This is a genomic window from Amycolatopsis sp. CA-211722, assembly GCF_056828465.1.
Genome location: NZ_CP184752.1, coordinates 8558962 through 8613805, shown reverse-complemented (window position 1 = coordinate 8613805; position 54844 = coordinate 8558962). Strand labels below are relative to the sequence as shown.

The window sequence follows — 54844 nt, the reverse complement described above, 5'->3', positions numbered from 1 at the left end:
TGCTGCTCGACCTCGGCCTGCCGGGGATCGCCGGGGCGGCCGCCGTGCTCCAGGTGGCCGAACTGGGACATCACGTGCTCGTGGTGTCCGCGCAGGCCGAACCCGAACAGGTGCTCGGCGCGATCGCCGCCGGTGCCAAGGGATTCCTGTCCAAGGACGTCGACGTCGAGGAACTGCTGACCGCGATCAGGACGGTCGCGCGTGGCCGGGCCTACGTTTCCGCGGTGGTGGCAGGGATGATCATCAAGGACAACGCCGACCGTCCCGCGCCGGCTCCGGACGTCGCGCTCTCCGCCCGGGAGAAGCAGGTCCTGCGGCTGGTCGCGGCCGGCGAACGCGACGTCGACATCGCCCGCATCCTGGGCATCGGAGTTCGGACGGTCCGTGGTTATCTGGACCGGATCCGTGACAAACTCGGAGAGAGAAGGCGGGCCGGTCTGGTCCGCAAGGCCATCCAGCTCGGGCTCGCGTCTCCGCCGGAGGTGCCCGGCCCCTCGCGGCCGGTCGCGCCCCGCGCCGACGCGGGCGGATTCGAAGGACGCCGGTGAACGCAGACGAGCAGCAGCCGAAACGCACCACGCCGATCAACGTCGGGGTGATCGAAGATCATCCGCTGTACCGGGACGCCGTCGCGCGTGTCCTCACCGAAGCGCCCGACATCGCGCTGGGCGCCGTCGCCGACTCCGTCGCGCGGTTCGCCGTCCAGGATCAGCCCGCGGGCAGCGTCGTCGTTCTCGACCTCAAGCTGCGCGGCGTCCAGGACGCGGCCGCCGTGCTCGAGGTGGGACAGATGGGGCACAAGGTGCTCGTGGTGTCCGCGCACGCCGAGCAGCCCGAGGTGCTGGGCGCGATGCAGGCCGGGGCCAAGGGTTTCCTGTCCAAGGACGTCGACGGCGACGAACTCCTGCGCGCCATCCGCACCATCGCCGAGGACAACGCGTACGTTTCGCCGACACTGGCCGGGATGATCATCCAGGACAGCGAAGACCGCCACGCCGGGCCCAAGATCGTCCTGTCCGAGCGGGAGAAGCAGGTCCTGCGGCTGGTCGCGGCGGGCGAACGGGACGTCGACGTGGCGGAGATCCTGAACATCAGCGTGCGGACCGTGCGGTCCTATCTCGACCGGATCCGGGACAAGACCGGGGAACGGCGGCGTGCCGGATTCGTGCGCGTCGCGATCCGGGAAGGCCTGCTGCGCTGAACCCCCCGCGTTTAGTCCTCTAAATGCGGTAGTTGCCGAGCGCAACTACCGCATTTAGAGGACTAAACGCGGGGGCCCGAGAAAGTTCACCCGCAGCGTGTAGACCGAACTGGACGCGGTGATGAACAGATCGTTCCGCCGCGGCCCGCCGAAGGTCAGGTTCGAACACACCTCCGGCACGCGCAGCTTCCCGATCCGCGTGCCGTCGGGCGCGAAGCAGTGCAGGCCGTCGTGCGCTGCGGCCCAGACCCGGCCCGCGGCGTCCACGCGCACGCCGTCGAAACCGCCGGCGTCGCAGGTCGCGAAGATCTCGCCACCGGAAAGCCGTCCCTCGTCCACCGAGAAAACCCTGATGTGGCTGGGTTTCTGCCGCGTGTCCGCGATGTAGAGCAGCGACTCGTCGAGTGAGAACGCCAGGCCGTTCGGGCGCGAGAAATCATCCGCGACGATCCGTACGGAACCATCCGGATCGACCCGGTAGACGTGGCAGGCGCCGATCTCGCTCTCCGCCTGGTGGCCCTCGTAGTCGCTGTCGATGCCGTAACTCGGGTCGGTGAACCAGATCGCGCCGTCGGAGGATTCGACGACGTCGTTGGGGCTGTTGAACCTCTTGCCCTGATAGGTCTCCGCGAGCACGGTGGTCGTGCCGTCGTGCTCGGTGCGCGTCACCCGGCGGCCGCCCTGTTCGCAGCTGACGAGCCTGCCCTGCCGGTCGACGGTGTGCCCGTTGTGGAATCCGGCGGGCTCGCGGAACACGCCGACCGCGCCGGTGGTCTCGTCCCAGCGCAGGACCCGGTCGTTCGGGATGTCGCTGAACACCAGGTACCGCCCGGCGGGGAAGTAGGCGGGCCCCTCGGTCCACCGGCAGCCGGTGTGCAGCCGCTGCATCCACTCGTCCCCGTTGACGCGGGCGAACCGCTCGTCGAGGACTTCGAAGTGTGCCTTGACCATGTCCATGGAAACCCCAGTGTTCCGAATGAGATATTGCGATCATCATGAACCGCCGAACTTGATATGGTCAACCCATGGATGACGTGGATCGCATGTTGCTCACCGCGTTGCAGCAGGACGCGACTCAGGCGTACGCCGCGCTCGGAAAGGCGGTCGGCCTGTCCGCGGGCGCAGCGCACGAGCGGGTCCGCAAACTCCGCGAACAAGGCGTCATCCGGCGCACGACCGTCGACGTCGACCCGGCGGCGGTCGGCCGGGGCGTGATGGCGTACGTGCTGGTGGAGGCGGGCTCGTGGATGGGCGACGCGCCGACCAAGGCCGCGCTGGAGGCCTTGCCCGAGGTCGTCGAGGCGCACATCATCGCGGGCCCGGCCTCGCTGCTGGTGAAGGTGCGCACGCCGACCACCGAGGAACTGCAGGCGTCCCTGCGCAGGCTGTACGCCATCGAAGGCGTCACCGGGACGCAGACGATCGTGGTGCTCGAGTCCTTCTTCGAGCGCTCGGTGAACGCTACAGGCGACGGTTCGCCAGGACGCCCGTCGCCGCCCGCGCCTTCCCGCTGACCGCGGGATCCACGTCGACGACCACCAGTTCCGGCCCGGCGCCCAGCTGCGTGTGGACGCGGCCGAAACCGTCGGACACCGTGGAGTAGCCGATCCCGGTCGGCGCCTTCGGATTCACCGGCGTCGAGGTCGTGGCCGGGTCGGCCTGCCCGCAGCCCAGCACCCAGCAGCCGGAGTCGAGCGCGCGGGCGCGCACCAGCACCTCCCACTGCTCGCGTTTGCCCTCGCCCGCGCCCCAGGACGTCGGTACGAGAACGATGTCGGCGCCGTCGCCGGCCAGCTTCCGGAACAGTTCGGGGAAGCGGATGTCGTAACAGGTCGCGACGCCGAAGGTCACGCCGTCGATCTCGAAGGTGGCGGGCGTGGTGCCCGGTGCGACCGTGTCGGACTCGGCGAACCCGAACGCGTCGTACAGATGGATCTTGTCGTAGCCGAAGTGATGCCCGGCGCCGGTGACGAGCAGCGTGTTGCTCACGCGCCCGTCGGGCGACGGCGTGAACATGCCCGCGACGACCACGACGCCGTGCTCCTCGGCGAGCGCGGCCACAGTGGACGCCCACGGTCCGTCCAAGGGTTGCGCGACGGGCCCGAGCGGGATCCCGAACCGCGCCATCGCCGCCTCGGGGAACACGACGACCCGGGCGCCCTCGGCCGCCGCGGCCGTCACGCCCTCGCGAATCAGCTTCAGGTTCGTCTCGGGATCCTCGGCGGCCGTGAGCTGGCACAACCCGATTCGCGGCACGGAGGCCTCCCTCATCGTGGGATCGCTGGTCACCACCCCAGTGTGCCTGCTCGGGGCGATCCGGCCACCTCGTACCCTTGACCCATGCTGAACCGTACCGACCTGCGTGGACAGGTCCCGTCCGTTGCCGAACTCAGGCGCACGCTCCCGCGTGCCGAGTACGACGTGGACGCGGCGCTGCATCACGTACGGCCGGTGGTCGAGGCGGTCCGCGATCGCGGCGTCGAGGCGGTTCTCGAGTACACCGAGAAGTTCGACAAGGTCCGTCCCGGCGGCGTCCGCGTGGCCGCCGCGGAGCTCACCGGCGCGCTCGCGAACCTGGACCCGGCGGTCCGGGAGGCGCTGGAGGAGTCCATCGTCCGCGCCCGCAAGGTCCACGGCGATCAGCGTCGTCAGGACGTCACGACCGAGGTCGTCGACGGCGGCACCGTCACCGAGCGCTGGATCCCGGTGGAGCGCGTCGGGCTGTACGCGCCGGGCGGGCTCGCGGTGTACCCCTCGACGGTGGTGATGAACGTCGTCCCGGCGCAGATCGCCGGCGTCGGCACGCTCGTGCTGTGCTCGCCCCCGCAGGCCGCGTTCGGCGGGCTCCCGCACCCGACGATCCTGGCCGCCGCCGAACTGCTCGGCGTCGACGAGGTCTGGGCCGTCGGCGGCGCGCAGGCCGTCGCGCTGCTCGCGTACGGCGGCACCGACACCGACGGCGCGACGCTGGAGCCGGTCGACGTCGTCACCGGTCCCGGCAACATCTACCTCACCGCGGCCAAGCGGCTGCTGCGCGGCATCATCGGCATCGACTCCGAGGCTGGCCCGACCGAGATCGCCATTCTCGCCGACGAGACCGCCGACCCGGTGCACGTCGCCGCCGACCTGATCAGCCAGGCCGAGCACGACCCGCTCGCCGCGAGTGTGCTGGTCACCACGTCCGAGGAGCTCGCGGACGCCGTCGACAAGGAGCTCACCGGCCGCGTCGCCGCGACCAAGCACTCCGAGCGGGTGACGGAGGCCTTGGGCGGCAAGCAGTCCGGCATCATCCTGGTGTCCACTGTGGACGACGGGGTCCGGGTCGTGGACGCGTACGCCGCGGAACACCTGGAGATCCAGACCGCGGACGCGCCGTCGGTGGCGGCCCGCGTGCGCAACGCCGGCGCGATCTTCGTCGGGGCGTACGCGCCGGTCTCGCTCGGCGACTACTGCGCCGGATCGAACCACGTCCTGCCCACCGGCGGATTCGCGCGGCACTCGTCCGGGCTCTCGGTGCAGAGCTTCCTCAAGGGCGTGCACGTCGTCGACTACAGCCAGGACGCGTTGCGCGAGATCGCCGGCCGCGTCGTGGCGCTGGCGAACGCCGAAGACCTTCCCGCGCACGGCGAAGCCATCACGGCGCGGTTCGAGGGGGAGCGGGCATGAGCATCGGGGAGGAGATCACGCTCGACGCGCTCCCGCTGCGGGAGGACCTGCGGGGCAAGACCCCGTACGGCGCACCGCAGCTGGACGTGCCGATCCGGCTCAACACCAACGAAAACCCGTACCCGCCGCCGGACGCGCTGGTGGCCGACGTCGCCGAGGCCGTTCGCGCCGAGGCCGCTTCGCTGCACCGCTACCCGGATCGCGACGCCGTCGCGCTGCGCCAGGACCTCGCGGACTACCTCGCGGTGTCCACCGGCGTGCTGGTGTCGGAGTCGAACGTGTGGGCCGCCAACGGGTCCAACGAGATCCTGCAGCAGATCCTGCAGGCCTTCGGCGGTCCCGGCCGGTCGGCGCTGGGCTTCGAGCCGTCGTACTCGATGCACCCGATCATCTCGGCGGGCACCCGCACCGACTGGCTGCCGGTGCCGCGCCGCGACGATTTCACGCTCGACACCGAGAAGGCCGCCGCGCTGGTGCGCGACCGCCGTCCGGACATCGTGTTCGTGACCAGCCCGAACAATCCGACCGGCGGGTCGATCCCGTTCGACGAGTTGCGCGGGCTGCTCGAAGCGGCGCCGGGGATCGTGGTGGTCGACGAGGCGTACGCGGAGTTCTCGTCGCAGCCGAGCGCCGTCGAGCTTCTCGAGGAGTACCCGGCGAAGCTGATCGTGTCGCGCACGATGAGCAAGGCGTTCGCCTTCGCGGGCGGGCGGCTCGGGTATCTGGCGGCGGCGCCCGCGATCGTCGACGCGCTGCAGCTGGTGCGCCTGCCGTACCACCTCTCGAAGCTCACGCAGGCCGCCGCGCGCGCCGCGCTGCGGCACGCGGACGCCACCCTCGCCTCGGTCGCCAAACTCGCGGCCGAACGCGACCGCGTGGTGGAAGCGTTGCTGGGCTTGGGATTCACCCCGGTCCCGAGCGACGCGAACTTCGTCCTCTTCGGACGGTTCGCGGACGCGCCCGCGACCTGGAAGTCCTATTTGGACAACGGCGTGCTGATCAGGGACGTCGGCATCGAAGGGCACCTTCGGGTGACCATCGGGACGCCGGAAGAGAACGACGCCTTTCTCGAGGCCAGCAAGGAGGTGCCGCGATGAGTCGCGTCGGCAAGGTGGATCGCACCACCAGGGAATCGTCCATTTCGGTCCAGCTCGACCTGGACGGCACGGGTCAGGTGGAGATCGACACCGGTGTCCCGTTCTACGACCACATGCTCACCGCGTTCGGCGTGCACGGCTCGCTCGACCTCAAGGTGCAGGCGACCGGTGACGTGCACATCGACGCGCACCACACCGTCGAGGACACCGCGATCGTGCTCGGCCAGGCGCTGCGGCAGGCGCTCGGCGACAAGAGCGGTATCCGCCGGTTCGGCGACGCGTGGATCCCGATGGACGAGACCCTCGCGCACGCCGCGATCGACGTCTCCGGGCGGCCGTACTGCGTGCACCTCGGCGAGCCGGAACAGTTCAACAGCTTCACCATCGGCGGGAACTACCCGTTCGTGCTGACGCGGCACGTGTTCGACTCGCTGTCGTTCCACGCGCAGATCGCGTTGCACGTGCGGGTGCTGCACGGCCGGGACCCGCACCACATCGCGGAGGCCGAGTACAAGGCCGTCGCGCGGGCGCTGCGGGCCGCCACCGAGCCGGACCCGCGGGCGGGCGGCATCCCGTCGACGAAGGGCGTCCTCTAACCCCGCGTTTCGTCCTCTAATTGCGGTACTTGCGCGTGCAACTACCGCATTTAGAGGACGAAACGCGTCCGGTGGGGTGGCAAGGTGCGAGCCCGGCGCGGTCCGGCATGCGGGCGTGTGGCAGGGTGGCGGTCGTGAGTAACACGACCATCGCTGTGCTGCTGTTCGCGCTCGGCGGCTTCCTGATCGGCGGCGTCTACGCGACCTGGAAGAGCGTCAAGTTCATGGCCGTCGTGCTGGGGATCGGCGCGCTGCTGGCCATCGGTGGCGCCATCGCCTGGCTGGCCTGACCGCCGCCTGGCTTCTTTGGACCGGAGTACGTGAAGTTCCCTTCACGTACTCATGGGGGCAGCCCGTCTTCGCCGGCGTTGCGAAAGCCACTTTCGCAACCTTCAACGTTGCGAAAGTGGCTTTCGCAACGCCGGCGGAGCTCCGGCTGTCTCGCTCCCATGGCACAGTTGCCCCCATGCGCATCAGCAGTCACAACCGCTGCGCGTGAAGGCCCCCTTCCCTCGGCTCAGCCGAGGAAACTCGACCTTCACACCTTGCCGAGTACGTGAAGGCCCCCTTCACTGCGCTAGACGCAGTGAAGGGGGCCTTCACGTACTTGTGCGGGGACGGCACCTACTTCGAGGCGTCGACCAGCTCCCGCTCATCAGGCGCGTCCAGCTGCTTCGCGAGCTTCTCGCCTTCGACGTCGACGTCGGGCAGCACCCGATCCAGCCACTTCGGCAGCCACCAGGCACCGCGGCCGAGCAGCGACATCAGCGCCGGCACGATGGTCATCCGGATCACGAACGCGTCGACGAGCACCCCGAAGGCCAGCGCGAACCCGATCGACTGGATCAGCGACGATTCCGCGAGGACGAACCCGGCGAACACGCTGATCATGATCAGTGCGGCGGCGACCACGACGCGGGAGCCGTGCCGGAAACCGGTCACCATCGCCTGCTGCGGGTCGGCGCCGTGGACGTATTCCTCCCGCATCCGCGTCACCAGGAACACCTGGTAGTCCATCGCGAGCCCGAACAGCACACCGATCAGCAGGATCGGCAGCATGCTCATGATCGGCCCGGTCGTCTTCACGCCGAGCAGATCGGTGAGCCAGCCCCACTGGAACACGGCCACCACGGCGCCGAACGTCGCGACCACCGAACCGAGGAAGCCCAGCGTCGCCTTCAGCGGGACGACGATCGATCGGAACACCAGCATCAGCAGCAGGAACGCGAGCCCGACGATCAACGCGAGATACGGCAGCATCGCGTCGGCGAGTTTCTCCGAGACGTCGATGTTGGCCGCGGTCTGGCCGGTCACCGCCAGCGACGCGCCGGTGGCCGTGCCGAGGCTCGCGTTCAGGCCGCGGATGTCGCTGACCAGGTCTTCGGTCGCGGTGCTGCTCGGGCCGCTCTTCGGGATGACGGTCAGCAGCGCCAGGTCACCGCTTCGGTTGGTCTTCGGCGGTGTGACGATCGGGCGTTCGGGGAGGCCGCCGATACCCGCGGCCGCCTGCTGGAGCGCCGCTTGCCGGTCGGTGCTGCCGCTGAGGTCGACGACGGCCACCAGCGGGCCGTTGGCGCCTTCGCCGAAGCTGCGGGCGACGGTGTCGTAGGCCTTGCGCTGGGTGGAGTCCGGCGCGGCGGTGCTGTCGTTCGGCAGGCCTAGCTGCATGCTCGCGGCCGGGATGGCGACGATCGCGAGACCGGCGATCGCGGCGATCAGCACCGGGATCCGGCGACGGGCCACGAAACGCGCCCAGCGCTCGCCGTGCGTCGTCGTGCTTTCCTTGCGGCGCAAGCGGATCTTGCCGCCCGCCAGTTTGCCGCCCGCGAACCCGAGCACCGCGGGAAGCAGGGTGAGCGCGATGACGACCGCGATGGCGACGGTGATCGCCGCGGCGATCCCCATCTCGCCGAGGAACGGGATGCCGACGACGGTCAGGCCCGCCAGCGCGATGATCACGGTCAGTCCCGCGAACACCACCGCGGAGCCCGCCGTGCCGGTGGCGCGTCCGGCGGCTTCCTCGGGATCACGCCCGATCGTCAGTTCGTGCCGGTAGCGGGAAACGATGAAGAGCGCGTAGTCGATGCCGACGGCGAGGCCGATCATCAGCGCGAGTACCGGCGTGTTCGTGTTCAGTTCGAGGAAACCGGACGCCGTGGTGATCCCCGCCATGCCGATGCCGACGCCGATGAGCGCGGTCAGCAGCGGGATCCCGGCCGCGAGCAGCGAGCCGAAGGTGATGATCAGGACGACCGCGGCGACGGCGACGCCGAGGCCTTCGGTGGCGTTCGTGGCGGGCATCGCCTGGACGGCGTCACCACCGAATTCCACGGTGTACCCGGCGGCCCTGGCGGAATCCGCGGCGGCCATCAGTCCGTCGCGGTCGGCGTCGGTGAGTTCGAAGCCCGGCACGCGATAGCTGACCTGCGCCAGCGCGACGTGCTTGTCGGGGGAGATCGCCTGCATCTGCAGCGGGTCGACCACGCCGGCGACCTTCGGCGCGTCCTTGAGCCCGGTGACGAGTCCCGTGATCGCCGCCCGCCCGGCCTCGTCGGTGATGTCGCCGGGTGTCGAGATGACGACGCGTGCCGTCGCGCCACCCGCGGCGGCTTCCGGGAACCGGTCGGCGAGCTGGTCGATCGCCTTCTGCGATTCGGTGCCGGGGATGGTCACCGAGTTCGAAAGCTGGCCGGACAGGGTCAGCGCGCCCGCGCCGAGGGCCACCAGCACGGCGGCCCACACCGCCGTCACCAGGGCCCGGCGCCGGAACGAGAACCGGCCCAGGCGGTACAGGAAGCTGGCCACGAAAGTCTCCCGTTCACTCGTTCAGGTTCATTCCAAGCTAGCCGATCGGCTAGGGGCCTACAAGCCGATCGGCAAGTGTGTGACTAGCCGCACGGCTAGTACTCGTTTGGCCACGCGGGCACGCTTGACGTAATCTCCGACGGCTGAACGAGGAGGGAACATGGACGTCGTCCAGGCGGAGGACACCCGCACGCGACTACTGGGCACGGCGTTGCGGTTGTTCACCGAACACGGCGTGGAAGGCACCTCGCTGCAGATGATCGCGGACGCCCTCGGCGTCACGAAGGCCGCCGTCTACTACCACTTCAAGACGAAGGCGGAGATCACCGAATCCGTCGCCGAGCCCGTGCTGCGCGAGCTGGAAGGCATCGTCGACGACGCCCGCGCCCAGCGCACCAGGGGCGCGCAGATCGACCACCTGCTGGACGGTTTCGTCGATCTCGTGGTGCGGCACCGTTCGCTGGTCGCCCTGTTCTCCAGCGACCCCGGCATCGCCCGCGCGATCGAGAAGTCCGTGCACAGCTCGGACAGTTTCAAGAACCGCCTGCTGGAGATCCTGGTCGGCCCGGATCCGGATCTCACCGCGATCGTCACCGCGCAGGTACTGCTGGCGGGGATCGCCGTCGCCGGCGGCTCGCCCGAGGTCGCCTCGCTCGACGACGAGACGCTGCGCGAAACGCTCTTGGCCGTCGGGCGCAAGCTCTACAACCGTCCGCGCCGCCGTTCGTGACCGATGTGTTCAAGACAGGCACCGCGATCCGCGCGACCCTGTCGGCATGACCATCGATCTGAACGCGGCGGCCACGTTCATGGCCACCCGGGCCCGGCTGCTCGACAGGCGGCGCTTCGACGTCCTCTTCCGCGACGGTGATCCGGCGGCGGCCCTGGCCGCGCTGGAGGCGTACCGCAATCCCGACGGCGGCTACGGCCACGGGCTCGAACCCGACTGCCGTTCGGTGACCAGCCAGCCCGGCGGCGCCTTGCACGCCTTCGAGGTCTTCGCCGACGTCGGCAAGTCGACAAGTCCGCGCGCGGCCGAACTCTGCGACTGGCTCGCCTCGATCTCCCTGCCCGACGGCGGGATCCCGTTCGCGTTGCCGATGCCGGATCCCGTCGGCAGCGCGCCGTTCTGGGCGAACGCGGATCCGGCGGTCTCGTCGCTGCAGATCACCGCGATCGTCGCGGTGACCGCGCACCGGGTCGCGGCGCACGATCCCGTGGTAGCCGCGCATCCCTGGCTGGCGAAGGCCACGGGTTATTGCCTGCAGGAGATCGAGAAGCTCGACGCGGCACCGCACGCGCTCGTGCTCGCCTTCGCGATGAAGCTGGTGGACGCCTTGGGCGACACGCGTCTGGTCGAGAAGCTCGGCCGGTTCGTCCCGGACGACGGCGTGGTCGCCGTCGGCGGCGGGATCGAGGGCGAGGCCATGCGCCCGCTCGATTTCGCCCCGGAACCCGGCGGCCCGGCACGGAAGCTCTTCCGTCCCGGCGTCATCGAAGCGGACCTGCGACGGGTGGCGGGCGGGCAGCACGAAGACGGGGGCTGGCGGGTCGACTACACCAGCTATTCGCCGGCCGCCGCGCTGGAGTGGAACGGGATGTTCACCGTGGGCACGCTGGGCCTGCTGCGGGCCAACGGCCTCGTCTAGGGGAGCCGCCGCAGGAACTCCGGCGGAACGGCGGCGGTGAGCCAGACGCCGTTGGCGCTCACCTGGAATTCGTGCCCGGCGGCGGTCATCTCCCGTGCGTCGACGGCGAGCAGCACCGGGACACCGCGCCGCGCCCCGACGGCCTTCGCGGTGTCCACGGTCGCCGAAAGGTGGACGGCATGCCGCTTCATCGGCCGGAGCCCCTCACCCATGATCGTGTCGAGGAACCGGGAAACCGTGCCGTGGTAGAGCACGTCCGGCGGGATCGCCGCCGGCAGCGCGAGATCGACGTCGACACTGTGGCCCTGGCTGGCGCGGATCCGCAGCCCGTCCTCGTCGAAGGCGAAACGCCGTTTGTCGTTGCTCTCGACCACTTCGTCGAGTTCGGCGCGGGTGAGCGGCAAACCGTTGCGGCGCAGGGCCGCCAGGAGGGTGTCGACGGCGACCCAGCCGTCCGGGGTGAGAGTGACGCCGATGTCGCCGGGTGCGTGGCGCAGATGCCGGGAGAGTCGTTTCGAGACCCGGATGAGGTGTTTCTTGTCCATTTCGAGTCACAGTGACGCATATCCGGCACCCGCGTGGCAACGGAATTCAGATGCCGCCCTCGGAAGCCGGGCGCAGTTTCCCCGCGCCGGGGCCGAAGCGGGACATCTGGTCGTCGGCGTTGTAGAGCCCGCAGCTGCGCAGGGACAGGCAACCGCAGCCGACGCACCCGGTCAGCCTGTCGCGCAGGCGCTGCAACGCGTCGATCCGCGCGTCGAGCTCGTCCTGCCAGCCTCGCGAAAGACGGGCCCAGTCGGCCTTGGTGGGGGCGTGGTCCTTGGGCAGGGTCTCCAGTGCCGAGCTGATGTCGTCCAGGCTGAGCCCGACCCGCTGCGCGGCGCGGATGAAGGCGATCCGGCGCAGTACCGAGCGCGAATACCGGCGCTGGTTGCCCGCCGAGCGCTCGGAACTGATCAAGCCCTTGTCCTCGTAGAAACGCAAAGCCGTATGGGGCACGCCGCTGCGGTCGGCGACCTGCCCGATGCTCAGGTGTTCAGCCAATCTCGTCACGTCGCCAGGCTAGCCTTGACTTCGACCTAAGTCGAGGTTGCAACCTCGGTTCATGACCACCGACACCAAGACCGGCTACGAGGATCTGCCGAGGCTGATCTCGTTGATGACCGGCGACGAGAAGCATCAGGCCGCCGCGGAGTCCACTGTGGACGTCCTGTGGGTGCTCTACGACCGTGTGCTCGACATCACCCCGGAGAACGTCCGTGCTCCGGGCCGCGACCGCTTCCTGCTGTCGAAGGGCCACGGGCCGATGGCCTACTACGCGGTGCTGGCGAAGAAGGGCTTCATCCACGAGGAAGAACTCGCCGACTGGACCTCGGCCGAGTCCCGGCTCGGCCACCATCCGGACCGGGCGAGGCTGCCGGTGGCCGAGATCTCCAGCGGTTCGCTCGGGCACGGCCTCCCGCTGGCCATCGGCACCGTGTTCGGCCTGCGCGCCAAGGGATTCCGTGAGGCCAAGGTCGTCACCCTCGTCGGCGACGCGGAGCTCGACGAGGGCTCGAACCAAGAGGCCATCGCGGTCGCCGGCCGGATCGGCATGCCGCAGCTGACCGCCGTCGTCGTCGACAACTCCTCGGCCACGCACGGCTGGCCCGGCGGGATCGCACGCCGGTTCGAGGTCGAAGGCTGGACGACCCGCACCGTCGACGGCCGCGATCACGACGCGCTCCACGAAGCCCTCACCACCCCTCATCCGGACCGGCCGCTCGCCGTGGTCGCGACCGTCGAGCGAAAGGCCTGAGCCCGTGAACATGCGCGAAACGTTCCTCGAAGCCGCCGCCGATGCGCTCGACACCGACCCGAACGTCGCCGTCGTGCTCGCCGACATCTCCGCGGCGCAACTCGCCTTCGCCGCGCGGAAACACCCCGACCGGGTGCTCAACGTCGGCATCCGCGAACAATTGATGATGAGCACCGCGGGCGGCCTCGCGCTGGCCGGGATGCGCCCGATCGTCCACACCTTCTCGTCGTTCCTCGTGGAGCGGGCGTTCGAGCAGGTCAAACTCGACCTCGGGCACCAGGACGTCGGGGCCGTACTGGTCTCCTCAGGCGCGTCCTACGACATGCCGACCGCCGGGCGGACACACCAGGCGCCCGGGGACGTCGCCCTCATCGACACGCTGCCGGGCTGGACCGTGCACGTGCCAGGACATCCCGAAGAGGCGAGGCGGCTGCTGCTCGAGTCCATCCCGGGCGACGGACGCGTCTATCTCCGGCTTTCCGCGCAGGAGAACGGGAAACCGCATCTGGGCGCGGGCCTGCAAACGCTGCGCGAAGGCGGGCGAGGCGTGGTGGTGGCCGTCGGGCCGATGCTCGACCGGACGCTGGAGGCGACCGCCGATCTCGACGTCACCGTGCTCTACACCTCGACCGTCCGGCCGTTCGACGCCGCCGGGCTGCGCGCGGCCGTCGACGCCGCCGGGACCACCGACGTCGTGCTGGTCGAGCCGTACCTCGCGGGCACATCGGCGCACGCGGTGACGGACGCCTTGTCCGAAACGCCGCACCGGCTGCTCTCCCTCGGCGTCCGGCGCGACGCGGAAGTGCGGATCTACGGCGAAATGGCCGATCACGATCTCGCGCACGGCCTCGACGCCGGTTCGATCACCTTGTCCGTCAAGGAATTCCTCCGCTAGCGTGCTGTGCCGGAAATTCGTGGGCCTTATTCGGTGGAAGCGGGAGGCCGGGCCGCCGAGAAGGCCTACGCATTTCCGGCGCAGGACGCTAGCGTCACCAGGATGACGAAGATCCGTCCGCTCGCGCTCGGGGTCGTCCGCCGCGGTGGAGACCTTCTGGTGTTCGAAGGCCGGGACCACGCCGAAGGGGTGACCTATCACCGCCCGCTCGGCGGCGGGATCGAGTTCGGCGAGACCGCCGCCGAAGCACTGCGCCGCGAATTCCGAGAGGAACTCGCGGCGGAGCTGACCTCGGTCGAGCAGATCGCCGTACTGGAGAACGTGTTCACCTACGAAGGCAGGCCGGGGCACGAGATCGTCTTCCTGTTCACCGCGGAGCTGGCGGACAAGACGTTCTACGAACGCGACGAGGTCGGTGTGGTGCTCGACGACGGCGCGCGCGTGCACTGGCTGCCGCTGGCCGACGTGGCCGGTGGCAAGGCGATCCTGTACCCGGACGGACTCGCGGACCTCCTTTCAGCGCAGGGCTGACCGCGCGGTCGGCGTCAATTCCCGCTGATCCCAAGGACGTTCGAGGTGGCTCGCGAGTTCGGCGCCTGTCCGGGCGATGAGCTCGCGGTGCTCGCCGGCGACCTTGGAGAACCAGACGAACACCGTCTCGCCCTCCCGCACGGGCAGCCGGGGGAAGGTGTTCTCCGCGGGCTCCGTTTCGAAATGGCCGAACGTCTCCACGCCGCCTTCCCGCAGGGCGGGCGCCACCTTCTCCCCGAAGTACTCGGAGAACTCCTCGACAGGGCCGATCGGATGGCACACCGTGACCAGCGTCCGGGAATCCCCGGCGCCGCCGGACGCGGGGAGCCCCGGCCCGGACGGGCGCAGCAGGAGGACGTCGGAGGCGTCGATCATCGTCTCGTTCGCCGCGGGCCCGTGCGCCCGCCACACGGGCCCGGTGTAGAACGATTCGAGCGCGGCACGCCTGGACTCCATGTCCCGGAAACCGCGCAGCCACACGAACTTGTCCGGCTCCGCCGGCTCGCGGAACAGGCCGAGCAAGCGCATGCCGCAGGCTTCCTGCGGCTCCACGAACTCGCGCTCGAAGAGCTCGATCAGCTCGTCCCGGCGGCCGGGGTGCAGGGTGTACCGGCGCAGCTCGACGACGGACTGGAACCCGGGGGAATCGGTCATGCGCGGGACCCTAGAGGCCCGCACCGACAGTTTCCGGCCGTCAGCCGAGCAGGAACTCGCGGATCTGTCCGGCGACGGGTTCGGGCGCCATCCAGAACGCGCTGTGGTCGTGGTCTTCCAGGGTCAGCACGCTGACGTTCGGCAGGATCGCGGCCAGCGCCTCGGCGCCGACGCGCATGAACGCCTCACCGTTGCCGCCGACGGCGACGGCGATCGGCGCGTCGATGCTCCAGCGGTCGGTGGGCAGCGGCGTGCCGTCCTGGAGACCGCGCCAGATCCGGCCGTCGTAGGCGTAGGTGTGGGCATAGGACTTCGTCTTCTCCCAGGACGGGTCCTGCGTGATCATCGGGATGTATTCGGCGGGGACGCCGACCACCTCGCTCATGAAGTACTCGCCGGCCTCGCCGCGCTTGCCCTCCGCGACGAGCGCTTCCATGTGCTCGACGGAGTCGGCGGGAACCGGCGGCCGGGAGCCATCGACGATGAAGGGGGGCTCGTAGAGGTAGAGGCCGCTGACCTTCTCGCCCAGCGCGCTCGCCGCGTCCAGGACGATCCCGCATCCGCCGGATCCGGAGGTGAGGGCCGCGGAGCCGCCGAGGACGTCGATCAGCGCCGAAATGTCCTCGATCTCGCGCGCCGGATCGTAGGGCTGCGGGTCGCCGCTGGCGCCACGGCCCCGGCGATCGAAGGTGAGCACGGTGAAGTCCTTGGCCAGCGCCGTGACGAGGCCTTCGACGGAGGTGTGGTCCTCCGCGACGTTGCTGACCACGATGATCGCGGGACCGGAACCGGTCTTTTCGTAGGCGATGGTGGTGCCGTCGGTCGAGGTGATGGTGTCCATGATCGATGCTCCTCAGGTGAAGTCGTTCGGGGTGGTCACAACGCCGTCGAGCCGTTCGAGCGCTTCGGCGTAGCCGGCGGCCATGTGCTGTTCGACCGCGCGCTGCAGTGCCGCGCCGTCGGAGAAGACCGCGCGTACTTCGACGGTGCAGCCGTTGGCCGCGTCGGCGAAGGTGACCTTGGTGGGAAAGGTGTCGGTGCCGTCGGGCCGCCATGCCTCGTCGGCGAACGTGTCTTCGTAGGCCAGTTCGGCACACGGTTCGACCACGGTGTAGGTGGCGACACTGCGTACCGCGTCCGCCGAGCCGTCCTCCGGCGCGATCTGGAATCGCCAGCGGCCGCCAGGGCGCACGTCCATCTCGTAGACGGTGGCCGCCCAGCCGTGCGGGCCCCACCACCGCCGGATCGCTTCGGCGTCGGTCCACGCCCACCAGGCACGATCGACGCCCGCGGCGTAGGTGCGGCTGATGTGGACGGTGTTGTTCGCCCTGTCGATCTCGATGCCGTCGGGCACGGCCGGCCTCCTCACGGGTTCGGTTCGAACGGTCGGTCGTCGTCGAGAAGCGAGCCGAGACGATCCATCCGTCCGGCCCATAGTGTCGCGAAACCGCGCACCCAGTCGCTGATCAACTGCATCGCTTCCGGGTGCAGCCGGTAGATCCGCTGCTGGGCCCGCTTGGTCGCCTCGACCACGCCTGCCTCCGCGAGCAGCCGGAGGTGCCGGGACACCTGCGGCTGACCGAGGCCGAGCGCGTCGACGATGGCGCCGACCGGCTGCGGTCCCTGTCTGAGCAACTCGACGATCCGGAACCGGTTCGGCTCCGAGATCGCCGCCAGTCGCTGCTGCACGGTAGCGGTCATGGCAGCCAACATACATCAAGGCATATATACACGCAAGGAGATATACGAGAGCGGACGGCGGCCCTCGGCCGGTGGTCCGGGAAAATCAGCGGAAGGCGGCGAGCCCGGTGACCGACTGCCCGATCGAGAGCGCGTGCATCTCTTCGGTGCCTTCGTAGGTCAGCACGGTTTCCAGGTTCGACATGTGCCGCATCACCGGGTACTCCAGCGAGATCCCGTTGGCGCCGAGCATGGCGCGAGCGGTCCTGGCGACTTCCAGCGCGGAGCGGACGTTCGCGAGCTTGCCGAAGCTGACGTGGTTGTGGTGCAGCGTCCCGGCGTCCTTGAGCCGTCCGATCCGCAGCGCGACCAGCCCGGCGCGGTTGACCTCGACCACGAGATCGGCGAGCTTGCGCTGGGTGAGCTGGAACCCGGCCAGCGGTTTGCCGAACTGTTCCCGGCTCAGCGTGTACTCCAGCGCGGATTCGTAGCAGGAGCGAGCGGCGCCGACGACGCCGAACAGGATCCCGTAGCGCGCCTCGTTCAGGCAGGACAACGGTCCGCGCAGGCCCCTGACCTCGGGGAACGCCGCCGAATCCGGCAGGCGGACGCCGTCGAGCACGAGTTCCGCGGTCAGCGAGGCCCGCAGCGACAGCTTGTGCTTGACCTCGTTCGCGGTGAAACCCGGCGTGTTCGTGGGGACGACGAAACCGCGCACGCCTTCGTCGGTCTGCGCCCAGACGACCGCGACATCGGCGACGGTTCCGTTGGTGATCCACATCTTCGTGCCGCTCAGCACCCAGTCCGAGCCGTCGCGCACCGCGCGGGTGCGCATGCTGCCGGGGTCGCTGCCGGCGTCCGGTTCGGTCAGGCCGAAGCAGCCGAGCGCCTCACCGGCGGCCATCCGGGGCAGCCACTCCTGCTTGTGCTCCTCGGTGCCCCAGTTGTGGATCGCGTACATCGCCAGCGAACCCTGCACCGAGACGAAGCTGCGCAAGCCGGAGTCGACGGCCTCAAGTTCCCGGCAGGCGATGCCGTAGGCGACGGCACTGGTCCCGGCGCAGCCGTAACCCTCCAGGTGCATGCCGAGCAGTCCGAGCTGCCCGAACCCCTTGGCGAGCTCGGCGGCGGGCAGGGCGCCCGTCTCGTACCACTCCGCCACGTTCGGCAGGAGCTGGTCCTGCGCGTAGGCGCGCACGGCGTCGCGCATGGCCCGGTCCTCGGCGGTGAGCTCGGCGTCGAGATCGAGGAAGTCGCGCGGATCCGGGCTGCTGCTCATGCGGTCACTCCTGGTCGGCTCGGTGGGGCGTCTTCCCAAGAAGAAAACCACACACGTGACCGGAGTCGAGTGTCAGCGATCCCGCCATCCGGTGGTCTTCGTCACTTGAACCGATGCTGTGGCCGTCCGGGCGGGGGCGGAGCGCCGCTTCTGCGCCGGGATCAGCAGCTCCGCGAAGGTAGGGAAAGGCACGCTGTCGATGTCCTCGCGCCACGCGCTGAGCAGGCGGGTCAGGTCGTCGGCGTCCTGCATCGTTCCTCCATAAGTGCAGGGCGGTCCTGCGCCGGCCTTTCACTCGGAGTCGCTATTACCCAGAAGAGTGAAGGTCGAAACAGGGAATCCGGGAAAAACCCGGTCCGCTAGCCTGGTGTGCGTGGCTACTCCTCGCGTGGTGATCCTGGACTACGGGTCCGGCAACCTCCGGTCCGCCGAACGTGCCGTCCAGCGCGCCGGCGCCGACGTCGAGGTCACCGCCGACCCGCATGCCGCGCTCGAGGCCGACGGCCTGGTCGTCCCCGGAGTCGGCGCCTTCTCCGCCTGCATGGAGGGGCTGCGATCGGTGTCGGGCGAGAAGATCATCGGCAAGCGTCTCGCCGGCGGCCGTCCCGTGCTGGGCATCTGCGTCGGCATGCAGATCCTGTTCGAACGCGGGGTCGAGCACGGCGTGGAGGCCGAGGGCGCGGGGGAGTGGCCGGGCACGGTCGACCGGCTGGAGGCCGACGTCCTCCCCCACATGGGGTGGAACACCGTCCGCGCGCCCGAGGACTCGTCGCTGTTCGCCGGGCTCGACGCGGACACGCGGTTCTACTTCGTGCACTCCTACGCCGCGCGGACCTGGGAGCTGGACTCCGGCCTCGCCGGGCAGCAGCCCAAGGTGACCTGGGCGAACCACGGCCAGGATTTCGTCGCCGCCGTCGAGAACGGGCCGCTCTGGGCGACCCAGTTCCACCCCGAGAAGTCCGGGGACGCCGGGGCGCACCTGCTGCGCAACTGGCTGCACACCCTGTCTTAGAGTGGGCGCGTGACTTTCACGCTCCTTCCCGCCGTTGATGTGGCCGATGGCCAGGCCGTGCGACTCGTCCAGGGCGAGGCCGGCACCGAAACCTCCTATGGCAGCCCGCTGGAGGCGGCGCTGGCCTGGCAGCGTGACGGGGCGGAGTGGATCCATCTGGTGGACCTCGACGCCGCGTTCGGCAAGGGGTCCAACCGGGAACTGCTCGCCGACGTGGTGGCGAGGCTCGACGTCCAGGTGGAGCTGTCCGGTGGCATCCGCGACGACGCCTCGCTGGAGGCCGCGCTGGCCACCGGCGCCCGCCGGGTCAACCTCGGCACGGCGGCGCTGGAGGACCCGGAGTGGACCGCGAAGGTCGTGTCCTCCTACGGCGACCGCGTCGCCATCGGGCTGGACGTGCGGATCACCGAGGCCGGGCACCGGCTGTCCGCCCGCGGCTGGACGCAGGACGGCGGTGACCTCTGGGAGGTCCTCGACCGGCTCGACCGCGACGGCGCGCAGCGCTACGTCGTCACCGACGTGAGCAAGGACGGCACCCTCCAGGGGCCGAACATCGACCTGCTCCGCGAGGTCGCCGCCCGTACCGACGCGCCGGTGATCGCCTCCGGCGGTGTGTCCAGTGTGGACGATCTCCGCGCGCTGGCGGCGCTCGCCCGCGACGGTGTCGAAGGCTCCATCGTCGGCAAGGCGCTCTACGCCGGCGCGTTCACGCTGCCCGAGGCGCTCGCGGCCGTCGCGGAGTTCTGAGCTTTACCTCCCGGGTAATCGACGCCACGCGCCGGCTCGGTCAGGATTCCTTCCAGGACAACGAAACCTGGAGGACATCATGACCGCCTACGGACTCGCCCACCTTCGCCCCGCCGCCGTGCTGGCCGAAGAGGTCTTCGAGTACATGGAACGGATCCAGGCCACGCTCGATCCCTTCGGCGGCAAGTTCCTCGTGCACGGAGCCGGGGTCCACGTCGTCGAAGGGGAGTGGCCGGGGGCGCTCGTGCTCATCGAGTTCCCGAGCCTCGACGTGGCCCGCGAGTGGTACGCGTCGGCCGCCTACCAGGAGATCCTGCACCTGCGGGCGGACCACATCCCGGGCGATCTGATCCTGGTGGAGGGGTGCGGGCCGGACCACGATTCGGCGGCGCTGGCGGCCGGCCTGCGGGCGCTGCAGGCGGCCTGAGTGAGCCGGTTCCGGCCGAGGGGTGCCGCGAAAGCCACTTTCGCAACCTTCAACGTTGCGAAAGTGGCTTTCGCAACGTCAGTGGGGGTAGGCGGTTCGGCGGCCGGTGGCACGTCGCGAAAGCCACTTTCGCGACGTCTGATGTCCCGAAAGTGGCTTTCGCGACATGAGCATCGGCCCCCCGGGTCACTCCGCCAGCTTGATCGCGATCCCCACGGTCCGGTCCTTCGGCCCCCGCAGCCTGCTGAAGAACATCGTGACCCGCCCGGTGATCCCGTACTTCCGTGCGATCACCTTGCGCACGCGTTCGGTCCCGTCGAGGTCCAGCAGCCGAGCCTCACCCGCGACGACGTCACCATGGGTCTTGGCGCCGCGGAAATCGCAGGCCTGGACCTCGACGCGGCCGCTGTTGCGGATGCGCTTGACCTTGCCCGCCTTCCGCTCGGACCAGAGCACCAGCTCGCCGCCGTCGCCCGCCGCCCAGACCGGCGTCGGCACCGGGGTGCCGTTCTTGCGGAAGGTGGTCAGGACGACGTACTTCTCGGCGGCGATCCGCTCGAACTCCGATCCCATGTGGAGAGTCTAGGGCGTTCGGCGACGCAGCGTCGCCGCGCCGAGCACCAGCGCGGCCAGGGCGCACGCCGCGACGATGAGCAGGTTCCGGATGAGCGTCGCGTTCACGGTGCCCGACGTGGTGACCCGGGTGAGCGCTTCGACGGCGTACGACAGCGGCATCACGTTCGACAGCCAGTTCAGGAGCCAGCCCATCTCGCCGCGCGGGACGAACAGCCCGCACAGCAGGATCTGCGGCAGCACGAAAAGCGGCATGAACTGCATCGCCTGGAACTCCGTCCGCGCGAACGCGCTCACGAACAGGCCGAGCGCCATCCCGAGGAGGGCGTCGAGGACGGCGATGAGCAGCAGCATCCCGATCGAGCCCGCGATGTCGAGGCCGAGCCAGGCGAGTGAGACCCCGGCGGCGACGCCGACCTGCACGACCGCGATCGAACCGAACGCGATCGCGTAGCCGAAGAGCAGATCCATCCTGCCGATCGGCAGGGTCATCAGGCGTTCCAGGGTCGCGGTGGTGCGCTCGCGCAGCGTGGTGATCGAGGTGATCAGGAACATGATCAGGAACGGGAAGACGCCGAGCAGCGCCGGGGCGACCCGGCTGAACACCGCTTCGGAGTTGAAGACGAAGCGCAGCAACACCATCAGCAGCGAAGGGACGACGATCAGCATCGCGACGGTACGCGGATCGTGCCGCAGCTGAAGGAGGATGCGGCGGGCGGTGGCGAGTGTCAGCGTGGGGTTCACGAGGTCGTCTCCGTCTCCCGGACGAGCCGCAGGAACGCCTGCTCCAGATCCGGCGTCCCGGTGCGCTCGCGCAGCCCGGCCGGGGTGTCGTCGGCGAGGATCCGGCCTTCGCGCATGAGCAGCAGCCGGTCACAGCGCGCTGCCTCGTCCATGACGTGACTGGACACGAGCAGCGTGGCCCCGCCCTCGGCGAGACGGCGGAACAGCGCCCAGAGTTCGTCGCGGAGCACGGGATCGAGGCCGACGGTCGGTTCGTCGAGGACGAGCAGTTCGGGTTTCCCGAGCAGTGCGACGGCGAGGTTGGCGCGGTTGTGCTGGCCGCCGGACAAGGAGCCGACCAGTTTGCCCGCGTGGTCGGCCAGCCCGACTTCGGCGATCACCCTGTCCACATCGGACAGCGGGGCGCGAAGGACGGAAGCGAAGTAGCGCAAGGCTTCCGTGATGGTGAGGTCGGCGTAGATGGCCGGGTTCTGGGTGGCGTAGCCGATCAGCCGCCGCAGCGGCGGGCTGCCGGCGGGATGGCCGAGCACGGTGACCTCGCCCGCGGCGACGATCTGCACGCCGACGATCGCGCGCATCAGCGTCGTCTTGCCGCAGCCGCTCGGCCCGAGCAGGCCGGTGACGCGGCCGCGCGGCGTCCGGAACGCGATGTCCTTGACGACCTCGCGACCGCCGCGGACGACCCTCAGTCCGGTCACGGAGATCGCTGAATTAGCCATGCGTTTAATTCTGCGCCCGTTGAGAAGCATGCGTCAAGGGGCGCGGGTTTCAGGACAGCCGGACGGCGATGCCCGGGTACTCGCGGACCAGCAGGTGCCGGTCGTAACGCAGCACGCAGGAGAAATCGAAGACCGGTGCCGTGTAGGCGAAATCGCGGTCACCGATCCGCTCGTAGCGCTGCTCGAGCCGTTCCACGGCGAGGTCGCCCGCCCGGACGTACGCGGCGGGCGCCTCGGCGGCGGCGCCCGGCGCCAGGCCGAGCCGGTGCACCGGCAGCGTGTTCGTCATCGACGACGATTCGAGGTCCACGTCGAAACAGCCGTCGAGCCGTGGATCCGCGACGCCGTCCACTCGCCAGCGTCCGTCGCCACCGGATTCGAGCACCGTGCGCCGCGCACCGCTCGCCGACCGGCCGGAGAGCTCGGCCGACCTCGTATGCCAGGCGGCGTCCACGGTGATCGCGTACTCGACGAACCAGGATTCGCCGTCCTCGACCGCCGTCGTGGCCCCGCTGATCCTCCAGCCGCCTTCGTGTTCCTCGAAGAACGCGACCTCCAGGCCGGTCCTCGCGTCCCGATGCAGCCAGCTCGCGGTCGCGGGAAGGCTCACGGCACGAGAACGAGCTTGCCCCGGACGTGGCCCGCTTCGCTCTCGTCCTGGGCCGCGGCGGCTTCGGCGAGCGGATACACCCGGGCGATCGGCAGGTCGAGCTTGCCTTCGGCGGCGAGCGCGGCGCCTTCGGCCAGCGAGCCGGGCACCTGTTCGGCCGGAGAGCCCGAAGTGAAGCGGACGCCGTGGTCGGCCGCGTCCGGCGCCGCGATGGTGATGACCCGCTTCGGGCCGCCGGTCAGCTCGACGAGAGTGGCGAGCGAGCCACGTCCTGAGGTGTCGAAGGACGCGTCGATGCCCTGGGGAGCGACGTCGCGTACGCGCTCGGCGAGCCCTTCGCCGTACTGCACCGGGACAGCGCCCAGCGAGCGCAGGTAGTCGTGGTTCGCTTCGCTCGCGGTGCCCACGACGGTGAGCCCGCGCGCGACGGCGAGCTGGACGGCGATGGTGCCGACGCCTCCCGCCGCGCCGTCGATGAGCAGCGTCTCGCCCTTCTGGAGGTCCAGCAGGTTGAGGGCGCGATAGGCGGTGTTGACGACCGCCGACAGCGCCGCGGCGAGCTCCCACGACAGTGCTTCCGGCTTGCGGACGAGTTTCGCGGGATCGGCGAGGACGTACTCCGCGTACCCGCCGATACCGGACCCCAGGACCTCGTCACCGGCGGCGAACTCGGAAACCCCCTCGCCGACCGCGTCGATCACGCCCGAGATGTCACCGCCGGGGACGGCGGGGAACTTCGCGGGATACACCTCCGCCATCAGCCCGGAACGGATCTTCCAGTCGATCGGGTTCACGCCCGCGGCCCGGACGGCGACCCTCACCTGGCCGGGACCCGGCACGGGGAGCTCGCGTTCGAGGACCCGCAGGACCCCGGAGTCGCCGTACTCGGTGAACGCGATGGAGCGGTAGGTGTCCGTCATGTCGTCGACAACCGCCGCCCGCCCGTCACTATTCCGGCGGTTTCCCGAACCAGCTGTAGTCAGCGGGGACGATCCGCAGGCCCTCGGCGATGTCGAGCAGCGTTGCCCGGTCCCGCTTACCCGACACGGTGAGCCAGCGCCCGCCTTCGACCTGCACGGCGACCGTTTCGTCCAGCTGCCCGAGCCGCCCGTTCCGCGCGGGGAGGGCGAAACCGTCGAGGCCCCGGACCTTCAGCGGCACGGGCGCGGCGTCGCCCTCGTCCGGCCGTTCGCCGCCGAGCCGCGCCGTGACGACCGCCGGAGCGGTGGGCTGCCCCGCACGGGTGGCTTCGAGCTCGGTCCTGCCGCCGTCGACCATCATGGGCAGGTTCACCCCGGACAGCTCCAGATCGGCGGGCAACCTGCCGAACCGCAGTTCGCCCGCCACCCGGGCACGGCCGTCCTCGACCATCTCGTCCGCGATCCGCTGACCCACGCCACGCGGGTCCCGCACGTCGTACAGGGTCAGGTTCAGCACGTACGCGTCGTCGGGTGACCAGGTCAGCATCGTCGCGTCGCCGTCGACCTCCGAGACCATGCCGACCCGGCCGTGCACGATGATCTGGTTCGGGGCGGGGGCGATCGTCCACGGCCCACGCCGCTCGTCCAGCGGAGTGGTGGTCAGCTTGACCTGGCCCGCTTCGCCGCCGTTCCACATCCTGGTCTGAGGCGCGGGATAGGGCTTCGCAGAGCGGCTCATCTCCGTGAAGCCGTCAGGCAGCCAACCTGGCTTGTACGGCAGCACCGACCAGTCCGCGTCGCGCGGCGAGGCGGGTGTGACCGCGGTGTAGGCCCGCAGGCTCAACGGCACGCCGAGGGCGATGATCGCGACCGCCGCCGCGACCAGCGCCAAAGCCATCTTCGGGCGGCTTCGCGACCGTTGGGTCAGCGCGTCGCGGATCTCGGCCCCGTCGGGTGCCCGCGTGGCCAGGTGTTCGAGGCTCTCGCGGATCAGGTCCTCGGTGTGCTCGTCACTCAGTCGGGTCATTTGCGGGCTCCCGTGGGCACGGACGGGGACGGCTCGGTTTCCCGCAGCGTCGCGAGCGCGCGCGAGATCTGGCTGCGCACGGTCGACGTCTTACAGCGGAGTACCGCGCCGATCTCCTCGTCGGAGTAGTTCTCGTAGTAGCGGAGCACGATCGCGGCGCGTTGTTTGCGCGGGAGCTTCGCGAGCCGGTCCAGCATCGCGTCGCGTTCGTCGTACTCGATGGCGTGATCGGAGACCGGCGGGCTCATCAGGTCGAGCGCTTCCGGTGACGACGGCGTCACCCGGCGGACCGCCAGCCGCCTGCGCCACGAGAGGTACTCGTTGGTCACCATCCGGCGGACGTAGGTCGGCGGCGAATCGATCTTCGGCCAGCGTTGCTGAGCACGCAGCAGCACCTCCTGGACGATGTCCTGCGCCAGGTACGGATCGTCGGTCAGGACGGTCGCGTAGCGCAGGAGGCCGTCCAGGCGATCCGCGACGAACTCGTCGAAGGTCGCAGGCACTTGTCCCCCTCAGCCGGTGGTCTCGCTCCAGTGACGCGCGAGACCACCCTCCTGATGCATCGGGAACCGAACTTTCTCGGCGCCGGGGGTCAGGTGGTACTGCGCGACGGGGGCCAGCATCGCGACGATCTCCTCTTCCGAGGCGTTGACCAGCGGCGGGAGGCCGATGACGTAGCGCAGCAGCGCGAACCCGATCATCTGCGCGGCGATCCCGGCCACCCGCACCTTCGGCACGCCGCGTGCTTCGGCGACCCGCGCCAGGACCGCCCGCTCCAGGAACTGCCGCATCATGGTCGCGACCTGCTCGTTGGTGGTCGCGGACCGGATCATCGCCAGGAACGGCGCGCGGCCGTCCGGGGCCTCCCAGAGACCGAGGAACGCGCGGACGAGGCGCTCGCCGATCTCTTCCTCGGGGCCTTCGAGGATCCGGGGGACCAGCTCGCCCGGGTCCACCGGCAGGTTCATCGAGGCGGCGAAGAGCCGTTGCTTGGTGCCGAAGAAATGGTGCAGCAGCGCCGCGTTGACCCCGGCGTCGGCCGCGATGGCGCGGACGGTCGCGCCGTCGTAACCCTGTTCGGCGAATCTGCGCCTCGCCGCTTCGAGGATCTCCTCCCGCGTCTCGGTCTGCCCCGGCCGCCGCCCCGCCTGTGCCATCCCGCGAGCTTAGAACGGCTCTTGACTACGCTTGTCCCCATGTCAGTCGCAGTCAGGGTCATCCCGTGTCTCGACGTCGACGCGGGCCGTGTGGTGAAGGGCGTCAACTTCGCCGACCTGCGCGACGCCGGCGACCCCGTCGAACTCGCCAGGCTGTACGACGCCGAGGGCGCGGACGAGCTCACGTTCCTCGACGTCACGGCGTCCTCCGGAGACCGTGAGACCACCTTCGACGTCGTCCGCCGCACCGCGGAACAGGTGTTCATCCCGCTCACCGTCGGTGGCGGCGTGCGCACGAACGACGACGTCAACCGGCTGCTGCGCACCGGCGCGGACAAGGTGAGCATCAACACCGCCGCCATCGCGCGGCCGGAGTTCCTGCGCGAGGCGTCCCGCCGGTTCGGCGCGCAGTGTGTCGTGCTGTCGGTGGACGCGCGCCGGGTCCCCGAGGGGGCCGAGCCGACCCCGTCCGGTTTCGAGGTGACCACGCACGGCGGGCGCCGCGGCACCGGGATCGACGCCGTCGAGTGGGCCGCGCGCGGCGAGGAACTCGGCGTCGGCGAGATCCTGCTCAACTCGATGGACGCCGACGGCACCAAGAACGGCTTCGACCTCGAACTCCTGACCCAGGTGCGGGCGGCGGTCCGCGTCCCGGTGATCGCCAGCGGCGGCGCCGGCGCGCTGGAGCATTTCCTGCCCGCCGTCGAGGCGGGCGCGGACGCGGTGCTCGCGGCCAGCGTGTTCCACTTCGGACAGTTGAAGATCGGCGAGGTCAAGAGCGCGCTGCGCGCCGGGGGAGTCGTGGTCCGGTGATCCTGGCCAACTGGAAGGCCTCCACCGAGGTCAAGGTCGTCTGCGCGCTGCTGCTCGGGCTCGCCCTCGCCTACATCGCGATGGCCGCCGTCCTCATGTTCGCGCCGTACTCCACCGCGCGGACGTTCCTGTTGCCCGGGACGTCGCTGGTGCTCGGCGGGCTCGTCGTGGCGGGGCTGGTGCTGAAGATGGCTTCGGCGCGGTTCGCCGGTTTCGGCGTCAGCTTCCTGTTCGGGTTGCTGCACGCCCTGTCCATGCTGGCGGCCGAACTCTTCTGGGTGAAGATCGTCTCCGGGATCCTCTTCGCCGGGTACATCTACACGGCGGTCCTGCTCAACTCGATGCCGGTGAAACGGCACCTTCTCGGAGCCACGAATGACGCTTGACCCCGCCCTGTCGGATCGCTTGAAGCGCAACGCCGACGGGCTCATCGCCGCCGTCGTCGTCGAACACTCCACGTCGGACGTGCTGATGATGGCGTGGATGAACGACGAGGCCCTCGAACGCACGCTCACGACCCGGCGGGGGACGTACTACTCGCGCAGCCGCAAGGAACTGTGGGTCAAGGGCGAGACGTCGGGCCACGTCCAGCACGTGCGCGAGATGCGGATCGACTGCGACGGCGATACCGTCCTCCTGCGCGTCGACCAGACCGGCCCGGCCTGTCACACCGGCACGCACACCTGTTTCGACACCGAGGAACGGCTGTTGCTGGCCGACGAGAGCGAGAACCCGTGAACGTCGTCGCCAACGTCCTGGTCGGCATCGTCGCCCTGATCCACCTGTACATCGTCGTGCTCGAGATGTTCCTGTGGACCACCCCGCGGGCCCGCGCCTCCTTCGGCACCACCGAGGAGTTCGCGAAGGAGAGCTCCGCGCTCGCGGCGAATCAAGGGCTGTACAACGGTTTCCTCGCCGCCGCGCTGATCTGGGGCCTGATCGCGACCGGCAGTACGGCGTGGCAGTTCAAGATCTACGGGCTCGCGTGCGTGATCGTGGCCGGGCTCTACGGGACGGCGACGGCGAGCAAGAAGATCTTCTTCGTCCAGGTGGTGCCGGGCACGCTGGCGCTGATCGCGGTGCTGGTCGCGGGCTGAGGCCGTCGGGACCTTGGTCCTATCCCCGAATTCCCCTTGCGGGCGTACGCTTTTTCCATGTCACCGGGGACTGGGGAAGGCCCGGCGGAGAAGCATCTCCGCCGGAGATTGGGCTACCGCATGGCCGCGGTGGTGAGCTTCGTACCGGTGGCCGGTGGGGCCATCGCTCTCGCCGTCCAGGCTTTCGGAAACGATCCGATCGAGGGCTTTTTCGGCGAAATCGCCTTGATCTGCGTGGGGCTCTTGGTGGCCCTGTTCGCGCGACATCGGGCGCGGGTCCATGCCGGGCTCGCCGAAGCCGCGCCCGACGACCGGAGAATCGACGACGCCGCGCTCGCCGCCATCGATTCCGAGCGGGAGACCGCGAAGCTCCGTCTGCTGGGTCTTCGCTCCGCCTGGCTCACCCTGATCTGGCCCGCCGTCTTCGCCGCCGGGATCCTCCTGCTCGTCCTGGGCGGGTCGGGCGACGACGGGTTCGGCAAGCTGGGCGTGCCGCCCACGGCGTTCGGTCTCGTCGGGTTCGTGGGCTCGCTGATGTCCGCGGCGGGCTGGCGGGCCAGGCACCGGGCCGTCCACGCCACCGGCTGGCGTCCGGCGCGGGCGACGGTGCGGCCGGATTACGAGGGGCTGACCCTTCGGCTCCCGCCCGCCACGTACCTCACTTTCGACGACGGCACCGAAACCGTGGTCCGCTCGGTGGGCTGGACGATCCGCTCGTGCCGCCGTTTCCGGAAGAATCCCGGCCTCCGGGTCTGGGCCGGTGGTGAAGGCGCGGACATGGTCGTCCTGTTCCCGAGGGGGAGGACTTCCCTTCGCCCGTACGCGTTCCCGGTCCGACCTGAACTTGTACGCTCGCCGAGCGCGCACGGTTGCCCCGAAGCGAGACGCGACTCTTTATCCGGAAAGCCCGCTCTTCTCGATTAACCTCGGTACATGAAACCGGGGCGAGGGAAAAAGAAGACCGACCGTCCGAGACGACGTCCAAGAGTCGCGGGGCGGCCTCGCTCCAATGCGGACGACGACTTCGCCGAAAGCTTCGAGCCGCCGACGGTCCACGAAGAAGTGGCCGGCCCCTTGATCGAGAAAATGTCGCTTCTCGAGCAACGGGCGACGGCTTGGGCGGCGTTCTGGATCGCTTACTTCGTCGTGTGTCAGATAGTTTCGGACGATCGCCGATTCGAGGTTCTGTCCCCGCTGTCCTTGGTGGCCTTCTACGGTATTCCGGCGTGTCTGTACGCCGCCTGGCTCTGGAAGAGCCGCCGCCGCTCCGCTGAGAAGACCGGTTTGCGCGAGGCCGTGGCGACGGTGCGACCCGGCTGGTTGTTCCCCAGGATCGACGTTTTCCTCGAAGGCGGCTACAAGCTGCTCCAGACGCGCCGGTCACTGCGGATCGCTCCCCGTTTCGAGGGACTCGAGAAGGTTCCCGTCTTCGTCGGTGGCGAGGAAACGGACATGATCGTGATCTTCCCGAGGGGCCGGTTCTCGAAGGACACGCTCTACACGGTTCCCGTCAAGGAGATCGAACCGGACACAGCGTGAGCGAAGGCGTGACTCGCGTGATTTAAGGCGTAACTCGCGTGTTTGGAAGCCGAACTCCGAGTTCCGCCTTCAATCACGCGAGTTACGGCTCCAATCACGCATGATCGCCCGAAGGGTCAGTCGATGTCTCCGGTGAGGTACCGCTGCAGCGTCGGCGCGATCGCGGTCACCAGCGGCTCGACCTCGCTCGAAGCCATCGGCTCGAACTTCGCGACGTACCGCACGAGCCCCATCCCGACGAGCTGGGAGGCGCAGAGCGTGGTCCGCAGTTCGACGCGGTCCGAGCCCAGCCCGCCGATGACCTTCGTGAAGAAGTTCTGGAAGAACCCGCGCAAGACGGCCGCGGCCTGTTCGTGCCCGGCGACGCTGCGGACGAGTGCCTGGAACACGTCACCGCCCGCGCCGTCCCATCGGGTGAGGAAGGTGCGCACGATCCGCCGGCCGAACTCCTCGTCGGGCCCGTCCTGAAGTTCCGCGAGCAGTTCGTGCGGGTCGAAGGGGAGCTTCAGGATCGCTTGGGCGAACAGCCCTTCCTTGCTGCCGAACCAGTGATTGACCATCGCCGCGTCGACCCCGGCGCGGGTCGCGATCGCGCGGACGGTCGCGCCGTCGAAGCCGCTCTCGCCGAACACCGCGCGCGCCGCTTCGATCAGCGCGGTCCGGGTGTCCTGTCCGCCGGGCCGCCGTCCCCGGCGCCGCACGGTAGTGTCTTCACCAGCCATGGCGCCATCATGAACGGACCCGGCCCGAAATTCAACATTCTTTGAATTCATCCCCGCGTCCCCGCCCGCACGGGCGTTGCAGCACAATGAGCGACATGGTCAGCGCCGCAAACGCCAGCCCGTCGGGGCTCGGCTCGGTCAGCCCTTCGCGCGACGAGTTCCGCGCGCTCGCCGAGGGCCGTCGCGTCATCCCCGTTGTCCGCCGCGTGCTCGCCGACGGTGAGACCCCCATCGGGGTCTACCGCAAGCTCGCCGCCGACCGGCCGGGGACGTTCCTCTTCGAATCGGCGGAGAACGGCGCGTCGTGGAGCCGATGGTCGTTCATCGGAGTCGACAGTCCCGCCGCGCTGACCGTGCGCGACGGCAAGGCCGTGTGGACCGGCACCCCGCCGGTCGGCCTGCCGTCCGAGGGCGACCCGCTCACCGTGCTGCGGGAGACGGTCTCCGCGCTGCACACCGAGCAGTTGCCCGGGATGCCGCCGCTCACCGGCGGCATGGTCGGCTACATCGGCTACGACGCCGTCCGCTGGCTCGAACGGCTCCCCGAACTCGCCGAACGCGACCTCGACATCCCCGAGCTCACCATGCTCCTGGCGACCGACCTGGCCGCGTTCGACCACCACGAGGGCACCGTCACGCTGATCGCCAACGCGGTCAACTGGGACGACTCGGCCGAGCGCGTCGACGCCGCGTACGACGACGCCGTCGCGCGCCTGAACGCGATGACCAAGCAGCTGCACGTCGCGGCCCCGGCCACGGCCGCCGTCTTCGACCGTCCCGCGCCCGAGTTCACCCGCCGCCGCTCCAAGCCGGACTTCCACGCGGCCGTCGAGAAGGCGGTCGAGGCGATCAAGGCGGGCGAAGCGTTCCAGATCGTGCCGTCGCAACGCTTCGAGATCGAGACCCAGGCCGACGCGCTGGACGTCTACCGCGTACTGCGCACGTCCAATCCGAGCCCGTACATGTACCTGCTGCGCCTGGACGGTTTCGACATCGTCGGATCCAGCCCGGAGTCGCTGGTCACCGTGCGGGACGGCCGCGCGACCACGCATCCGATCGCGGGCACCCGCTGGCGCGGCGCCGACCCGGAGGAGGACGCGCAGCTGGCCAAGGACCTGCTGGCGGACGAGAAGGAACGCGCCGAGCACCTGATGCTCGTCGACCTCGGCCGCAACGATCTCGGCAAGGTCTGCAAACCCGGCACCGTGCGCGTCGTCGACTTCTTCGACGTCGAGCGCTACAGCCACGTCATGCACATCGTCTCGACGGTCACCGGCGAACTCCTCGACGACAAGACGGCTTTCGACGCCGTCACCGCCTGTTTCCCGGCAGGAACGCTCTCGGGCGCGCCGAAGGTCCGCGCGATGGAGCTGATCGAGGAGCTGGAGCCGACCCGCAGGGCGCTCTATGGCGGCGTCGTCGGTTATCTCGACTTCGCCGGGGACGCCGACACCGCGATCGCGATCCGCACCGCGCTGATGAAGGACGGCACCGCGTACGTCCAGGCCGGCGGGGGTGTCGTCGCGGACTCGGTGGCCGACTACGAGGACAACGAGTCGCTCAACAAGGCTCGCACCGTGCTGTCCGCCGTCGCGGCGGCGCAGACGATGATCGCGGCGGACGAACTCGACCCGGCCGGTGACAGCACTCGTGTCTGAGGCCCCGGCGAAGAAAGCCAAGCGTCCACTGTGGATCGCCGTGGCGGGCCTCCTGCTGGGCGCGGTAGCGCTGTGGGGTTCTTCGCAGCTCGTGTGGTTCGCGGAGTTCCGTGACGGCGGTGTGCGCGGCACGGTGCTGTACACGGAAACCGGTTCACAGCGCGCGGTCGCGCTGATTCCGCTCGCGTTGCTGGCGCTCGCCGGCACGGCGGGGCTGATCGCCACCGGCGGCTGGCCACGCCGGGTGCTCGGCGTGGTACTCGCCGTGTCCGGTGCCGCCGCAGTGTGGATCGGCGTGGCGGGCGGCTCGTTCAGTGGCTTCGCCGACGGTTTGCCCGTGGCCCGGATGCTGGGAGCCCGCGGTCTCGCGATCCTCGGGGGAATTCTCGTGGCGGCGGGCGGGTTGGCAGCCATCAAGGGCGCGGGCCGGATGCCTCGCCTCGGCGCGAAGTACTCGGCGCCGGGGGCGAAGAAGAAGGCCGCCAAGGATCCGGAGACCGAGCTGTGGGAGGCGCTGTCCGAAGGCGAAGATCCCACCGCGACCCGGTGATGGCCGCGGAAAACGCGCGTTTTCGAGATCTCCGCCGCGAAAGATGACACGGTGGGCATTCGGAGTAACGGACATACCCGGAACCAGGCCGTATCCGTGCGGGGGTTAGCATCGTTTCGGCGGGAAGGGGAAGGTTTTTGTGAGCGACCTTGCGAAGGAATCCGTGAGTACGACGGCCGGTGAGGAACTCCGGTGAGCGTGCTCGAAGACATCGTCGCCGGCGTCCGTGCCGATCTCGCCGAGCGCGAGGCGGTTCTGCCGTTCGACGAACTGAAGAAGCGCGCGACCCAGGTCGCGCCCCCACGTGACGTGCTCGCGGCCCTGCGCGAGTCCGGTATCGGCGTCATCGCCGAGGTGAAGCGGCGCAGCCCGTCCAAGGGCGACCTGGCCGAGATCCCGGACCCGGCCGCGCTGGCGAAGGACTACGCCGACGGCGGCGCCAGGGTGATCAGCGTGCTGACCGAGCAGCGCCGGTTCGGCGGGTCGCTCGCCGACCTCGACGCGGTCCGCGCGGCGGTCGACATCCCGGTGCTGCGCAAGGACTTCATCGTCAGCCCGTACCAGGTCCACGAGGCGCGGCTGCACGGCGCCGACATGGTCCTGCTGATCGTGGCGGCACTGGAGCAGAACGCCCTGATCGCGTTGCTGGACCGCGTCGAATCCCTCGGGATGACCGCGCTGGTCGAGATCCACAACGCCGAAGAGGCCGACAGGGCCCTCGAAGCCGGCGCGAAGGTGATCGGCGTCAACGCCCGCAACCTGCACACCCTCGAGGTGGATCGGGACGTCTTCTCGCGCCTGGCCCCCGGCCTGCCGATGGACGTCTTCAAGATCGCCGAGTCCGGTGTGCGCGGCCCCGGCGACCTGATGTCCTACGCGGGTCACGGCGCCGACGCCGTCCTCGTGGGCGAAGGGCTCGTCGCTTCGGGTGACCCCAAGGGCGCGCTGGTCAAGCTCGTGACCGCCGGTTCGCACCCTGCCTGCCCGAGGCCTTCTCGATGACCACCGAGTACCACGAAGAACCCCACGGCAAGCACGATCCGGACGACCGGGGCTACTACGGCCCGTACGGCGGCCGGTTCATGCCCGAGGCCTTGATCGGCGTCGTCGACGAGGTCGCGGCCGAATACGACAAGGCGCGCAACGACCCGGACTTCGTCAACGAGTTCCGGCGTCTGCTGCGTGATTACGCCGACCGTCCGTCGCTGCTCACCGAGGCCAAGCGCTTCGGTGAGCACGCCGGCGGCGCCCGGATCTTCCTCAAGCGCGAGGATCTGAACCACACCGGTTCACACAAGATCAACAACGTGCTGGGCCAGGCATTGCTCACCAAGCGGATGGGCAAGAAGCGGGTCATCGCCGAGACCGGCGCCGGCCAGCACGGGGTGGCCACCGCCACCGCCTGCGCGCTGCTCGACCTGGAATGCATCGTCTACATGGGCGAGGTCGACACCGAGCGGCAGGCGCTGAACGTCGCCCGCATGAAGCTGCTCGGCGCCGAGGTCGTCCCGGTGAAGACCGGTTCGCGCACGCTGAAGGACGCCATCAACGAGGCCCTGCGTGACTGGGTGACCAACGCCGACACCACGCATTACCTGTTCGGCACGGCGGCGGGACCGTACCCGTTCCCGATGATGGTGCGGAACTTCCACAAGATCATCGGCGAGGAGGCCCGCGCCCAGATCCTGGAGCAGGCCGGACGCCTGCCGGACGCCGTCGCGGCCTGCGTCGGCGGCGGGTCGAACGCGATCGGGATCTTCCACGGCTTCATCGACGACGAGTCGGTGCGCCTGGTCGGTCTCGAGCCGGGCGGCGAGGGCATCGAGGGTAACCGTCACGGCGCCACGCTGACCAAGGGCACCCCGGGCAACCTGCACGGCGCGATGACGTACCTGCTGCAGGACGAGGACGGCCAGACGGTCGAATCGCACTCGATCTCCGCGGGCCTGGACTACCCGGGCGTCGGCCCGGAGCACTCGTGGCTCAAGGACAGCGGCCGCGCCGAGTACCGGCCGGTGACCGACGCCGAGGCGATGGACGCGTTCAAGCTGCTTTCGCGCACCGAGGGCATCATCCCGGCGATCGAGTCGGCGCACGCGCTGGCCGGTGCGCTGGTGCTGGGCCGCGAACTCGGCCCGGAGGGGCTGATCATCGTGAACCTGTCCGGTCGCGGCGACAAGGACATGGACACGGCCGCGAAGTACTTCGGCCTGGTGGAGAACGCATGAGCGCGCTGGACGACCTCTTCGCGAAGACGAAGGCCGAGGGGCGCGGCGCGCTGATCGGTTACCTTCCGGCGGGCTTCCCGACGGTCGACGGGTCCAAGGATCTGCTGGCCGCGGTGGTCGACGGCGGCGCCGACCTGGTCGAGGTGGGCGTGCCCTACTCGGACCCGGTCATGGACGGCCCGACCATCCAGGCTGCCTCGGTGAGCGCGCTCTCCGGTGGTTTCAAGCTCAAGCACCTGTTCGAGGTCGTCGAGTCGGTGTCGTCGCGCGGCGGCAAGGCCGTCGTGATGACGTACTGGAACCCGGTGCACCGCTACGGCGTCGACCGCTTCGCGCGGGACCTCGCCGCCGCGGGCGGGCTCGGGATGATCACCCCGGACCTGATCCCGGACGAGGCCGACGAGTGGATGGCCGCCTCCGAGCAGCATGGTCTGGACCGGATCTTCCTGGTCGCGCCGTCCTCCTCGGAGGAGCGGATCGCGAAGACCGTCGCGGCCGCTTCCGGCTTCGTGTACGCCACCGCGGTGATGGGTGTGACGGGTGCTCGTGACCAGGTCGGCGTGCACGCCGAGGACCTGGTCGAGCGGACCCGCGCGCACACCGAACTGCCGATCGGCGTCGGTCTCGGCGTCCGTTCCGGCGAGCAGGCGGCGCAGGTCTCCGGCTTCGCGGACGGCGTCATCGTCGGCTCGGCGCTGGTGACCGCCGCCGCGAGCGGCACCGGCGCGGTACGCGAGCTTGCGGCCGAACTGGCCGCGGGTGTGCGGAAGACCGTCGCCCCCGCTTGATCTGATCGCGCGTGAAGGCCCCCTTCCCTCGGCTGAGCCGAGGGAAGGGGGCCTTCACGCGCTACAGGGTCAGTGCCGCCACCGCTGCGCTTCGGTGATCTCCTCCGGGCTCGCGTCCGCGAACCGCTCGATCTCCGCCCGCCGCACGTCCACGATCGTCGTCGCCAGCGGAGCGCCGAACGCGGCCGCCAGGTCCTTGTCCGCCTCGAACGCGGCGACGGCCTCCTCCAGCCGCTGGGGCAGGCGCTCGATCCCGCGAACGGCGCGTTCGGCCTCGGTCAAGGTCCCGGGATCGACGTCGAGCGGCTCAGGGAGCACCGCCTCCTCGTCGATGCCCGCCAGCCCCGCGAACAGCAGGGCAGCCGCCAGCAGGTACGGATTCGCGGTCAGGTCGAAACATTTGACCTCGAGGTTCGCCGCCGAGTCACGGTTCCCGGCGACGCCGCGCACCAGCCGCAGCGGCGTCTCCCGGTTCTCCAGTCCCCACGCGGCGTACACGCCCGCCCAGTGGTGCGGCTCCAGCCGCAGATAGCTGACGACCGACGGCGCCCCGATCGCGAGCAGCGCGGGCAGCCGCCGCAGGATGCCCGCGCTGAACGATTCGGCGACCGGCGTCAGCCCGAAAACCCTTTCCCCGCCCGAAAAAAGGTTCCGCGCGCCGGTCAAGACGCTCAGATGCACATGCCCGCCGTTGCCGACGCCGGCGGGCGCGAACTTCGGGGTGAAGGACGCCTTCAGCCCGTGCCGGTGACTGTGCGCGCGGATCGTCTCCTTCGTCAGGACGGCGACGTCGGCCGCGCGCACCGGGTCGGCCGCGGCGACCGACAGCTCGAACTGGCCGTCGGCGTACTCGGGATGGATCTGCTCCACTCCGACCCCCTGTTGGTCCAAAGTGGACACCAGGGCGCGGAGATAGTCCGCGTGCTCGGAAAGCCGCGCGTAGCCGTACGCCGGGCCCGCGGTGGCCGAGGTCGGATCGTCCGGGGCACCGGCATCGGTGATCACCCATTCGATTTCGAAACTCATCCGCGCCCGGTACCCGCGGGCGGCGAGCCGGTCCACCGCCGCCGCCAGCAGGGCGCGCGGATCCTGCGGATGCGGCTCGCCCTCCTGGTCGAGTTTCGTGACCGGCGCCCAGGCCCAGCCGGGTTGCCCGGCGAGCACGGTCAGCGCGTCGAGGTCCGGATGAAGCCGCAGGTCACCGACCGGGCCGAGGGAATACTCACCGCCGGTGATGACGTCGTCCGAGCCGAAGAAGTCGAAGGACTTCGAAGCGCCGACCCCCCACGCGGCCGCCGACGGCAGCTTCCGCAGCGGCACCGCCTTGACCCGCGCGATCCCGGCGTTGTCCACGAAGGTCAGCGCGACGAGCTCGACACCCCGTGCCCGGAGCTCCCCGGTGAGGGCGGTCGCGCGGGCGGTCACTGCTTCCCGGTTCACCATGGTTCCTCATCCTGGCCTCGATCGGAGGCCCTTGCCACGCCCGGATCCGGTCATAGGGTGAGGCCGCACTCGTCGATCACGAGAAGGGACGCGCTCATGCCGGGAACCCCGATCCTGCCGTTCGTGGCCCGGACGCGGCTGGTGGACCACCACTGCCACGGCGTCGTCACCGGTGATCTGGGCCGGATCGAGTTCGAACAGCTGCTCACCGAGGCCGACACCGTCTCGTCACTGGGCACGACCCTGTTCGACTCGCTGATCGGGCTCGCCGTCCGCGCCCGCTGCGCCCCGGTGCTCGACCTGCCGCCGCACGTCCCGGCCGAGGTCTATCTGGCCCGCCGCGCCGAACTGGGCGCCACCGAGGTCAACGCGCGGTTCCTGCGCGCCACCGGCACGACCGAATTCCTGCTCGACGGCGGTTTCCTGCCGGACACACTGACCACGACCGAGCAGTTCGCGGCCCTGTCCGGTGCCCGCGCGCGGGACATCGTCCGGCTCGAACAGGTAGCCGAGACGGTGATCGGCTCCACCACCGCGGCCGGATTCGCGTCCGCCTTCGCCGAGGAACTGGCGAGACGCGCGACGACCGCGGTCGGGCTCAAGTCCATCGCCGCCTACCGGGTCGGCCTCGACCTGGCGGGGGAGCGGCCGACGGACACCGAAGTCACCGAAGCGGCGGGCCGCTGGCTCGCGCGGATCGAGGCGGGCGAACCGGTCCGGCTCGCGGACGAGGTGCTGCACCGGTTCCTGATCTGGACCGGGATCGACCTGGCCCTGCCGATCCAGTTCCACGTCGGCTTCGGCGACTCCGACGTCGATCTGCACCGCTGCGATCCGCTGCTGCTCACCGGGCTGCTGCGGGCCACCCGGTCACACGGGGTGCCGATCATGCTGCTGCACAACTATCCCTTCCACCGGAACGCCGCGTATCTGGCGCAGGTGTTCGAGCACGTGTTCGTCGACGTGGGGCTCGCGACGCACAACGCCGGTCATCGTGCGCCCGCGATCATCGCGGAGACAATGGAGATCGTGCCGTTCGGGAAGCTGCTGTTCTCCACGGACGCGTTCGGGCTGGCCGAGCTGTACCACCTCGGCACCGCGCTGTTCCGGCAGGGACTGTCCGACTTCCTGTACGCGGGGCTCGCTTCGGACGTACTGTCCGAAGTGGACGCGCATCGGATAGCGGCGCTGGTGGGGCACCGCAACGCCGAACGGGTGTACGGGCTGGAGGCGACATGACGGAACTGGACGAACTACAGGACCGATGGGAGGCCGCCGTCGAGGCGGAGCTGCCGTCCGCGATCGAGCTGCGGCACCGGGTGCACGCCGATCCGCGCGCGTCGGGGGACGAGGAGGACACCGCGCGGGTCGTCGTCGAGGCGCTGGGTGTCGACGAGGGTGTCCCGGTCGCCAAGACCGGGCGCGCCGTGCTGCTCCCCGGTACCGCGCCGGGGCCGGCGGTGGCGCTGCGGACCGAACTGGACGCGCTGCCGGTCACCGAGCGCACCGGCGTCCCGTGGGCCTCGGAGACGCCGCTGATGCACGCGTGCGGGCACGACGTCCACATGGCCGCGCTCGTCGCCACCTGCCGCGCGGCCGCCGTCGTCGGCGTGCCCCGGCCGCTCCTCGCGCTCCTGCAGCCGCGAGAGGAGACGTCGCCGTCCGGCGCGCTGGACATCGTCGAGTCGGGCGTGCTCACCGAGTACGGCGTCGAGTCGGTCATCGGCGCTCATGTCCAGCCCAGGCTCGCGGCGGGTGTGGTTTCGGCGGTGCCAGGGCCGGTCAACGCCTCCACCGACGAGTTCGACGTCGTCGTCCGCGGCCAGGGCGGGCACGCCGGATACCCGCATCTGCTGCGGGACCCGGTCCTCGCGCTCAGCCAGATCGTGGTGAGCCTTCAGCAGCTCGCGAGCCGCCGGGTCGATCCGGTGTTCGGCGCGGTCTGCTCGGTGGGGCGGATCGAAGCCGGCACGACGGCGAACGTCGTCCCGAACGAGGCCCGCTTGTCGGGCTCGCTGCGGCTGATGCGCGCCGAGGACCGCGACCTCGCGCTGGAGGGGCTGGCCGAGGTCGTCCACGGCACGGCCAAGGCGCACGGCTGCCGGGCGGAACTGGAGATCAGCCCGTGCGAACCCGTACTGCACAACGACGCCGGGCTCACCCAGCGCGCGCACCGGCGGCTCGTCCGGACGGGGGCGGGGGTGGACACCGACTTCCGGTCGTTCGGCGCCGACGATTTCGCGCACTACTGCGGGATGACGCGCGGGCTGATGATGTTCGTCGGCCTCGGTGACACCGCGGGCGCGCCCAGCCTGCACGACGAACTGTTCCTGCCGCCCGACGCCGCCATCGGGCATGTCGCGTCGGCGCTGATCGCGGGCTATTTGGCCGCCGTCGAGGGCTGACGCTCCCAAGAAGTGGATGAAGCGCTACGGTGGCCGACGTGAATACCGCCTCGGCAGCGTTCCTCGCGACCATCCCCAGCCCCGACCAGGGCGTCTGGCATATCGGGCCGGTCCCGATCCGGGCCTACGCGCTCTGCATCATCGCCGGCATCATCGTGGCGATCTGGCTGGGCGAGCGGCGCTGGGTGAACCGCGGCGGCACGAAGGGCACGGTCATCGACGTCGCGGTCTTCGCGGTGCCGTTCGGCCTGGTCGGCGGGCGGTTGTACCACGTCATCACCGACAACCAGCTGTACTTCGGCGAAGGCAAGAACCCGCTCAACGCGCTGAAGATCTGGGACGGCGGCCTCGGGATCTGGGGCGCCATCGCGCTCGGCGCCGTCGGCGCGCTGATCGCCTGCCGCCGCCGGGGCATCCCGCTGCCCGCGATGGCGGACGCGCTCGCGCCGGGGATCGTGATCGCGCAGGCGATCGGACGGCTCGGCAACTACTTCAACCAAGAGCTCTACGGCGCGCACACCGACCTGCCGTGGGGCCTGGAGATCTACCAGCGCTACAACCCGACCAACCCGGACGACTTCCTGAACGGCGTCGCGCTCGGGCACGTTCCGCTGCCGGACAGCCCGGTGCACCCGACGTTCCTCTACGAGCTGATCTGGAACCTCGGTGTCGCGCTGCTGGTCATCTGGGCGGACAAGAAGTTCCGCCTCGGCCACGGCCGCGTGTTCGCCCTCTACGTCGCCGGGTACACCGCGGGCCGGTTCTGGATCGAGATGATGCGGACCGACACCGCGAACCACATCCTCGGCCTGCGGGTCAACGTGTGGACCTCGATCCTGCTGTTCGCCGCGGCGATCGCGTACTTCGTCCTCGCCGCCAAGCGGGGGCCGAGGGAAGCGCCGGAAACCTTGTGGAGCAAGGACGTGCCGCGGGAGGACGCCTCCGCTTCGGCCGACTCCGGTGAGTCGCACGCGGAGGTCGCCGCGGCTCCGGACACCGTCCGGGACTCCGCCGCCGACAAGGCGACCGAGGACCCGAAGCCGGACGCGGAGAAGTAGCGCTCCAAGTACGTGAAGGACCCCTTCATTGCGTCTAGCGCAATGAAGGGGTCCTTCACGTACTTCGACCCCCGTCGCGAGTGCCGGCGCGTTTCAGGGAGTCACCAGGCCCCGCCCCGTCACCAAGGGAAGGTCCAGCGCCGTCAGCAGCCCGGGCGGAGCCGCCACCACCGCCGGGATCGCGTTCACCAGCCGCATCGCGGTCGCCTTGAGGCCGGCCGTGTTGTGGTCGCCGTCGGTCCCGACCAGCCGCAGGTCCAGTTCATACCGAGGCTCCCCGGTCACCTGGACGCGGTAGCAGCCCTGCCCGCTCGGCCGCGGCCAGTCCGGCCCGAGATCGCCGCGCAGCCGCGTGATGTGCTCCAGCACGCACACCGCCCGCCCGCCGCGCATGCCGCGCACCTCGAACCGCAGCGCCGCCGCCGTGCCTTCTTTGATCGTTCCCGAAGCGATCTCGAACGTCTCGGGCGCCGGAAGCCGTTCGTAGACCTCCTCGACGGCGTCGAGTTCGACGTCCAGCCCGGCCGCGAGCTGCCGTACGACGCTGCCCCAGGCGAGCGACAGCACGCCGGGCTGAAGCAACAGCGGCAGATCGTCCATCTCGCGGCCGAAGCCCATGATGTCGAACAGCACCTTGCCGTTGTCGTACGTCGAATAGTCGAGGATCTCCAGGCAGCGCACCTCGTCGATCCGCTCGCACACGCCGGTGAGCACCAGTGGCAGCCAGTCGTTGGCGAAACCGGGGTCGACACCGTTGACCCACAGCGAAGCACCACCTTCGCGGGCCGCCTCGCGGATCGGCTCGATCATCTCCGGCGGGACGACACCTTCGGGGTACTGGAGGAACACCGGACTGCTGGACACCACGTTGATCCCCGCGCGCAGGAAGCGTTTCAGGTCTTCGACGGCCTCGGGGAGCCGGTCGTCGGCCATCGCCGTGTAGAGCACGCAATCGGGCTTCAGCGCGATGAGCGCGTCCGCGTCGGTCGTCGCGGCGACGCCGAGCGGGCGCCCGAGCCCGGCCAGTTCCCCGGCGTCCACGCCCGCTTTGGCCTCGCTCGAAACCCAGACCCCGGCGAGTTCGAGATCGGGGCGGGCGTCGATGCCGGCCAGCGCGTGGCGGCCGACGTTCCCGGTACTCCACTGGACCACACGCACGCGTCGCCTCCTACAGTCTGGTTGTGAACCCGCGCCCGCGATCGACGTCGGCAGGACGCGACCTGGCAGACCACCTCGCGGTGGGGGACAGGGCGTCCTGCCACCGCGATAGCGGGGCCTTCGGCCATGGCGGGTTCACGCTTATGGTCACTTCTCCGGTATCTCTCAGCTCCGCTAACGGTTCCTACAGATCGGGCAGGCCGAGTTCCAGGTTCGGGGCCTGCAATCCACCGTCGACTTCGATGATCTTGCCGGTGACGTACCGGCCCGCGCCCGACGCCAGGAACACGACGGTGGCCGCGATGTCCTCGACCTCGCCGATCCGGCGCAGGGGAGTGGCGGCCTCCATCCGCCCGCGCAGTTCCTCGTTGCCCACCACCACTTCGAGCGCGGAGGTCGCCACCGAGCCGACCGAGATCGCGTTCACCCGCACCTTCGGCGCGAGATCGGCCGCGGCGAGCCGGGTGTAGTGCGCCAGCGCGGCCTTCGCCGTCCCGTACGCGGCGAAGCCACGGCCGGTCACGCGGCCCATGACCGACGAGATGTTGACGACCGATCCACCCGTCTCCAGCAACGACGGAGCCGCCGCGACGGTCAGCGCGTGCGCGGTGGAGACGTTGAAACGAAAGGCTTTTTCGAGGAAGTCCGGCGTGGTTTCCAGCAGCGGCCGTGGATACGTGCCGCCGACGTTGTTGACGACCAGGTCCAGCCGCCCGAACTCCGCCATCGCGATGCGCGCCAGCTCGCCCGCGGCGGCAGGGTCGCTCAGATCGGCGGGAACCACGTGGGCGCGTCGGCCGGTGTCGGCGACCAGGGCGGCCACCTCGTCGAGCTGGGCTTCGGTGCGGGAGGAGATCACCACGTCGGCGCCGGCCTCGGCGAGCGCCACGGCGGTCGCTGCGCCGATCCCGCGTCCGGCGCCGGTGACCACGGCGACCTGGTCGGTGAGCCGGAAACGGTCCAGGATCATGCGCGGAACTGTAACACGTTCTAGTGGCTGCCGGTCCCGCTTCGCGAGGAAGCGGGACCGGCGTCGGGCTAGCCGTTCACGATGAAGGAGTAGTACCGCGGATCACCCATATTGCCGTCGGCCAGGATCGCCCGGACCTCGAGCTGGTGCGGCCCGGCGCTGGCGGGAGTGACCGTGATCGTCGCGGTCCCGCCCGCCGCCGTGATCCACTGGGTTCCCCCGTTGTCCACCGCATAGAGGAAATCGGTGACGCCCGGTACCGAGGACGAGAAGACGAACTCGCCCGGTACCCCTACCCCGCCGCCCGGCTGGTCGGCCGGGTAGGTGGAGCTGGTGACGACGGGCGCGGTGTTCTGCTCGATCCTTTCCTCCCAGCTCTCGGACCGCCAGCCTTCCTTGGTGCGGCTCGACACGACCAGGTAGGTCATCGGCTCCCTCGGCGTCACCGTGGCCGTCGCCTTGCCGTCGGGTCCGGCCGGGACCACGACCTCGCCGGTCCAGCCGAAGTCGTAGACGTACTCGACGACACCGGGCATCGCACCGGGGGTGAAGTCGAGCCGGAGCGGCTTGCCCACGGCGATCGTCTGGGCGTCGTAGGCGACACCCGGCTTCGACGGCGTCGCGACGATGCCGTAGGTGGCACCGGGGCCGCGGTTGCCCGCCTTGTCCTCGCCCCAAGCGCTGAAGGAGTCGAATTCGCGTTTCGGCGCGTACTGGACGGTCGCCACGCCGCCGGGGCGGTCCGCGGCGACGTAACCGCTGTCGGTGCTGAAGCCGACGATGTCCTGATCGCCCTTGGCATCGATCGTAAAGGTGCCCGGGATGCCCACGGCGCCATGGCGTTCACCGCCGGGCGGGTACTCCGCGGACGTCACCACCGGTTCGGTGACGGGTGCGACGCGGTCGACCACGAACGAGCACGGAGCGCTGGCGGGGCCGGTCAGGTCGCCGTCGACGCCCTGCATCGTCCAGTGGTACACCCGGCCTTCGGTGATGAAGTCGGCCGGGAGCGGAAGCCGGACGCCATGCGGCGACCCGGTCGGGGAGTCGGGACCGACTTCACGCCGGTTCGCGGGTTCGTCGGCCGGCCAGACGGTCACGCGGCCGGAGACCGACGACTGATCGGGGTCGCGGATCAGCCCGGTGACTTCGACCGGCCTGTCCGCTGTGTACACCGGATCCGCACCGCACGGCTTGAGGCCGACATGCAGGTCGGTCGGCACGGCCGGGGGCCGGTTGTAGTCGAGAAGGAGGTGCAGCCGGTTCTCGACGCGCCTGCCGTAGGCCGGGTCGAACTGACGGTCGCCCGATATCCGCAGCGCGAAGGTCACCGACTCCTTGCCCGCGGCGAGCGCGGCCGAGATCGCCTGGCCCGCGTCCCATTCCACGCGGTTCCACAGGCAGCCGGGCTGTGCTCCCGGGCCGGAAAGCCTGGTTCGCTCCTTCGGCTGGCGCAGCCAGGTCGGTGCCGTGACCGCGTCGGTGACCCACAGTTCGGTCGCGCGTGGCTTGGCGCAGTCGTTGGCGGCGGTCTCGGTCGCGTACGCCTCGGCGTAGCCGATCGTGGCACCGCGGAACGGGCGCAGGTCGAAGGTGAAGTACGCCTTCGACGTGTGGAACCCGCGGTCGGTCCACGCGCCGACCGGGACGTCGTTCCCGGTGGCGGTGAAGGACTTCGTCGGAGCCTTGAGGTCGATGTAGGCGGCCGGAGCCGAAGCGATCGTCTCGTAGGTGGCCAGCGCGGGCGTGGCCGGAAGCAGGGCGGAGAACGTGACCGCGGCGGCGCCGAGTACAGCGGTTCTTCGGAACGACTTGAGCATCGAGCCCCCAGAGGTGAGGTGATTTCACCTCTAGGTCGATCCTGCGCGGTGTCAGGTTGCCGTGAAGTGCGGGATTGGGCCGGACGGCCTAAAGGGATCAGGGCTCGCGCCGCGCGCCGGGAGTGACTAGGGTCGCCTCACCGCGTCTCGTGACATCCCGGAACGGGACATATACTTAGCGGAACGAACTACTGCGACCTCATCAGGAACTGTGTCGTTCCGGGCGTCCAGATCGTTACCCATCGGCGGGCTTTCGCGCCCGCCGAACTGATGCCGACGTGTTTCACAGGTGTTAAAGTCGCGCTAACGAACGGGCCATCGTCGTCCCGTGCGCATTCCCCCGGCCGGCCCCGCCCGGCCGCTGAGCACAGACGACGAAGGAGGTCCCTTCATGATCTTCTCCGCCATTCCAGGCAAACAGGGTCTCTACGATCCCGAATCCGAACAGGACTCCTGCGGTGTGGCCATGGTGGCCGACGTCCGCGGGCGCCGTTCGCACGGCATCGTCACCGACGGCCTGTCCGCGCTGACGAACCTCGACCACCGCGGTGCCGCCGGCGCGGAGCCGACCAGTGGTGACGGCGCGGGCATCCTGCTGCAGCTCCCGGACGAGCTGCTGCGGGCCGAAGTGGACTTCCCCCTGCCCGAGGCGGACGCCGACGGTCACCAGGCCTACGCGACCGGCATCGGGTTCCTGCCCTCGGACATCGAGGAGCGGAACAAGGCCATCGCCCTGATCGAGCGGATCGCCGGTGAAGAGGGCCTCGACGTCCTCGGCTGGCGTGAGGTCCCGGTCGACGCCGACCGCGCCGACATCGGCCCGACCGCGCGTTCGGTCATGCCGCATTTCGCGATGCTGTTCGTCGCGGGCGCCGAAGCCGACGGGCGATGTCCCTCCGGGCTCGAGCTGGACCGCCTGGCCTTCTGTCTCCGCAAGCGCGTCGAGAACGAGAGTGTGACCGCGGGCTGCGGCACCTACTTCCCGTCGCTGTCCTCGCGGACCATCGTCTACAAGGGAATGCTGACCCCCGAGCAGCTCCCGCTCTTCTTCGCCGACCTGACCGACACCCGGCTCGCCAGCGCCATCGCGCTCGTGCACTCCCGGTTCTCCACCAACACCTTCCCGTCCTGGCCGCTGGCGCATCCGTTCCGGTTCGTCGCCCACAACGGCGAGATCAACACCATCCGGGGCAACCGCAACCGCATGCGTGCCCGTGAGGCGCTGCTCGAATCGGATCTCATCCCCGGCGACCTCACCCGCCTGTACCCGATCTGCTCGGCCGACGCGTCGGACTCCGCCTCCTTCGACGAGGTCCTGGAGCTGCTGCACCTCGGCGGCCGGTCGCTGCCGCACGCGGTGCTGATGATGATCCCCGAGGCGTGGGAGAACCACACCGGGATGAACGCCCAGCGTCGTGCGTTCTACCAGTTCCACGCCAGTCTCATGGAACCGTGGGACGGCCCGGCCTGCGTCACCTTCACCGACGGCACGCTCGTCGGCGCGGTCCTGGACCGCAACGGCCTGCGCCCCGCCCGATGGTGGCGCACCGCGGACGACCGGGTCGTGCTGGCCAGCGAGGCGGGCGTGCTCGACGTCGACCCCGCGGACGTCGTGGCCAAGGGCCGCCTCAAGCCCGGCCGTATGTTCCTGGTGGACACCGAAGCCGGCCGGATCGTCGACGACGAAGAGGTCAAATCGGAGCTGGCGAAGCAACTCCCGTACGAGGGCTGGCTGCACGCCGGTCTCCTGCAGATCGCCGACCTCCCGGACCGCGACCACATCGTGCAGAGCCACGATTCCGTGCTGCGGCGTCAGCTTTCCTTCGGCTACACCGAAGAAGAGCTGAAGATCCTCCTCGCGCCGATGGCGGTCAAGGCCGCCGAGCCGATCGGCTCGATGGGTTCCGACACCCCGCCCGCGGTGCTGTCGCAGCGGTCCCGGCTGCTCTACGACTACTTCAAGCAGAACTTCGCGCAGGTCACCAACCCGCCACTGGACGCGATCCGCGAAGAACTCGTCACCTCGATGAGCCGGATCATGGGTCCCGAGCGGAACCTGCTCGCCCCCGGCCCGGCCTCCTGCCGCCACGTGCAGCTGCCGTACCCGGTGATCGACAACGACGAACTCGCCAAGCTGATCCACATCAACGACGACGGCGACCTCCCCGGCTTCGCCTGCAGTGTCCTTTCCGGACTGTACGAAGTGGACGGTGGTGCCGACGCGCTGGCGTCCGCGATCGAGCGGGTCCGGCGCGAGGCCTCCGAGGCGATCGAGGCGGGCGCGCGCACGCTCGTCCTGTCCGATCGCGACTCCGACCACCGCATGGCGCCGATCCCGTCGCTGCTGCTCGTGTCCGCGGTGCACCACCATCTGGTGCGCACCAAGGAAAGGCTGCGTGTCGCGCTCGTCGTCGAGACCGGTGACGCCCGCGAGGTGCACCACATCGCGCTGCTGCTCGGCTACGGCGCCGCCGCGGTGAACCCGTACCTGGCCTTCGAGACCATCGAGGACATGATCTCGACCGGCGCGATCACCGGTATCGAGCCCGCCAAGGCGGTCCGCAACTACGTCAAGGCGCTCGTGAAGGGCGTCCTGAAGATCATGTCGAAGATGGGCATCTCGACCGTCGGCGCGTACACCGCGGCGCAGGTCTTCGAATCCTTCGGCCTGGCCCAGGATCTGCTCGACGAGTACTTCACCGGGACGTCGTCGAAGCTCGGCGGCGTCGGGCTGACCGTGCTCGCCGAAGAGGTCGCCACACGGCATCGCCGGGCGTACCCGGACAACCCGACCGACCGTGTCCACCGTGGACTCGAGACCGGCGGTGAGTACGCGTACCGCCGCGAGGGCGAGCTGCACCTGTTCACCCCCGAGACCGTCTTCCTGTTGCAGCACGCGACGAAGACCGGCCGGGAAGAGGTGTACAAGAAGTACTCCGACGAGGTGCATCGCCTGTACCGCCAGGGTGGCGCGTTGCGCGGGCTGTTCTCCTTCCGCGAGGGCGCTCGCGAGCCCGTCCCGCTGGACGAGGTCGAGCCCGTCGAGGCGATCTTCAAGCGCTTCAACACCGGCGCGATGTCCTACGGCTCGATTTCGGCCGAGGCGCACGAAACGCTCGCCATCGCGATGAACCGCATCGGCGGCCGGTCGAACACCGGCGAGGGCGGGGAAGACCCCGAGCGGCTCTACGACCCGGCGCGGCGCAGCGCGATCAAGCAGGTCGCGAGCGGTCGCTTCGGTGTCACGAGCGAATACCTCGTCAACGCCGACGACATCCAGATCAAGATGGCGCAGGGCGCGAAGCCGGGGGAGGGCGGGCAGCTGCCGCCCAACAAGGTGTACCCGTGGATCGCGCGCACGCGGCACTCGACGCCGGGCGTCGGGCTCATTTCGCCGCCGCCGCACCACGACATCTACTCGATCGAGGATCTGGCCCAGCTGATCCACGACCTCAAGAACGCCAACGAGAACGCCCGCATCCACGTGAAGCTGGTGTCCTCGCTCGGCGTCGGCACGGTCGCGGCCGGTGTGTCCAAGGCGCACGCCGACGTCGTGCTGATCTCCGGCCACGACGGCGGCACCGGCGCCTCCCCGATGAACTCGCTCAAGCACGCGGGCACGCCCTGGGAGATCGGCCTCGCCGAGACACAGCAGACGTTGCTGCTCAACGGTTTGCGCGACCGGATCACCGTGCAGGTCGACGGCGCGATGAAAACCGGCAAGGACGTCGTCATCGCCGCGCTGCTCGGCGCGGAGGAGTACGGCTTCGCGACGGCGCCGCTGATCGTCGAAGGCTGCGTCATGATGCGCGTCTGCCACCTCGACACCTGCCCGGTCGGCGTCGCGACCCAGAGCCCGGATCTGCGCAAGCGGTACACCGGGCAGGCCGACCACGTCGTGAACTACTTCCGGTTCGTCGCCGAAGAGGTCCGGGAAACGTTGGCGGCGCTCGGTTTCCGCACCTTGGACGAAGCCGTCGGGCACGCCGAAATGCTGAACACCGACGAAGCGGTCGAGCACTGGAAGGCCTCCGGCCTCGACCTCGCGCCGATCTTCGAGATGCCGGCCGAGACCCCGTACGGCGGGGCGAAGCGGCGCACGCGGACGCAGGACCACGGCCTGGAGCACGCGCTCGACCGGACGCTGATCCAGCTCGCCGAGGCGGCGCTGGAGGACGCGCATCCGGTGCGCCTGGAGCTGCCGGTGCGGAACGTGAACCGGACCGTCGGCACCCTGCTCGGTTCCGAGATCACCCGCCGCTACGGCGGCGAGGGGCTGCCCGAGGACACGGTCCACGTGCTGCTGACCGGTTCCGCCGGACAGTCGCTCGGCGCGTTCCTGCCGCGCGGTATCACGCTCGACATGGTCGGCGACGCGAACGACTACGTCGGCAAGGGCCTTTCGGGCGGGCGGATCGTCGTGCGCCCGCATCCGGACGCGAAGTTCGCCGCGGAGGGCCAGACCATCGCCGGGAACACGCTCGCGTACGGCGCCACCGGCGGCGAGATGTTCCTGCGCGGCCAGGTCGGCGAACGGTTCTGCGTGCGCAACTCCGGTGCCGTGGTCGTCGCCGAGGGCGTCGGCGACCACGCCTTCGAGTACATGACCGGCGGGCAGGCCGTGGTGCTCGGCCCGACCGGGCGCAACCTCGCGGCGGGGATGTCCGGCGGCGAGGCCTACGTGCTCGACCTGGATCGCGGCAAGGTCAACGAGGAGATGGTGAACCTCCAGACGCCGTCGTCCGAGGATCTGGCCTGGCTCAAGAAGACCGTGCAGAAGCACTACGACCTCACACGTTCGGCCGTGGCCGCGTCGCTGCTGGGCGACTGGCCGCGTCGCTCGGCGGCGTTCACCAAGGTGATGCCCCGCGACTACCAGCGTGTCCTTGACGCGGCGAAGGCGGCGCGTGCCGCGGGCCGCGACGTCGACGAAGCGATCATGGAGGCCGCTCGTGGCTGATCCGACGGGTTTCCTGAAGTACGACCGTGAAGAGCCGAAGAAGAAGTCCAAGCAGGAGCGTCTCGCCACCTGGGGCGAGGTGTACGCCGACGTGGAGCCGGCCGAGCGCAACGAACAGGTGCGCAAGCAGGCTTCGCGGTGCATGGACTGCGGCATCCCGTTCTGTCACTCCGGTGGTTCCGGCTGCCCGCTGGGCAACCTGATCCCGGAGTGGAACGACCTGGTGCGCCGCGGCGACTGGGCCGCGGCGAGCGACCGGCTGCACGCGACCAACAACTTCCCCGAGTTCACCGGGAAGCTGTGCCCCGCGCCGTGCGAGGCGGGCTGTGTCCTGTCGATCTCGCCGCTGTCCGGCGGTCCGGTGTCGATCAAGCGGGTCGAGCAGACGATCGCCGACCAGTCCTGGGAAGCGGGCTACGTGCAGCCGCAGGTCTCGGCCGTGTCGTCGGGGCAGCGGGTCGCGGTCGTCGGTTCCGGCCCGGCCGGGCTCGCGGCCGCCCAGCAGCTGACGCGCGCCGGCCACGAAGTGACCGTCTACGAACGGGACGACCGGCTCGGTGGCCTCCTGCGGTACGGCATCCCCGAGTTCAAGATGGAGAAGAAGGTCCTCGACCGGCGGCTCGCGCAGCTCCGCAAGGAGGGCACGAAGTTCGTCACCGGCTGCGAGGTCGGCGTCGACCTGACCGTCGAGGAACTGCGGGCGGGCTACGACGCGGTGGTCCTCGCCGTGGGCGCGCTGCGCGGCCGCGACGACAAGACCACGCCCGGCCGTGAGCTGGCCGGGATCCACCTGGCGATGGAACATCTGGTCCCGGCCAACAAGTACGTCGAGGGCGACGGCCCGTCGCCGGTCGACGCGGCGGGCAAGCACGTCGTCATCATCGGCGGCGGTGACACCGGTGCCGACTCCTACGGCACCGCGACCCGGCAGGGCGCGCTTTCGGTGACCCAGCTGGACCAGTACCCGACGCCACCGTCCACAAGGGACGACGAGCGGTCGCCGTGGCCGACGTGGCCGTACGTCCTGCGCACCTACCCCGCGCACGAAGAGGCGGGCGAGCGCAAGTTCGCCGTCGCGGTCACCCGGTTCCTCGGCGACGACGAGGGCAACGTGCGTGCCGTCGAGCTCCGGCAGGTCCGCGTGGTCAAGGACCCCGAGACCGGCAAGCGCATGGTGACCCCGGTCGACGACGAGGTCGAGGAGCTGCCCGCCGACCTCGTGCTGCTCGCGATCGGGTTCGAGGGTGTCGAGCACATGCCGCTGCTGGATGGTCTCGGGCTTTCGCTGACCAAACGCGGCACGCTCTCGTGCGGCGCGGACTGGCAGACCTCCTCGCCCGGTGTGTTCGTCTGCGGCGACGCGCACCGCGGTGCCTCGCTCGTGGTGTGGGCGATCGCCGAGGGACGTTCGGTGGCGAGTGCCGTCGACGCGTACCTCACCGGCGCTTCGGACCTGCCCGCTCCGGTGCACCCGACGGCGTTGCCGCTCGCGGTGGTGTGAGCCTGCTGGAGATGTCAGGAAAGGGTCGTTCAAGACGTTTTTCGTCCTGAACGACCCTTTCCTGACACCCGGGGGTCGACGAACGGCAGGGTGAGACCCCCACCCAAGGCGGAGGTCCCGGATCAGCCCAAGGTCCGACGCGGTGGAGCGGCAGGCGGCGCCAAGCTCGCCGCATGAGAAAAACGTTGGCGATACTGGCTTTCCTGCCCCTGGCCGTAGCCGTCCCGGCGACCGCCGATGCGGCTCCGGCGCTAAGGTGGACGTCTCCTTGCCCGGATTACGGCATGACACCCTCACCGACCGAGGGCCTCGAATGCGCGAAACTCCAGGTGCCGCTGGACTACGCCGACCCCGGCGGCCGGACCATCGAGCTCACCATTTCCCGCAAGGCGAGCGAATCGCCGAAGCGGCGCGGCGTGCTGCTGATGAACCCCGGCGGCCCGGGGAGCCCCGGCCTGGCGATGCCCGCGCAGCTCGCACGGCGACAGGGGCAGTCCGGCCTGCTCGACAGCTACGACGTCATCGGTTTCGACCCGCGTGGGACCACCTACAGCACACCGGTGACCTGTGACCTGAGCGAGGAGCAGAAGTTCATCCTCGTCGGCCCGTACGCGGAGGGCCCACGTGATGTCACCGAGAAGGCGGCGAAGTCCCGCGCGGTGGCGAAGCAATGCGCCCGGTCGAAGACCGCGGATCTCCTGCCGCACATGACCACCGCCAACACCGCGCGTGACCTGGACCGGATCCGTGAAGCGCTGGGGGAGCGGAAGATCTCGTACTACGGCGTGTCGTACGGGAGTTACCTGGGAGCGGCGTATTCGTCGATGTTCCCCGCGCGCACGGACCGGATCGTGCTGGACAGCCTGGTCGGTCCCGACGGACTGGACGTCCGGGCGCATCAGCGTTTCGCGGACGGTTTCGATGACCGCTTCGGTGACTTCACGGCCTGGGCGGCGGCGCGGGACGACGTCTACCACCTCGGGCGGACACCGGCCGAGGTGACGGCGAAGTTCTTCGAGCTGGCCGAAAAGCGCCCAGGAGTCCGTACCGACACCTGGGCAGCGCTGTACGACGACGCGAACTTCCCCGGTCTCGCCGAGCGGTGGACCGCTCCGTCGGCGGAGGCCCATGACGGGCCGCTCGACGGCGACAATCACGCCGCGCTCCAGCTCCAGGTGCTCTGCAACGACTCCGACTGGCCGGAAAGCGTTCACTACTACCAAAAAGCGGTCGAACGCGCCCGCGTGACGCATCCGTCGTTCGGCCCCGCGGCCGCGAACGTCACCCCGTGCGCGTTCTGGCCGGTCGAACGCCGGGAGCCGCCGGTGCGGATCCACGACCGCGGACCGTCGAACATCCTGCTGGTGCAGAACCTCCGTGACCCGGCGACGCCGCTCGTCGGAGCCCGCGAGGTGCGGTCGGCGCTGGGCGGCCGGGCGAGGTTCGTCACCGTGGACGCCGGCGGGCACGGCGTCTTCACCATGGGCAACGCCTGCGGCAACGATTTCGTCGTCCGTTATCTGCGCGACGGTGCCCGTCCGGCCGCCGATACGCACTGCCCGGCTTGATCAGGAGAACAGGAAGACGAGCGAACCGATCCAGCCGAGGCCGCCGACCAGGATCCCCAGCAGGATCCCGGCGGCGGCTTCGGCGAAGGTGTCTTCGCCCAGCTTGACGCGCGCCCAGCACACCCAGGCCACCAGCAGACCGCCGAGCAGCATCGCCGGCCCGAGGGCGAACACCATCACGGTGACCGCGGCGGATTCGGGCGATGTGTGCGGCGAGATCCTGAATCCGGAGCCCCGCTCGATCAACCACCCCACGGCGAGAACCACGAGTGCCGACCCGACCAGCGCCAGCAGCGACGGCCAGGCCAGGCCACTTCCGTCGCCGAGGACGATCGTGATCGGTGCCAGAAGCATCCAGGCGACGGGAGCCACCACGTGCGTGCCCAGCCGGGCGAAGCCGTCCACCGATATCCCCACGAGCAAGGTTAACCCGCCCATCCCTTCGCCGTAGTTGGGCCGAACGGCCGCTTGTACGCCCGGTAGCAGGACAAATACTTTCGAAATGTCGTGCAAGTCATACGGCAATTCACCGGTGGCGAAAGGTGGTACGCCATGAAGAGGACGGCTTCCCGGACGGGGATCCTGGCGGCGCTCGTCGGGCTGGCGGTGACGGGGCTGGCCGCCGTCGCGAGTCCCGCGCACGCCGGGCCGGTCCAGCATCAGGCAGCGACCGGCGCGCAAGCGGTCGCGGCCTACTGGACCCCGGAGCGGATGCGGTCGGCGGTGCCGATCGAACAGCTGGTCCAGGCGCCCGCCTTCACCCCGAAGGACGTCGCGAAGGGCACGAGCACGATCATCCAGAGCATCCCCAACGGCGGGGGCGCGTGGACCGGGGCGGGCAAGGTCGTCCAGACCGCGGGGCGGGTGTTCTTCACCATGGGCGGGCGGAACGCGTCGTGCTCCGGTGACGCGGTCACCAGCACGAACGGCAGTGTCGTGATCACCGCCGGGCACTGCGTGAAGTACCAGGGCGCCTGGCACACCAACTGGACCTTCGCTCCCGGCTACGACAACGGCAACACGCCGTACGGCACGTGGGCCGCGAAGAGCACGCTGACCACTCCGCAGTGGGAAGCGAGCGAGGACATGAACTACGACATCGGCGCGGCCGTGGTCAACCCGCTCAACGGGCAGAAGCTGACCGACGTCGTCGGCGCGCAGGGGATCGCGTTCAACCAGGCGCGCAACCAGTCGATGTACACGTTCGGGTACCCGGCGGCGGCGCCGTACGACGGCTCGAAGCTGATCTACTGCAGCGGGAGCACGTTCACCGACTTCCTGCTCACCAAGGACCACGGGATGAACTGCAACATGACCGGTGGTTCGAGCGGCGGCCCGTGGTTCCTCAACTTCAGCGAGGCGACCGGTGCGGGTGTCCAGGCCTCGGTGAACAGCTTCGGCTACAACTTCCTGCCCGGCTACATGTTCGGTCCGTACTTCGGCACGGACGCGCAGAATCTCTACAACAAGGCGCAGGCCGCCTGATCAACCGGTCGCCCGCCCATTCCTTGGGACTTTCGTCCCGGTGGGCGGGCGGCTTTCGGCGCGGCATATCCTGGTGCCTGTGAACTGGACAGTGGACGTTCCCGTCGACACGCTCCCCGAACTGCCTCCTCTGCCTCCCGAGCTGCGTGACCGGCTCGACGACGCGCTTTCCCGGCCCGCCGCGCAGCAGCCCGAATGGCCGGACGCCGAGCTGACGAAGCGCGTGCGCGGTGTGCTGGAGAGCGTGCCGCCGATCACCGTTCCCGCCGAGATCGACCGCCTTTCCGACCGGCTCGCCATGGTCGCCCGCGGCGAGGCGTTCCTGCTTCAGGGCGGCGACTGCGCGGAGACGTTCGAGTCGAACACCGAGCCGCACATCCGCGCCAACCTGCGCACCCTGCTGCAGATGGCCGTCGTCCTGACCTACGGCGCGAGCCTCCCGGTGGTGAAGGTCGGCCGGATCGCCGGCCAGTACGCGAAGCCGCGTTCGGCGTCCACCGACGCGCTCGGCCTGCCGGTGTACCGCGGCGACATCATCAACTCGCTCGTCGCCAAGCCCGAACTCCGCGTGCCCGACCCCGGCCGGATGATCCGCGCCTACGCGAACGCGGGCGCCGCGATGAACCTCGTCCGCGCGCTCACCGGCGCCGGCATGGCGGACCTGCACCAGGTGCACGACTGGAACAAGGACTTCGTGAAGTCCTCGCCCGCCAGCGAGCGCTACGAGGCGCTGGCCTCGGAGATCGACCGCGGCCTGCGGTTCATGTCGGCCTGCGGCGTCACCGACACCTCGCTCCAGTCCACCGAGATCTTCGCCAGCCACGAGGCGCTCCTGCTGGACTACGAGCGCTCCATGCTGCGGATGGACCGCGCGGACGCGGCGAACCCCAAGCTGTACAACCTGTCGTCGCACTTCCTGTGGGTCGGCGAGCGGACGCGGCAGCTCGATGGCGCGCACATCGCCTTCGCCGAACTGCTGGCCAACCCGATCGGTCTCAAGATCGGCCCGACGACCACGCCCGAGCAGGCCGTCGAGTACGTCCGGCGGCTCGACCCGCGCAACGAGCCCGGCAGGCTTACGCTGATCGCCCGGATGGGCAACGGCAAGGTCCGCGAGGTGCTGCCCGGGATCGTCGAGAAGGTCGAAGCGTCCGGGCACAAGGTCATCTGGCAGTGCGACCCGATGCACGGCAACACGCACGAGTCTTCGACCGGCTACAAGACCCGGCACTTCGACCGGATCGTGGACGAGGTGCAAGGTTTCTTCGAGGTGCACCGCAAGCTCGGCACGTAC

General features: G+C 69.7%; 59 protein-coding genes (2 of these 59 running past the window's edge). 34 read left to right on the top strand and 25 right to left on the bottom strand.

Annotated features, from left to right (window positions below):
• Positions 1 to 548, top strand: partial view of a response regulator gene (locus ACOCEP_RS39515; RefSeq protein ID WP_482335044.1) — the 3' portion only. Its footprint begins 175 nt before the window's first position; the window shows 548 of its 723 coding nt (coding positions 176-723); its start codon lies off the left edge, out of view; its stop codon occupies positions 546 to 548.
• Positions 545 to 1201: a response regulator gene (locus tag ACOCEP_RS39510; protein WP_482335043.1), complete on the top strand. Its 657-nt coding sequence runs from the start codon at positions 545 to 547 to the stop codon at positions 1199 to 1201. The genes ACOCEP_RS39515 and ACOCEP_RS39510 overlap by 4 nt, the downstream gene beginning before the upstream one ends.
• A gap of 54 nt (positions 1202 to 1255) precedes the next feature.
• Here ACOCEP_RS39510 and ACOCEP_RS39505 read toward each other — a convergent pair whose 3' ends face one another.
• Positions 1256 to 2158, bottom strand: a complete 903-nt coding sequence (locus ACOCEP_RS39505; RefSeq protein ID WP_482335042.1) for an SMP-30/gluconolactonase/LRE family protein — start codon at positions 2156 to 2158, stop codon at positions 1256 to 1258.
• Between the two features lie 68 nt (positions 2159 to 2226).
• Between ACOCEP_RS39505 and ACOCEP_RS39500 the strand changes: the two genes are divergently transcribed.
• Entirely contained in the window at positions 2227 to 2715 is a 489-nt protein-coding gene (locus tag ACOCEP_RS39500) for an Lrp/AsnC family transcriptional regulator (RefSeq protein WP_482335041.1), read from the top strand.
• Here ACOCEP_RS39500 and ACOCEP_RS39495 read toward each other — a convergent pair.
• Positions 2663 to 3457, bottom strand: coding sequence for a carbon-nitrogen hydrolase family protein (locus tag ACOCEP_RS39495; protein ID WP_482339905.1), 795 nt, complete (start codon positions 3455 to 3457; stop codon positions 2663 to 2665). The two genes, ACOCEP_RS39500 and ACOCEP_RS39495, sit on opposite strands and share 53 nt — an antisense overlap.
• Before the next feature lie 84 nt (positions 3458 to 3541).
• Between ACOCEP_RS39495 and hisD the strand changes: the two genes are divergently transcribed.
• The 4 genes from hisD to ACOCEP_RS39475 all read left to right on the top strand — a co-directional run bounded on the left by hisD (position 3542) and on the right by ACOCEP_RS39475 (position 6850).
• Positions 3542 to 4867 (top strand): histidinol dehydrogenase, encoded by a 1326-nt coding sequence (hisD, locus tag ACOCEP_RS39490; RefSeq protein WP_482335040.1) that lies wholly within the window; start codon positions 3542 to 3544, stop codon positions 4865 to 4867.
• Positions 4864 to 5964 carry a histidinol-phosphate transaminase gene (locus tag ACOCEP_RS39485; protein WP_482335039.1) on the top strand — a complete coding sequence of 367 codons (1101 nt, stop codon included), beginning with the start codon at positions 4864 to 4866 and terminating at the stop codon, positions 5962 to 5964. The genes hisD and ACOCEP_RS39485 overlap by 4 nt, the downstream gene beginning before the upstream one ends.
• Positions 5961 to 6560, top strand: a complete 600-nt coding sequence (gene hisB, locus ACOCEP_RS39480; RefSeq protein ID WP_005155296.1) for an imidazoleglycerol-phosphate dehydratase HisB — start codon at positions 5961 to 5963, stop codon at positions 6558 to 6560. Before ACOCEP_RS39485 ends, hisB begins: the two co-directional genes overlap by 4 nt.
• 134 nt (positions 6561 to 6694) lie before the next feature.
• Positions 6695 to 6850 (top strand): hypothetical protein, encoded by a 156-nt coding sequence (locus tag ACOCEP_RS39475; RefSeq protein WP_016335988.1) that lies wholly within the window; start codon positions 6695 to 6697, stop codon positions 6848 to 6850.
• A 334-nt stretch (positions 6851 to 7184) separates the two neighbouring features.
• Here the strand turns inward: ACOCEP_RS39475 and ACOCEP_RS39470 are convergent, their stop codons facing one another.
• A complete protein-coding gene (locus tag ACOCEP_RS39470; RefSeq protein ID WP_482335038.1) occupies positions 7185 to 9365 on the bottom strand; it encodes an MMPL family transporter in 2181 nt (726 codons plus the stop codon).
• Positions 9366 to 9525: 160 nt separating this feature from the next.
• On the opposite strand from ACOCEP_RS39470, the gene ACOCEP_RS39465 reads away from it, so the two are divergent.
• Both ACOCEP_RS39465 and ACOCEP_RS39460 read left to right on the top strand, forming a co-directional pair.
• Entirely contained in the window at positions 9526 to 10095 is a 570-nt protein-coding gene (locus ACOCEP_RS39465; protein WP_482335037.1) for a TetR/AcrR family transcriptional regulator, read from the top strand.
• Positions 10096 to 10141: 46 nt separating this feature from the next.
• Positions 10142 to 11014: a hypothetical protein gene (locus tag ACOCEP_RS39460; protein ID WP_482335036.1), complete on the top strand. Its 873-nt coding sequence runs from the start codon at positions 10142 to 10144 to the stop codon at positions 11012 to 11014.
• Here ACOCEP_RS39460 and ACOCEP_RS39455 read toward each other — a convergent pair.
• Together ACOCEP_RS39455 and soxR are read right to left on the bottom strand one after the other, a co-directional pair.
• The gene (locus ACOCEP_RS39455; protein WP_482335035.1) at positions 11011 to 11559 is read right to left on the bottom strand and encodes an RNA 2'-phosphotransferase; all 549 of its coding nucleotides are present in this window, start codon (positions 11557 to 11559) and stop codon (positions 11011 to 11013) included. The two genes, ACOCEP_RS39460 and ACOCEP_RS39455, sit on opposite strands and share 4 nt — an antisense overlap.
• A 46-nt stretch (positions 11560 to 11605) precedes the next feature.
• Entirely contained in the window at positions 11606 to 12067 is a 462-nt protein-coding gene (soxR, locus tag ACOCEP_RS39450; protein ID WP_016335982.1) for a redox-sensitive transcriptional activator SoxR, read from the bottom strand.
• A gap of 52 nt (positions 12068 to 12119) precedes the next feature.
• Here soxR and ACOCEP_RS39445 point away from each other — a divergent pair, with 52 nt between their 5' ends.
• The 3 genes from ACOCEP_RS39445 (at position 12120) to ACOCEP_RS39435 (ending at position 14238) form a co-directional block, all read left to right on the top strand.
• On the top strand, positions 12120 to 12812 hold the full coding sequence (locus tag ACOCEP_RS39445; RefSeq protein ID WP_482335034.1) for a transketolase: 693 nt from the start codon (positions 12120 to 12122) through the stop codon (positions 12810 to 12812).
• 4 nt (positions 12813 to 12816) lie between these two features.
• Positions 12817 to 13707 (top strand): transketolase family protein, encoded by an 891-nt coding sequence (locus ACOCEP_RS39440; protein ID WP_482335033.1) that lies wholly within the window; start codon positions 12817 to 12819, stop codon positions 13705 to 13707.
• A 102-nt stretch (positions 13708 to 13809) separates the two neighbouring features.
• Positions 13810 to 14238, top strand: coding sequence for an NUDIX hydrolase (locus tag ACOCEP_RS39435; protein WP_482335032.1), 429 nt, complete (start codon positions 13810 to 13812; stop codon positions 14236 to 14238).
• On the opposite strand, the gene ACOCEP_RS39430 is transcribed toward ACOCEP_RS39435, so the two are convergent.
• The 6 genes from ACOCEP_RS39430 to ACOCEP_RS39405 all read right to left on the bottom strand — a co-directional run bounded on the left by ACOCEP_RS39430 (position 14224) and on the right by ACOCEP_RS39405 (position 18103).
• The gene (locus ACOCEP_RS39430; protein WP_482335031.1) at positions 14224 to 14892 is read right to left on the bottom strand and encodes an NIPSNAP family protein; all 669 of its coding nucleotides are present in this window, start codon (positions 14890 to 14892) and stop codon (positions 14224 to 14226) included. The genes ACOCEP_RS39435 and ACOCEP_RS39430 overlap by 15 nt on opposite strands.
• A 40-nt stretch (positions 14893 to 14932) precedes the next feature.
• The gene (locus tag ACOCEP_RS39425) at positions 14933 to 15733 is read right to left on the bottom strand and encodes an alpha/beta fold hydrolase (protein WP_482335030.1); all 801 of its coding nucleotides are present in this window, start codon (positions 15731 to 15733) and stop codon (positions 14933 to 14935) included.
• Between the two features lie 12 nt (positions 15734 to 15745).
• Positions 15746 to 16246 carry an SRPBCC family protein gene (locus ACOCEP_RS39420; protein WP_482335029.1) on the bottom strand — a complete coding sequence of 167 codons (501 nt, stop codon included), beginning with the start codon at positions 16244 to 16246 and terminating at the stop codon, positions 15746 to 15748.
• Between the two features lie 11 nt (positions 16247 to 16257).
• A complete protein-coding gene (locus tag ACOCEP_RS39415) occupies positions 16258 to 16593 on the bottom strand; it encodes an ArsR/SmtB family transcription factor (RefSeq protein WP_482335028.1) in 336 nt (111 codons plus the stop codon).
• An 85-nt stretch (positions 16594 to 16678) separates the two neighbouring features.
• Positions 16679 to 17851 (bottom strand): acyl-CoA dehydrogenase family protein, encoded by a 1173-nt coding sequence (locus ACOCEP_RS39410; RefSeq protein ID WP_482335027.1) that lies wholly within the window; start codon positions 17849 to 17851, stop codon positions 16679 to 16681.
• Between the two features lie 72 nt (positions 17852 to 17923).
• Positions 17924 to 18103 (bottom strand): hypothetical protein, encoded by a 180-nt coding sequence (locus tag ACOCEP_RS39405; RefSeq protein WP_038510342.1) that lies wholly within the window; start codon positions 18101 to 18103, stop codon positions 17924 to 17926.
• A 136-nt stretch (positions 18104 to 18239) separates the two neighbouring features.
• Between ACOCEP_RS39405 and hisH the strand changes: the two genes are divergently transcribed.
• From hisH to ACOCEP_RS39390, 3 genes are all read left to right on the top strand, one after another.
• Positions 18240 to 18863: an imidazole glycerol phosphate synthase subunit HisH gene (gene hisH / locus ACOCEP_RS39400; RefSeq protein ID WP_482339904.1), complete on the top strand. Its 624-nt coding sequence runs from the start codon at positions 18240 to 18242 to the stop codon at positions 18861 to 18863.
• A 9-nt stretch (positions 18864 to 18872) separates the two neighbouring features.
• Entirely contained in the window at positions 18873 to 19610 is a 738-nt protein-coding gene (priA, locus tag ACOCEP_RS39395) for a bifunctional 1-(5-phosphoribosyl)-5-((5-phosphoribosylamino)methylideneamino)imidazole-4-carboxamide isomerase/phosphoribosylanthranilate isomerase PriA (RefSeq protein WP_465437553.1), read from the top strand.
• Between the two features lie 79 nt (positions 19611 to 19689).
• Complete coding sequence (locus ACOCEP_RS39390; protein WP_482335026.1) at positions 19690 to 20037, top strand: DUF1330 domain-containing protein; 348 nt, start codon at positions 19690 to 19692, stop codon at positions 20035 to 20037.
• Positions 20038 to 20223: 186 nt separating this feature from the next.
• Here the strand turns inward: ACOCEP_RS39390 and ACOCEP_RS39385 are convergent, their stop codons facing one another.
• From ACOCEP_RS39385 to ACOCEP_RS39350, 8 genes are read right to left on the bottom strand one after another with little or no spacing between them, the layout of a single operon-like run.
• Positions 20224 to 20610 (bottom strand): PPOX class F420-dependent oxidoreductase, encoded by a 387-nt coding sequence (locus ACOCEP_RS39385; protein ID WP_465418794.1) that lies wholly within the window; start codon positions 20608 to 20610, stop codon positions 20224 to 20226.
• A 9-nt stretch (positions 20611 to 20619) separates the two neighbouring features.
• On the bottom strand, positions 20620 to 21354 hold the full coding sequence (locus ACOCEP_RS39380; protein ID WP_482335025.1) for an ABC transporter permease: 735 nt from the start codon (positions 21352 to 21354) through the stop codon (positions 20620 to 20622).
• The gene (locus tag ACOCEP_RS39375) at positions 21351 to 22073 is read right to left on the bottom strand and encodes an ABC transporter ATP-binding protein (RefSeq protein ID WP_482335024.1); all 723 of its coding nucleotides are present in this window, start codon (positions 22071 to 22073) and stop codon (positions 21351 to 21353) included. The genes ACOCEP_RS39380 and ACOCEP_RS39375 overlap by 4 nt, the downstream gene beginning before the upstream one ends.
• 49 nt (positions 22074 to 22122) lie before the next feature.
• Complete coding sequence (locus ACOCEP_RS39370; protein WP_482335023.1) at positions 22123 to 22683, bottom strand: putative glycolipid-binding domain-containing protein; 561 nt, start codon at positions 22681 to 22683, stop codon at positions 22123 to 22125.
• Positions 22680 to 23603: an NADP-dependent oxidoreductase gene (locus ACOCEP_RS39365; protein ID WP_482335022.1), complete on the bottom strand. Its 924-nt coding sequence runs from the start codon at positions 23601 to 23603 to the stop codon at positions 22680 to 22682. The genes ACOCEP_RS39370 and ACOCEP_RS39365 overlap by 4 nt, the downstream gene beginning before the upstream one ends.
• Before the next feature lie 28 nt (positions 23604 to 23631).
• The gene (locus ACOCEP_RS39360) at positions 23632 to 24630 is read right to left on the bottom strand and encodes a hypothetical protein (protein ID WP_482335021.1); all 999 of its coding nucleotides are present in this window, start codon (positions 24628 to 24630) and stop codon (positions 23632 to 23634) included.
• Positions 24627 to 25133: a SigE family RNA polymerase sigma factor gene (locus ACOCEP_RS39355; RefSeq protein ID WP_482335020.1), complete on the bottom strand. Its 507-nt coding sequence runs from the start codon at positions 25131 to 25133 to the stop codon at positions 24627 to 24629. Before ACOCEP_RS39355 ends, ACOCEP_RS39360 begins: the two co-directional genes overlap by 4 nt.
• Positions 25134 to 25142: 9 nt before the next feature.
• Entirely contained in the window at positions 25143 to 25787 is a 645-nt protein-coding gene (locus ACOCEP_RS39350; protein WP_482335019.1) for a TetR/AcrR family transcriptional regulator, read from the bottom strand.
• A 39-nt stretch (positions 25788 to 25826) separates the two neighbouring features.
• On the opposite strand from ACOCEP_RS39350, the gene hisF reads away from it, so the two are divergent.
• The 6 genes from hisF to ACOCEP_RS39320 all read left to right on the top strand — a co-directional run bounded on the left by hisF (position 25827) and on the right by ACOCEP_RS39320 (position 29236).
• Positions 25827 to 26600: an imidazole glycerol phosphate synthase subunit HisF gene (gene hisF, locus ACOCEP_RS39345; protein ID WP_482335018.1), complete on the top strand. Its 774-nt coding sequence runs from the start codon at positions 25827 to 25829 to the stop codon at positions 26598 to 26600.
• Positions 26597 to 26986, top strand: a complete 390-nt coding sequence (locus ACOCEP_RS39340) for a hypothetical protein (RefSeq protein WP_482335017.1) — start codon at positions 26597 to 26599, stop codon at positions 26984 to 26986. The genes hisF and ACOCEP_RS39340 overlap by 4 nt, the downstream gene beginning before the upstream one ends.
• Positions 26976 to 27338, top strand: a complete 363-nt coding sequence (gene hisI, locus ACOCEP_RS39335) for a phosphoribosyl-AMP cyclohydrolase (RefSeq protein ID WP_482335016.1) — start codon at positions 26976 to 26978, stop codon at positions 27336 to 27338. The genes ACOCEP_RS39340 and hisI overlap by 11 nt, the downstream gene beginning before the upstream one ends.
• On the top strand, positions 27335 to 27697 hold the full coding sequence (locus tag ACOCEP_RS39330; RefSeq protein WP_038510378.1) for a DUF1304 domain-containing protein: 363 nt from the start codon (positions 27335 to 27337) through the stop codon (positions 27695 to 27697). The genes hisI and ACOCEP_RS39330 overlap by 4 nt, the downstream gene beginning before the upstream one ends.
• A 57-nt stretch (positions 27698 to 27754) precedes the next feature.
• Positions 27755 to 28621 (top strand): hypothetical protein, encoded by an 867-nt coding sequence (locus tag ACOCEP_RS39325; protein ID WP_482335015.1) that lies wholly within the window; start codon positions 27755 to 27757, stop codon positions 28619 to 28621.
• Between the two features lie 162 nt (positions 28622 to 28783).
• The gene (locus ACOCEP_RS39320; protein WP_482335014.1) at positions 28784 to 29236 is read left to right on the top strand and encodes a hypothetical protein; all 453 of its coding nucleotides are present in this window, start codon (positions 28784 to 28786) and stop codon (positions 29234 to 29236) included.
• 116 nt (positions 29237 to 29352) lie between these two features.
• On the opposite strand, the gene ACOCEP_RS39315 is transcribed toward ACOCEP_RS39320, so the two are convergent.
• On the bottom strand, positions 29353 to 29958 hold the full coding sequence (locus tag ACOCEP_RS39315) for a TetR/AcrR family transcriptional regulator (protein WP_482335013.1): 606 nt from the start codon (positions 29956 to 29958) through the stop codon (positions 29353 to 29355).
• Between the two features lie 95 nt (positions 29959 to 30053).
• Between ACOCEP_RS39315 and ACOCEP_RS39310 the strand changes: the two genes are divergently transcribed.
• The 5 genes from ACOCEP_RS39310 to trpA all read left to right on the top strand — a co-directional run bounded on the left by ACOCEP_RS39310 (position 30054) and on the right by trpA (position 35182).
• The gene (locus tag ACOCEP_RS39310) at positions 30054 to 31616 is read left to right on the top strand and encodes an anthranilate synthase component I (RefSeq protein WP_482335012.1); all 1563 of its coding nucleotides are present in this window, start codon (positions 30054 to 30056) and stop codon (positions 31614 to 31616) included.
• Positions 31609 to 32166, top strand: coding sequence for a Trp biosynthesis-associated membrane protein (locus tag ACOCEP_RS39305; protein WP_482335011.1), 558 nt, complete (start codon positions 31609 to 31611; stop codon positions 32164 to 32166). The genes ACOCEP_RS39310 and ACOCEP_RS39305 overlap by 8 nt, the downstream gene beginning before the upstream one ends.
• 192 nt (positions 32167 to 32358) lie before the next feature.
• Positions 32359 to 33168, top strand: coding sequence for an indole-3-glycerol phosphate synthase TrpC (gene trpC / locus ACOCEP_RS39300; protein ID WP_465418766.1), 810 nt, complete (start codon positions 32359 to 32361; stop codon positions 33166 to 33168).
• Positions 33165 to 34394 carry a tryptophan synthase subunit beta gene (trpB, locus tag ACOCEP_RS39295; protein WP_482335010.1) on the top strand — a complete coding sequence of 410 codons (1230 nt, stop codon included), beginning with the start codon at positions 33165 to 33167 and terminating at the stop codon, positions 34392 to 34394. Before trpC ends, trpB begins: the two co-directional genes overlap by 4 nt.
• The gene (trpA, locus tag ACOCEP_RS39290) at positions 34391 to 35182 is read left to right on the top strand and encodes a tryptophan synthase subunit alpha (RefSeq protein WP_482335009.1); all 792 of its coding nucleotides are present in this window, start codon (positions 34391 to 34393) and stop codon (positions 35180 to 35182) included. Before trpB ends, trpA begins: the two co-directional genes overlap by 4 nt.
• Positions 35183 to 35251: 69 nt before the next feature.
• Here the strand turns inward: trpA and ACOCEP_RS39285 are convergent, their stop codons facing one another.
• Positions 35252 to 36625: a type I glutamate--ammonia ligase gene (locus ACOCEP_RS39285; protein WP_482335008.1), complete on the bottom strand. Its 1374-nt coding sequence runs from the start codon at positions 36623 to 36625 to the stop codon at positions 35252 to 35254.
• Between the two features lie 96 nt (positions 36626 to 36721).
• Between ACOCEP_RS39285 and ACOCEP_RS39280 the strand changes: the two genes are divergently transcribed.
• The 3 genes from ACOCEP_RS39280 to lgt are packed head-to-tail and all read left to right on the top strand — an operon-like array spanning position 36722 to position 40088.
• Complete coding sequence (locus tag ACOCEP_RS39280) at positions 36722 to 37864, top strand: amidohydrolase family protein (protein WP_482335007.1); 1143 nt, start codon at positions 36722 to 36724, stop codon at positions 37862 to 37864.
• The gene (locus tag ACOCEP_RS39275; RefSeq protein ID WP_482335006.1) at positions 37861 to 39030 is read left to right on the top strand and encodes a M20 metallopeptidase family protein; all 1170 of its coding nucleotides are present in this window, start codon (positions 37861 to 37863) and stop codon (positions 39028 to 39030) included. Before ACOCEP_RS39280 ends, ACOCEP_RS39275 begins: the two co-directional genes overlap by 4 nt.
• A gap of 29 nt (positions 39031 to 39059) precedes the next feature.
• Positions 39060 to 40088, top strand: coding sequence for a prolipoprotein diacylglyceryl transferase (lgt, locus tag ACOCEP_RS39270; protein ID WP_482335005.1), 1029 nt, complete (start codon positions 39060 to 39062; stop codon positions 40086 to 40088).
• Positions 40089 to 40181: 93 nt separating this feature from the next.
• Here the strand turns inward: lgt and ACOCEP_RS39265 are convergent, their stop codons facing one another.
• The 3 genes from ACOCEP_RS39265 to ACOCEP_RS39255 form a co-directional block, all read right to left on the bottom strand.
• Entirely contained in the window at positions 40182 to 41246 is a 1065-nt protein-coding gene (locus ACOCEP_RS39265; protein WP_482335004.1) for an NAD(P)H-dependent amine dehydrogenase family protein, read from the bottom strand.
• Positions 41247 to 41430: 184 nt separating this feature from the next.
• Positions 41431 to 42216, bottom strand: coding sequence for an SDR family oxidoreductase (locus ACOCEP_RS39260; protein WP_482335003.1), 786 nt, complete (start codon positions 42214 to 42216; stop codon positions 41431 to 41433).
• A gap of 68 nt (positions 42217 to 42284) precedes the next feature.
• The gene (locus ACOCEP_RS39255; protein ID WP_482335002.1) at positions 42285 to 44036 is read right to left on the bottom strand and encodes a hypothetical protein; all 1752 of its coding nucleotides are present in this window, start codon (positions 44034 to 44036) and stop codon (positions 42285 to 42287) included.
• Positions 44037 to 44427: 391 nt separating this feature from the next.
• On the opposite strand from ACOCEP_RS39255, the gene gltB reads away from it, so the two are divergent.
• From gltB to ACOCEP_RS39240, 3 genes are all read left to right on the top strand, one after another.
• Entirely contained in the window at positions 44428 to 48996 is a 4569-nt protein-coding gene (gene gltB / locus ACOCEP_RS39250; protein WP_482335001.1) for a glutamate synthase large subunit, read from the top strand.
• On the top strand, positions 48989 to 50497 hold the full coding sequence (locus ACOCEP_RS39245; RefSeq protein ID WP_482335000.1) for a glutamate synthase subunit beta: 1509 nt from the start codon (positions 48989 to 48991) through the stop codon (positions 50495 to 50497). The genes gltB and ACOCEP_RS39245 overlap by 8 nt, the downstream gene beginning before the upstream one ends.
• A gap of 173 nt (positions 50498 to 50670) precedes the next feature.
• Positions 50671 to 52065, top strand: coding sequence for an alpha/beta hydrolase (locus tag ACOCEP_RS39240; protein WP_482334999.1), 1395 nt, complete (start codon positions 50671 to 50673; stop codon positions 52063 to 52065).
• On the opposite strand, the gene ACOCEP_RS39235 is transcribed toward ACOCEP_RS39240, so the two are convergent.
• Positions 52066 to 52503 (bottom strand): hypothetical protein, encoded by a 438-nt coding sequence (locus ACOCEP_RS39235; protein WP_482334998.1) that lies wholly within the window; start codon positions 52501 to 52503, stop codon positions 52066 to 52068.
• A 114-nt stretch (positions 52504 to 52617) separates the two neighbouring features.
• Here ACOCEP_RS39235 and ACOCEP_RS39230 point away from each other — a divergent pair, with 114 nt between their 5' ends.
• Both ACOCEP_RS39230 and ACOCEP_RS39225 read left to right on the top strand, forming a co-directional pair.
• Positions 52618 to 53550, top strand: coding sequence for a trypsin-like serine peptidase (locus ACOCEP_RS39230; RefSeq protein ID WP_482334997.1), 933 nt, complete (start codon positions 52618 to 52620; stop codon positions 53548 to 53550).
• Positions 53551 to 53629: 79 nt separating this feature from the next.
• Positions 53630 to 54844 carry the 5' portion of a class II 3-deoxy-7-phosphoheptulonate synthase gene (locus tag ACOCEP_RS39225; RefSeq protein WP_482334996.1) on the top strand. It continues 177 nt past the right edge of the window, so only the first 1215 of its 1392 coding nucleotides appear in the window; it begins with the start codon at positions 53630 to 53632; its stop codon lies off the right edge, out of view.

Bases quoted from the DNA above. Each gene is read 5' to 3' on its own strand.
- ACOCEP_RS39325 (WP_482335015.1), top strand. From the start codon at position 27,755: ATGTCACCGGGGACTGGGGAAGGCCCGGCGGAGAAGCATCTCCGCCGG.
- trpA (WP_482335009.1), top strand. From the start codon at position 34,391: ATGAGCGCGCTGGACGACCTCTTCGCGAAGACGAAGGCCGAGGGGCGC.
- ACOCEP_RS39435 (WP_482335032.1), top strand. From the start codon at position 13,810: ATGACGAAGATCCGTCCGCTCGCGCTCGGGGTCGTCCGCCGCGGTGGA.
- hisI (WP_482335016.1), top strand. From the start codon at position 26,976: ATGACGCTTGACCCCGCCCTGTCGGATCGCTTGAAGCGCAACGCCGAC.
- ACOCEP_RS39500 (WP_482335041.1), top strand. From the start codon at position 2,227: ATGGATGACGTGGATCGCATGTTGCTCACCGCGTTGCAGCAGGACGCG.
- ACOCEP_RS39240 (WP_482334999.1), top strand. From the start codon at position 50,671: ATGAGAAAAACGTTGGCGATACTGGCTTTCCTGCCCCTGGCCGTAGCC.
- ACOCEP_RS39360 (WP_482335021.1), bottom strand. From the start codon at position 24,630: ATGACCCGACTGAGTGACGAGCACACCGAGGACCTGATCCGCGAGAGC.
- hisB (WP_005155296.1), top strand. From the start codon at position 5,961: ATGAGTCGCGTCGGCAAGGTGGATCGCACCACCAGGGAATCGTCCATT.
- ACOCEP_RS39275 (WP_482335006.1), top strand. From the start codon at position 37,861: ATGACGGAACTGGACGAACTACAGGACCGATGGGAGGCCGCCGTCGAG.
- ACOCEP_RS39465 (WP_482335037.1), top strand. From the start codon at position 9,526: ATGGACGTCGTCCAGGCGGAGGACACCCGCACGCGACTACTGGGCACG.
- ACOCEP_RS39365 (WP_482335022.1), bottom strand. From the start codon at position 23,603: ATGACGGACACCTACCGCTCCATCGCGTTCACCGAGTACGGCGACTCC.
- ACOCEP_RS39430 (WP_482335031.1), bottom strand. From the start codon at position 14,892: ATGACCGATTCCCCCGGGTTCCAGTCCGTCGTCGAGCTGCGCCGGTAC.
- ACOCEP_RS39485 (WP_482335039.1), top strand. From the start codon at position 4,864: ATGAGCATCGGGGAGGAGATCACGCTCGACGCGCTCCCGCTGCGGGAG.
- ACOCEP_RS39405 (WP_038510342.1), bottom strand. From the start codon at position 18,103: ATGCAGGACGCCGACGACCTGACCCGCCTGCTCAGCGCGTGGCGCGAG.
- ACOCEP_RS39230 (WP_482334997.1), top strand. From the start codon at position 52,618: ATGAAGAGGACGGCTTCCCGGACGGGGATCCTGGCGGCGCTCGTCGGG.
- ACOCEP_RS39320 (WP_482335014.1), top strand. From the start codon at position 28,784: ATGTCGCTTCTCGAGCAACGGGCGACGGCTTGGGCGGCGTTCTGGATC.
- ACOCEP_RS39410 (WP_482335027.1), bottom strand. From the start codon at position 17,851: ATGAGCAGCAGCCCGGATCCGCGCGACTTCCTCGATCTCGACGCCGAG.
- ACOCEP_RS39385 (WP_465418794.1), bottom strand. From the start codon at position 20,610: ATGGGATCGGAGTTCGAGCGGATCGCCGCCGAGAAGTACGTCGTCCTG.
- ACOCEP_RS39455 (WP_482335035.1), bottom strand. From the start codon at position 11,559: ATGGACAAGAAACACCTCATCCGGGTCTCGAAACGACTCTCCCGGCAT.
- ACOCEP_RS39285 (WP_482335008.1), bottom strand. From the start codon at position 36,625: ATGGTGAACCGGGAAGCAGTGACCGCCCGCGCGACCGCCCTCACCGGG.
- hisF (WP_482335018.1), top strand. From the start codon at position 25,827: ATGTCAGTCGCAGTCAGGGTCATCCCGTGTCTCGACGTCGACGCGGGC.
- ACOCEP_RS39505 (WP_482335042.1), bottom strand. From the start codon at position 2,158: ATGGACATGGTCAAGGCACACTTCGAAGTCCTCGACGAGCGGTTCGCC.
- ACOCEP_RS39460 (WP_482335036.1), top strand. From the start codon at position 10,142: ATGACCATCGATCTGAACGCGGCGGCCACGTTCATGGCCACCCGGGCC.
- trpB (WP_482335010.1), top strand. From the start codon at position 33,165: ATGACCACCGAGTACCACGAAGAACCCCACGGCAAGCACGATCCGGAC.
- ACOCEP_RS39310 (WP_482335012.1), top strand. From the start codon at position 30,054: ATGGTCAGCGCCGCAAACGCCAGCCCGTCGGGGCTCGGCTCGGTCAGC.
- hisD (WP_482335040.1), top strand. From the start codon at position 3,542: ATGCTGAACCGTACCGACCTGCGTGGACAGGTCCCGTCCGTTGCCGAA.
- ACOCEP_RS39390 (WP_482335026.1), top strand. From the start codon at position 19,690: ATGACCGCCTACGGACTCGCCCACCTTCGCCCCGCCGCCGTGCTGGCC.
- ACOCEP_RS39260 (WP_482335003.1), bottom strand. From the start codon at position 42,216: ATGATCCTGGACCGTTTCCGGCTCACCGACCAGGTCGCCGTGGTCACC.
- ACOCEP_RS39425 (WP_482335030.1), bottom strand. From the start codon at position 15,733: ATGGACACCATCACCTCGACCGACGGCACCACCATCGCCTACGAAAAG.
- ACOCEP_RS39375 (WP_482335024.1), bottom strand. From the start codon at position 22,073: ATGGCTAATTCAGCGATCTCCGTGACCGGACTGAGGGTCGTCCGCGGC.
- ACOCEP_RS39280 (WP_482335007.1), top strand. From the start codon at position 36,722: ATGCCGGGAACCCCGATCCTGCCGTTCGTGGCCCGGACGCGGCTGGTG.
- ACOCEP_RS39255 (WP_482335002.1), bottom strand. From the start codon at position 44,036: ATGCTCAAGTCGTTCCGAAGAACCGCTGTACTCGGCGCCGCCGCGGTC.
- gltB (WP_482335001.1), top strand. From the start codon at position 44,428: ATGATCTTCTCCGCCATTCCAGGCAAACAGGGTCTCTACGATCCCGAA.
- ACOCEP_RS39445 (WP_482335034.1), top strand. From the start codon at position 12,120: ATGACCACCGACACCAAGACCGGCTACGAGGATCTGCCGAGGCTGATC.
- ACOCEP_RS39350 (WP_482335019.1), bottom strand. From the start codon at position 25,787: ATGGCACAGGCGGGGCGGCGGCCGGGGCAGACCGAGACGCGGGAGGAG.
- ACOCEP_RS39415 (WP_482335028.1), bottom strand. From the start codon at position 16,593: ATGACCGCTACCGTGCAGCAGCGACTGGCGGCGATCTCGGAGCCGAAC.
- ACOCEP_RS39235 (WP_482334998.1), bottom strand. From the start codon at position 52,503: ATGGGCGGGTTAACCTTGCTCGTGGGGATATCGGTGGACGGCTTCGCC.
- ACOCEP_RS39315 (WP_482335013.1), bottom strand. From the start codon at position 29,958: ATGGCTGGTGAAGACACTACCGTGCGGCGCCGGGGACGGCGGCCCGGC.